This window comes from Streptococcus sp. 2022WUSS037, assembly GCF_044427225.1.
Classification (GTDB): Bacteria; Bacillota; Bacilli; order Lactobacillales; family Streptococcaceae; genus Streptococcus.
In genome coordinates this window covers 1-57,671 of the sequence record NZ_JAOTGJ010000003.1, presented here as the reverse complement: position 1 = coordinate 57,671, position 57,671 = coordinate 1, and the positions used below count along the sequence as shown (strand labels likewise).

The 57,671-nt window shown below is 42.4% G+C and carries 41 protein-coding genes and 4 pseudogenes (1 of these 45 running past the window's edge); 15 read left to right on the top strand and 30 right to left on the bottom strand.

Annotation, left to right across the window (positions count from 1 at the left end):
• The 4 genes from ODU55_RS02480 to ODU55_RS02465 form a co-directional block, all read right to left on the bottom strand.
• On the bottom strand, window positions 1-380 hold the 5' end (the start) of the coding sequence (locus ODU55_RS02480; protein ID WP_398581749.1) for a LysM peptidoglycan-binding domain-containing protein. The gene continues 424 nt to the left of window position 1, outside the view; only the first 380 of its 804 coding nucleotides appear in the window; it begins with the start codon at window positions 378-380; its stop codon lies off the left edge, out of view.
• Between the two features lie 93 nt (window positions 381-473).
• Window positions 474-1,013, bottom strand: a complete 540-nt coding sequence (locus tag ODU55_RS02475; protein ID WP_398581748.1) for a DUF1697 domain-containing protein — start codon at window positions 1,011-1,013, stop codon at window positions 474-476.
• The gene (locus ODU55_RS02470; RefSeq protein ID WP_398581747.1) at window positions 1,010-1,951 is read right to left on the bottom strand and encodes a serine hydrolase domain-containing protein; all 942 of its coding nucleotides are present in this window, start codon (window positions 1,949-1,951) and stop codon (window positions 1,010-1,012) included. Before ODU55_RS02470 ends, ODU55_RS02475 begins: the two co-directional genes overlap by 4 nt.
• Window positions 1,948-2,682, bottom strand: coding sequence for a CppA N-terminal domain-containing protein (locus ODU55_RS02465; protein ID WP_105120238.1), 735 nt, complete (start codon window positions 2,680-2,682; stop codon window positions 1,948-1,950). The genes ODU55_RS02470 and ODU55_RS02465 overlap by 4 nt, the downstream gene beginning before the upstream one ends.
• A 181-nt stretch (window positions 2,683-2,863) precedes the next feature.
• Here ODU55_RS02465 and ODU55_RS02460 point away from each other — a divergent pair, with 181 nt between their 5' ends.
• Window positions 2,864-5,131 carry a Xaa-Pro dipeptidyl-peptidase gene (locus ODU55_RS02460; protein ID WP_398581746.1) on the top strand — a complete coding sequence of 756 codons (2,268 nt, stop codon included), beginning with the start codon at window positions 2,864-2,866 and terminating at the stop codon, window positions 5,129-5,131.
• 71 nt (window positions 5,132-5,202) lie between these two features.
• On the opposite strand, the gene ODU55_RS02455 is transcribed toward ODU55_RS02460, so the two are convergent.
• On the bottom strand, window positions 5,203-7,560 hold the full coding sequence (locus ODU55_RS02455) for a GAG-binding domain-containing protein (RefSeq protein WP_398581745.1): 2,358 nt from the start codon (window positions 7,558-7,560) through the stop codon (window positions 5,203-5,205).
• 123 nt (window positions 7,561-7,683) lie between these two features.
• Between ODU55_RS02455 and ODU55_RS02450 the strand changes: the two genes are divergently transcribed.
• Window positions 7,684-8,547 (top strand): IS982 family transposase, encoded by an 864-nt coding sequence (locus tag ODU55_RS02450; RefSeq protein WP_398581744.1) that lies wholly within the window; start codon window positions 7,684-7,686, stop codon window positions 8,545-8,547.
• A 123-nt stretch (window positions 8,548-8,670) separates the two neighbouring features.
• Here the strand turns inward: ODU55_RS02450 and ODU55_RS02445 are convergent, their stop codons facing one another.
• The gene (locus tag ODU55_RS02445; RefSeq protein ID WP_398581743.1) at window positions 8,671-9,840 is read right to left on the bottom strand and encodes an SIS domain-containing protein; all 1,170 of its coding nucleotides are present in this window, start codon (window positions 9,838-9,840) and stop codon (window positions 8,671-8,673) included.
• 548 nt (window positions 9,841-10,388) lie between these two features.
• Between ODU55_RS02445 and ODU55_RS02440 the strand changes: the two genes are divergently transcribed.
• The 5 genes and pseudogenes from ODU55_RS02440 (at window position 10,389) to ODU55_RS02420 (ending at window position 11,804) form a co-directional block, all read left to right on the top strand.
• Window positions 10,389-10,610 (top strand): AbrB/MazE/SpoVT family DNA-binding domain-containing protein, encoded by a 222-nt coding sequence (locus tag ODU55_RS02440; protein ID WP_044758555.1) that lies wholly within the window; start codon window positions 10,389-10,391, stop codon window positions 10,608-10,610.
• Entirely contained in the window at window positions 10,607-11,014 is a 408-nt protein-coding gene (locus ODU55_RS02435) for a type II toxin-antitoxin system death-on-curing family toxin (RefSeq protein WP_398581742.1), read from the top strand. The genes ODU55_RS02440 and ODU55_RS02435 overlap by 4 nt, the downstream gene beginning before the upstream one ends.
• Before the next feature lie 29 nt (window positions 11,015-11,043).
• Window positions 11,044-11,208 (top strand): annotated as a pseudogene (locus tag ODU55_RS02430) (DUF3173 family protein); the annotation flags it as partial.
• A 41-nt stretch (window positions 11,209-11,249) separates the two neighbouring features.
• Window positions 11,250-11,438, top strand: a pseudogene (locus ODU55_RS02425) (site-specific integrase); the annotation flags it as partial.
• A 66-nt stretch (window positions 11,439-11,504) separates the two neighbouring features.
• Window positions 11,505-11,804 (top strand): YbaB/EbfC family nucleoid-associated protein, encoded by a 300-nt coding sequence (locus ODU55_RS02420; protein ID WP_014635828.1) that lies wholly within the window; start codon window positions 11,505-11,507, stop codon window positions 11,802-11,804.
• A 36-nt stretch (window positions 11,805-11,840) separates the two neighbouring features.
• On the opposite strand, the gene ODU55_RS02415 is transcribed toward ODU55_RS02420, so the two are convergent.
• On the bottom strand, window positions 11,841-13,607 hold the full coding sequence (locus tag ODU55_RS02415) for a glycerophosphodiester phosphodiesterase (protein ID WP_398581741.1): 1,767 nt from the start codon (window positions 13,605-13,607) through the stop codon (window positions 11,841-11,843).
• A 184-nt stretch (window positions 13,608-13,791) separates the two neighbouring features.
• On the opposite strand from ODU55_RS02415, the pseudogene ODU55_RS02410 reads away from it, so the two are divergent.
• Window positions 13,792-14,444: pseudogene (locus ODU55_RS02410) on the top strand (GNAT family N-acetyltransferase).
• Window positions 14,445-14,534: 90 nt separating this feature from the next.
• On the opposite strand, the gene ODU55_RS02405 reads toward ODU55_RS02410, so the two are convergent.
• The 6 genes from ODU55_RS02405 to ODU55_RS02380 form a co-directional block, all read right to left on the bottom strand.
• Window positions 14,535-15,461 carry a transketolase family protein gene (locus ODU55_RS02405; RefSeq protein ID WP_398581740.1) on the bottom strand — a complete coding sequence of 309 codons (927 nt, stop codon included), beginning with the start codon at window positions 15,459-15,461 and terminating at the stop codon, window positions 14,535-14,537.
• Window positions 15,458-16,306 (bottom strand): transketolase, encoded by an 849-nt coding sequence (locus tag ODU55_RS02400; RefSeq protein WP_044683669.1) that lies wholly within the window; start codon window positions 16,304-16,306, stop codon window positions 15,458-15,460. The genes ODU55_RS02405 and ODU55_RS02400 overlap by 4 nt, the downstream gene beginning before the upstream one ends.
• 1 nt (window position 16,307) lies before the next feature.
• Entirely contained in the window at window positions 16,308-17,654 is a 1,347-nt protein-coding gene (locus ODU55_RS02395; protein WP_014635822.1) for a PTS ascorbate transporter subunit IIC, read from the bottom strand.
• Window positions 17,655-17,707: 53 nt separating this feature from the next.
• The gene (locus ODU55_RS02390; RefSeq protein ID WP_002935998.1) at window positions 17,708-17,992 is read right to left on the bottom strand and encodes a PTS sugar transporter subunit IIB; all 285 of its coding nucleotides are present in this window, start codon (window positions 17,990-17,992) and stop codon (window positions 17,708-17,710) included.
• Between the two features lies 1 nt (window position 17,993).
• Window positions 17,994-20,036, bottom strand: coding sequence for a BglG family transcription antiterminator (locus ODU55_RS02385; RefSeq protein WP_398581739.1), 2,043 nt, complete (start codon window positions 20,034-20,036; stop codon window positions 17,994-17,996).
• A 423-nt stretch (window positions 20,037-20,459) separates the two neighbouring features.
• Complete coding sequence (locus tag ODU55_RS02380; RefSeq protein WP_012774919.1) at window positions 20,460-20,954, bottom strand: DUF536 domain-containing protein; 495 nt, start codon at window positions 20,952-20,954, stop codon at window positions 20,460-20,462.
• Window positions 20,955-21,205: 251 nt separating this feature from the next.
• On the opposite strand from ODU55_RS02380, the gene ODU55_RS02375 reads away from it, so the two are divergent.
• Complete coding sequence (locus ODU55_RS02375) at window positions 21,206-22,804, top strand: IS1 family transposase (RefSeq protein ID WP_398581738.1); 1,599 nt, start codon at window positions 21,206-21,208, stop codon at window positions 22,802-22,804.
• On the opposite strand, the gene ODU55_RS02370 is transcribed toward ODU55_RS02375, so the two are convergent.
• From ODU55_RS02370 to ODU55_RS02355, 4 genes are all read right to left on the bottom strand, one after another.
• On the bottom strand, window positions 22,799-23,704 hold the full coding sequence (locus tag ODU55_RS02370) for a DNA-methyltransferase (protein WP_398581737.1): 906 nt from the start codon (window positions 23,702-23,704) through the stop codon (window positions 22,799-22,801). The genes ODU55_RS02375 and ODU55_RS02370 overlap by 6 nt on opposite strands.
• Complete coding sequence (locus ODU55_RS02365; protein ID WP_398581736.1) at window positions 23,682-24,602, bottom strand: HindIII family type II restriction endonuclease; 921 nt, start codon at window positions 24,600-24,602, stop codon at window positions 23,682-23,684. Before ODU55_RS02365 ends, ODU55_RS02370 begins: the two co-directional genes overlap by 23 nt.
• Before the next feature lie 17 nt (window positions 24,603-24,619).
• On the bottom strand, window positions 24,620-24,898 hold the full coding sequence (locus tag ODU55_RS02360) for a hypothetical protein (RefSeq protein ID WP_398581734.1): 279 nt from the start codon (window positions 24,896-24,898) through the stop codon (window positions 24,620-24,622).
• Between the two features lie 303 nt (window positions 24,899-25,201).
• The gene (locus ODU55_RS02355; RefSeq protein WP_398581733.1) at window positions 25,202-26,602 is read right to left on the bottom strand and encodes a glycoside hydrolase family 1 protein; all 1,401 of its coding nucleotides are present in this window, start codon (window positions 26,600-26,602) and stop codon (window positions 25,202-25,204) included.
• A gap of 237 nt (window positions 26,603-26,839) precedes the next feature.
• Between ODU55_RS02355 and ODU55_RS02350 the strand changes: the two genes are divergently transcribed.
• The 4 genes from ODU55_RS02350 (at window position 26,840) to ODU55_RS02335 (ending at window position 31,260) form a co-directional block, all read left to right on the top strand.
• Complete coding sequence (locus ODU55_RS02350) at window positions 26,840-28,015, top strand: NAD(P)/FAD-dependent oxidoreductase (RefSeq protein WP_398581732.1); 1,176 nt, start codon at window positions 26,840-26,842, stop codon at window positions 28,013-28,015.
• A 138-nt stretch (window positions 28,016-28,153) separates the two neighbouring features.
• Complete coding sequence (locus ODU55_RS02345) at window positions 28,154-28,846, top strand: GNAT family N-acetyltransferase (protein WP_398581731.1); 693 nt, start codon at window positions 28,154-28,156, stop codon at window positions 28,844-28,846.
• Between the two features lie 80 nt (window positions 28,847-28,926).
• A complete protein-coding gene (locus tag ODU55_RS02340; RefSeq protein ID WP_398581730.1) occupies window positions 28,927-29,625 on the top strand; it encodes an ATP-binding cassette domain-containing protein in 699 nt (232 codons plus the stop codon).
• Between the two features lie 9 nt (window positions 29,626-29,634).
• On the top strand, window positions 29,635-31,260 hold the full coding sequence (locus ODU55_RS02335; protein WP_398581729.1) for a hypothetical protein: 1,626 nt from the start codon (window positions 29,635-29,637) through the stop codon (window positions 31,258-31,260).
• Window positions 31,261-31,294: 34 nt separating this feature from the next.
• Here the strand turns inward: ODU55_RS02335 and ODU55_RS02330 are convergent, their stop codons facing one another.
• From ODU55_RS02330 to ODU55_RS02275, 12 genes are all read right to left on the bottom strand, one after another.
• The gene (locus ODU55_RS02330) at window positions 31,295-32,323 is read right to left on the bottom strand and encodes a YeiH family protein (RefSeq protein WP_398581728.1); all 1,029 of its coding nucleotides are present in this window, start codon (window positions 32,321-32,323) and stop codon (window positions 31,295-31,297) included.
• A gap of 3 nt (window positions 32,324-32,326) precedes the next feature.
• Window positions 32,327-32,650 (bottom strand): AzlD domain-containing protein, encoded by a 324-nt coding sequence (locus ODU55_RS02325; RefSeq protein WP_172047170.1) that lies wholly within the window; start codon window positions 32,648-32,650, stop codon window positions 32,327-32,329.
• Window positions 32,637-33,338 (bottom strand): AzlC family ABC transporter permease, encoded by a 702-nt coding sequence (locus tag ODU55_RS02320; RefSeq protein WP_398581727.1) that lies wholly within the window; start codon window positions 33,336-33,338, stop codon window positions 32,637-32,639. The genes ODU55_RS02325 and ODU55_RS02320 overlap by 14 nt, the downstream gene beginning before the upstream one ends.
• 230 nt (window positions 33,339-33,568) lie before the next feature.
• Window positions 33,569-44,392 (bottom strand): DUF1542 domain-containing protein, encoded by a 10,824-nt coding sequence (locus ODU55_RS02315; protein WP_398581726.1) that lies wholly within the window; start codon window positions 44,390-44,392, stop codon window positions 33,569-33,571.
• A 1,270-nt stretch (window positions 44,393-45,662) separates the two neighbouring features.
• Window positions 45,663-45,890, bottom strand: a complete 228-nt coding sequence (locus tag ODU55_RS02310) for a hypothetical protein (protein WP_398581725.1) — start codon at window positions 45,888-45,890, stop codon at window positions 45,663-45,665.
• A 159-nt stretch (window positions 45,891-46,049) separates the two neighbouring features.
• Window positions 46,050-46,964, bottom strand: coding sequence for an Rpn family recombination-promoting nuclease/putative transposase (locus ODU55_RS02305; RefSeq protein WP_398581724.1), 915 nt, complete (start codon window positions 46,962-46,964; stop codon window positions 46,050-46,052).
• A gap of 169 nt (window positions 46,965-47,133) precedes the next feature.
• Entirely contained in the window at window positions 47,134-48,141 is a 1,008-nt protein-coding gene (tsaD, locus tag ODU55_RS02300; RefSeq protein WP_398581723.1) for a tRNA (adenosine(37)-N6)-threonylcarbamoyltransferase complex transferase subunit TsaD, read from the bottom strand.
• Window positions 48,131-48,571 (bottom strand): ribosomal protein S18-alanine N-acetyltransferase, encoded by a 441-nt coding sequence (gene rimI / locus ODU55_RS02295; RefSeq protein WP_398581722.1) that lies wholly within the window; start codon window positions 48,569-48,571, stop codon window positions 48,131-48,133. The genes tsaD and rimI overlap by 11 nt, the downstream gene beginning before the upstream one ends.
• Window positions 48,568-49,251 (bottom strand): tRNA (adenosine(37)-N6)-threonylcarbamoyltransferase complex dimerization subunit type 1 TsaB, encoded by a 684-nt coding sequence (gene tsaB / locus ODU55_RS02290; protein WP_398581721.1) that lies wholly within the window; start codon window positions 49,249-49,251, stop codon window positions 48,568-48,570. The genes rimI and tsaB overlap by 4 nt, the downstream gene beginning before the upstream one ends.
• A gap of 310 nt (window positions 49,252-49,561) precedes the next feature.
• Window positions 49,562-51,151 (bottom strand): ATP-binding cassette domain-containing protein, encoded by a 1,590-nt coding sequence (locus ODU55_RS02285; protein WP_398581720.1) that lies wholly within the window; start codon window positions 51,149-51,151, stop codon window positions 49,562-49,564.
• A 157-nt stretch (window positions 51,152-51,308) separates the two neighbouring features.
• Window positions 51,309-52,601: a radical SAM protein gene (locus ODU55_RS02280; protein ID WP_398581719.1), complete on the bottom strand. Its 1,293-nt coding sequence runs from the start codon at window positions 52,599-52,601 to the stop codon at window positions 51,309-51,311.
• A 270-nt stretch (window positions 52,602-52,871) separates the two neighbouring features.
• Window positions 52,872-53,750 carry an Rgg/GadR/MutR family transcriptional regulator gene (locus tag ODU55_RS02275; protein WP_398581718.1) on the bottom strand — a complete coding sequence of 293 codons (879 nt, stop codon included), beginning with the start codon at window positions 53,748-53,750 and terminating at the stop codon, window positions 52,872-52,874.
• Between the two features lie 302 nt (window positions 53,751-54,052).
• Between ODU55_RS02275 and ODU55_RS02270 the strand changes: the two genes are divergently transcribed.
• Together ODU55_RS02270 and rnjA are read left to right on the top strand one after the other, a co-directional pair.
• The gene (locus ODU55_RS02270) at window positions 54,053-54,283 is read left to right on the top strand and encodes an RNA polymerase epsilon subunit (RefSeq protein ID WP_398581717.1); all 231 of its coding nucleotides are present in this window, start codon (window positions 54,053-54,055) and stop codon (window positions 54,281-54,283) included.
• Window positions 54,284-54,286: 3 nt separating this feature from the next.
• Window positions 54,287-55,966 carry a ribonuclease J1 gene (gene rnjA, locus ODU55_RS02265; protein WP_398581716.1) on the top strand — a complete coding sequence of 560 codons (1,680 nt, stop codon included), beginning with the start codon at window positions 54,287-54,289 and terminating at the stop codon, window positions 55,964-55,966.
• A gap of 122 nt (window positions 55,967-56,088) precedes the next feature.
• Here the strand turns inward: rnjA and ODU55_RS02260 are convergent.
• A pseudogene (locus tag ODU55_RS02260) lies at window positions 56,089-57,511 on the bottom strand (IS1182 family transposase); the annotation flags it as partial.
• Window positions 57,512-57,671: the final 160 nt, after the last annotated feature.

Below are 57,671 nucleotides of genomic sequence, written 5' to 3'. Positions count from 1 at the left end.
TGAATATTGGCATCTAACGTCAACTGATTTTGTTCCAGCAATTCATTGATGTCCAATGAAAAGGTATCTGCAATACCATATAGAGAATCCCCAGACTGGACTACATACTCAGCTTGATTGGCACTTACTTCGACAACTACCTCTTCTTGGCTGTTCAAACCAGGAATAGTCAATGACTGACCAGAAGTAATCACGCCTAGAATATCCATTCCATTGGCTTCTGCAAGCTGATAGGGATCAACACCATATTGGTCAGCAATGGAATAAATAGAGTCACCTTCAGCAACGAGATGACTGTCTGCTGCAATACTACTTGTCACCGAAAAACTAAGAGCCAGACTAGCTACAAGTACACTTAATTTGCTACGATACTTTTTCATAAACACCTCCTAAACATACTTTTATTTTATCAGGATTTTCTTTTAATAACTATATCAAAATCATTACAAATCTGAAACTATCTCGTTTCTTATTTAAGGTATCAAATAATTTGATAGAGCAGAAAATGTATTGCCATTCCGAATGGTCACTTGTTTGTAAAAAGGCGACTTAGCCAACTGCTTGTGGTAGGCTGTTTGTAGATAGCTACCTTCAGTATATTTGCCCCAATAAATAGCATGCTCGGAGAGATGTAGAACTTCATCACCTAGATGCAAGGACTGAATATAGTCCACCATAGCCTGCTTATCCAATCCTTCGGTGAAAAAGAGAACATCCTTTCTCGCCAATTCTTCTTGCCACCAAGCTGGAAGCTGATCGATTTCTGCTTGATAATCTTGGGCATCTAATAGAGCAAATTGCTCCACAAAAGGGTATCTTTCTGTGAAAAAAGTTTGAAATTCAGCAACAATGTCCCCTCTATTCTTGGTTGAATCAAAGAAGAGATTGCCGCTATTAATGTAGGTTTCAACCTTATCATAACCCAAATCTGCCACGGCTTGACGCAATTCAGCCATGACGATTTTGTTACGACCACCGACATTGATTCCTCTCAGCAATAGCACATATCTCATCGTCCCTCTCCCTCCAGAACTTGCCGAATCAAGGCCATAACCTGGTTTCTATCCAACTTCCACTGGGCTCGCTCATCCTTGTCAAAAGTACGATTCGAGAGAAAAATCGCAGCTTTCTGCAAGGGACGATTGTACATGATAAAGGTTCCCGTATAGCCCGTATGGGACAACCAATCACCCTTCTTGTCCCAGGCCAGCGACCGCTTGCGCTTGTCATCAAAGCCATAGTCCTGGGTCAAATCTGCCGCAAAGTCCTCTGTCAGATAGCGCTCCAAGAAGATTTCCAAATCTTTGACGGTCGAAAAGAGGCCCGCACTTCCCGCGTGGAGGCCCAAGACACGCGCCTTGGGATCATGCACCACACCTGCTTTGACGCCACGCACCGTCGGCACCGCCTGACTGACTGGTCCAAAGGAGGTTTGGGACATGCCAAAGGGCTCTAGAATGTCTCGACTAATCAGCTGGTCTAGACTGTCTCTACCCAGTTCCTCCAACAAAAAGCCCAGCAAGAGAAAATTAATGTCTGTGTAGAGGAAATCTTTCTTATCTGTTACGGTAATCTTCAAAATTGCTTCCTTGAGCTGGTCGGCATCCAGACTATCCCGATTGGGAATGAAGGGATCAATACCACTAGTATGGGTCAATAATTGCCGAATGGTAACCTGACTATCCGCAAAGGCTGGATAATAAGACTGCAAGGTCCTATCTAACTCCAAAGCTCCGCTATTAACCAGAAAAGTCACAAGAGTCCCTACTCCAACCACCTTGGAAACAGATGCCAAATCATAGGTCAAACCTGCCTCAACTGGTAACTGACCATCCTGGGTCCCTAAATAATATTCCTGCCACTGACCCTTAGAAAAAAGAGCCAGACTGGCACCAGGATAAACTCCTTGCCCAATCTGCTCTGAAATCTTGTCTGAAATCGCTTGTCTCATTTTTCGAACCACAATTCAATACCACTTGGGTCAACCGTTTGGATAAAGCTTGCTTTTTTATCTTTAAAGAATGGTCCTTCCAACTGGCTTTCCAAATGTACCCAATCAAAGTCCTGCTCGACGGGAAAACGCAAGCCTTCTAAATCCCAAACTTGTTCTGCAGGAGTTAATAAATCCTTACCTTCTGCTCCAACAAAACGCAAAAAGGCTTGTTGAGGTAGGATAGCCTCATAATAGTCTTGGCTGATACTAGCTTGTGGGGTATTAAGCCAAATAGACTCTACTGAAAAAGCAGTCAGACCAGAAAAGTCATCCTGCACCTTAAATGGAACAGGTGGAAGGATTGCTTTTAGGTCATCAAGAGACGCTTCTGCATGCAAAAGGAAGGTGTCTCCTTCTGGCGACACAGCTTCAAAACCATAGCCATTTTTTCCTTGGTAGAGTTTACTATACTGTGAACCTTGCGCCAGCAAAGCTTCAATTTCAGAGGCATTATCTACTTTTATCACAATTTTATTCAGTTTTTTAAGCCCTTCGACAGCACGGGTGCGATTACCAGGAGATTCTGTCAAAACGAGCTTCGTTTCTGGACTTGTTCTATCTCCAAAATCAGCAAAAGGACCATCTTCTAGCTTGGTTTTCATTCCTAGATTTTCTTCTAAAAATCCTTGATTAATAGCCCTATTATTAATACGTAAAATAGGGACTATAGCTTCATTTTTTCTCAACACGATACATTTCACTCCTCAGTCATTCTACAATATTGTATAAAAAATTTCATCATTTTACAACTAATTGTATCGTCGTTTTATACATTAATATTTTTATATATACTGATAATTTTTAGACAAACACTGGCTTATCAGATATAATAGCTATTATAGACTATTATCCTAAAAAAGAGGAGAATTTATGCGCTTTAATCAATTTTCTTTCATAAAAAAAGAGACCTCTATCTACTTGCAAGAACTTGATTCTCTGGGATTTCAACTGATTCCTAATGCAAGTAGCAAGACAAATTTAGAAACCTTTGTCAGAAAGTGCCATTTCCTGACAGCCAACACCGACTTTGCCCTGTCCAACATGATTGCGGATTGGGACACAGACCTGCTGACCTTCTTCCAGTCTGACCGTGAGCTGACAGAACAGATTTTTTATCAAGTGGCCTTTCAGTTGCTGGGCTTTGTGCCTGGTGTGGACTACACAGATGTGGAAGAATTCCGCAAGGCTAGCCAATTTCCTATTGTCTATGGGGACATCATTGACAACCTCTATCAGCTCCTCAATACTCGGACCAAGTCTGGAAATACCTTGATTGACCAGCTGGTCAGCGATGACCTGATTCCAGAGGACAATCGCTACCACTTCTTCAACGGCAAATCTTTGGCAACCTTTTCAACAAAAAAACTTATTCGTGAGGTGGTCTATGTCGAAACGCCTGTCGATACGGCTGGGACTGGGCAGACAGACATTGTTAAGCTGTCCATCCTCCGTCCGCACTTTGACGGAAAAATCCCTGCAGTGATTACCAACAGTCCTTATCATCAAGGAGTTAACGATGTAGCTAGCGATAAGGCCCTGCATAAGATGGAAGGGGAATTAGCACAGAAACCTGCTGGCACCATTCAGGTCAAGCAGGCCAGCATCACCAAGCTAGACTTGGACCAGCGGGATCTGCCTGTCAGCCCTGCTACTGAAAAACTGGGCCACATCACTTCTTACTCCCTCAATGACTACTTCCTCGCTCGCGGCTTTGCCAGCCTCCATGTGTCTGGTGTCGGCACACTGGGCTCGACGGGCTATATGACATCTGGCGACTACCAGCAGGTTGAGGGTTACAAAGCGGTGATTGACTGGCTGAACGGTCGCACCAAGGCCTACACAGACCACACTCGCTCGATTGAGGTCAAGGCCGATTGGGCCAATGGTAAGGTGGCGACGACGGGACTATCTTATCTAGGCACCATGTCCAATGCCTTGGCAACAACTGGCGTGGACGGATTGGAAGTCGTCATCGCAGAAGCAGGGATTTCCTCTTGGTATGACTACTACCGTGAAAACGGGCTGGTGACCAGCCCTGGCGGCTATCCAGGCGAAGATTTGGACAGCTTGACCGCCCTGACTTACTCGAAAAGTCTGCAAGCAGGTGACTTCCTCCGTAGTAAAGAAGCCTACGAAAAAGGACTAGCTGCCGAGCGTGCTGCCCTGGACCGCACCAGCGGCGACTACAATCAATACTGGCATGACCGCAACTATCTTCTCCACACAGACAAGGTCAAATGTGAGGTGGTCTTTACCCACGGCTCACAGGACTGGAATGTCAAGCCAATCCATGTCTGGAATATGTTCCATGCCCTACCAAGCCGTATCAAAAAGCACCTCTTCTTCCACAACGGTGCCCATGTGTATATGAACAACTGGCAGTCTATTGATTTCCGTGAGTCCATGAATGCCCTGCTCAGTCAAAAACTGCTGGGCTACGAGAACAACTACCAACTGCCAACGGTTATCTGGCAGGACAACAGCGGTGAGCAGACCTGGACGACCTTGGACACCTTTGGCGGTGAGAAAGAAACTATCTTGCCACTAGGAACTGGAAACCAGACCATTTCCAATCAGTATGCCCAAGAAGATTTTGACCGCTACGGCAAATCCTACCCAAGTTTCCACCAAGACCTCTATGCAGGCAAGGCCAATCAAGTCAGCATCGAACTACCTGTAACGGAGGACCTCCTGCTCAACGGACAGGTCACGCTGAAACTCCGTGTGGCTTCTAGTGTAGCCAAAGGCCTCTTATCTGCTCAGCTATTGGACAAGGGAAATAAAAAACGCCTAGCCCCAATCCCTGCGCCTAAAGCAAGATTGAGTCTAGACAACGGTCGTTACCATGCCCAAGAAAATCTGGTGGAGTTGCCTTATGTGGAGATGCCACAACGCTTGGTGACCAAGGGCTTTATGAACCTGCAAAACCGCACCGACCTGATGACTGTCGAGGAAGTGATGCCAGATCAGTGGATGGATGTGATTTGGAAACTGCAACCGACCATTTATCAGCTGAAAAAAGGCGATGTCTTGGAGTTGATTCTCTACACCACCGACTTTGAATGCACTGTTCGGGATAATTCTCAATGGCAAATCCACCTTGATTTAAGTCAATCACAGTTAATTTTACCGCACTAATATTTGATTTTCAGTTCTAAAAAGAGGCTGGGCGTTTCCGCCCGGCCTCTTTGTCGCTGTTTCATAATGGTTTAGATTTGATCTTTAGATTTTTTGTTTATAGCTGTAGCGACTACTGCCAAGCTAATTCCAGCTAAACCAAGGCCTACTAAGGCTAGGTTATTGCGTTGTTCACCTGTTGCAGGTAGTGTTGCTTTGTTTGCAGAAGGTGCACCCTTCTGACTCATTGTTGGATTTGATTGTACTGAAGGAGTTGTTTTTACTTCTTCTTTCTTCATTTTCAAGCTACCTTTTACAAGGATACGGTTTTGACCTTCAACAACAGTCTCTGATAATAGGTTGGTTGCGACAACTTTACCATCAACTATGACATCTTGATAAACAGATACTTTTTTACCTGCTTTTCCTTCTTGAAGAAGGTATGATTTGCCAAGTGCTAGGCTTGCATCATATCTGATTTCTTCTTTGATAGGGAGAGCTTCTGCTACCTTGCGTTCTTTTGTTGTAAAGTCTAGCTTTGGTTTTTCCGCTGTTTTTGGTGCGACTTCTGGAACTGCTGTCTTAGGTGCAGAGTCTTCCGCTTTTGGTTGCTCCGCCTTTGGCATTTCCTCCTTCGGCATGTCTTCTGCTTTCGGCTGCTTCATTTCTGGTTGCTTAGCCTCTGGCATTTCCTCCTTCGGCATGTCTTCTGCTTTCGGCTGCTTCATTTCTGGTTGCTTAGCCTCTGGCATTGGAGTCGGTGCCGGAGTTTCTTCCTCCGCTTTTGGTGCTTCTGGTGTTGGCTTATCAGCCTCTGGCATTGGAGTTGGGGCCGGTGCTTCTTCCTCGGATTTTGGTGTTTCTGGCGCTGGCATTGGAGCTGGGGTCGGAACTTCCTCCTCTTTCGGGGCCGGTGCTGGCATTTCCGCTTTTGGTTCGTCCATTTTCGGCTCGTCCATTGGAGTTTCCGGTGCTGGAGTTGGAGCTGGAACCTCTTCCTCTTTTGGAGCCTCTGGCATTGGAGTCGGAGCCGGTGCTTCTTCCTCCGCTTTTGGCGCTTCTGGTGTTGGCTTATCAGCCTCTGGTTCCATTGGTTTTGGTCCCTCTTCCTCTTTTGGAGTGTCTGGAATTGGAGTTGGGGCTGGAACCTCTTTCTCATCTTTAGGAGCTTCCGTGTCAGTTTTCGGTGTTTCTTCCTTCGATTCTGGAGTTTTTTCTTCTGTCTTAGGTGCCTGTGTTTCCTCTTCTACTTTCGGGGTTGGAGTGGCCTCCTCTGCTTTTGGTGCTTCTGGTGTTGGCTCTGCATCCGATGCTGGAGGAGTTGGCTTATCAGCCTCTGGTTCCATTGGTTTTGGTCCCTCTTCCTCTTTTGGAGTGTCTGGAATTGGAGTTGGGGCTGGAACCTCTTTCTCATCTTTAGGAGCTTCCGTGTCAGTTTTCGGTGTTTCTTCCTTCGATTCTGGAGCTTTTTCTTCTGTCTTAGGTGCCTGTGTTTCCTCTTCTACTTTCGGTGCCGGAGTGTCCTCCTCTGCTTTTGGTGCTTCTGGTATTGGCTCTGCATCCGGTGCTGGAGGAGTTGGCTTATCAGCCTCTGGTTCCATTGGTTTTGGTCCCTCTTCCTCTTTTGGTGTGTCTGGAATTGGAGTTGGGGCTGGAACCTCTTTCTCATCTTTAGGAGCTTCCGTGTCAGTTTTCGGTGTTTCTTCCTTCGATTCTGGAGCTTTTTCTTCTGTTTTCGGAGCTTCTTCCTCGGCTTTTGGAGCGTCCTCTTTTGGTGTTGGTGTTTCTGGTGCTGGTGCCGGCTCTTCTTTTGGTGTTGGAGCTTCTGGTACTGGAGCAGGCTCTTCAGCTTTCGGCTCTAGCTTTTTAACTATTTCTTTAATCTTTTCAAACGCTTGTTCTGCTTCGTTAACAGAAGCTTGTAAATTTAAAGCTTCTTGACTACCATAGTTTTTACCATTGGTCTGCTCCAAATGTTGCTTGTACTCTTCTTCAATTTCTTTATTATCAGGATATTTTTTACGATACTGAGCAACTTGACGCGTCAAACGCTCCCATTTAATATGATTTCCAAAGTCAACTAAAGGGTCAATATTTGGAATTTGGGAATCTTCCTCCTTCAAAGAAGAAACTCGAGCCATTTCTTTTGTTCCAAAATCAGAAAACTCCTTCCACAAATAATCTTGAATAGGGTAAGCTGATTTCTCGTACTTTTCAAGTTTCTCCAACTCTGCCAAGTCCATTTTTAGCTCTTCCACAAGTTCTTTGAGGTGTTGAAGAGGTGTTTTTTTAACTTCGGTATCCTCTGTGGCTGGGGAAGAATCTATCATCGCAAAAGCGGTTGGTGTCGAGACTCCCGCCCCAAGTAAGCAAGTAGCAAGTAGCACTGAGCCTACGCCGACTTTAAATTTACGAATACTATATCTGAATTTTTTATTTGCAGTTTCCATTTCTATTTATTCCTAATTATATTTTATTATATACTACCCGTGGTGCTAGTTCATTTCAAAATACACTAAAAAGCCCAAATGGACTATACTGTAAGTGCCTAAACTAACAGGAGGTCAGTCCAAATGAGCCACTTACAGTATACTGCAAAATCCCATCACATACAATGGAATATGCAACAATTATCAAAAATTTGTCATCAATTTTATCGTGATTATTGTCCTGACTCACTGAAACATCGTCATAATGTCAGCCTCTCTAAAGTTTCGGATAAATCACTCTTAGTCTTACTCTTATTACAAGCTGAGCTAGGAATCAAATCACAACGTCATTTTTATAGAATCTGCCGATTCTTTTCTTGCGGAAGATTACTGGAAAGAAGTCGCTTTAATCGACGTTCTAAACAGTTAATTTGGTTGGTACAACTGATTCGCCAAGCGATGAACCGTCAACTATCACCTGACACCATCGTCATCATGGATAGTTTTCCTTTGCCTCTTTGTCATCCTGTTCGAAACCATAGGGCAAGAATTTTTGAGGGGGTGGCAGATATTGGTTACAATGCGTCGAAACAATCATGGTTCTATGGTTTCAAAGTTCACATGCTCGTCACGCTATCTGGCTATATTCTGAACTATGTTGTTACGCCAGCTTCTGTTCATGATATCAAAGTGGTGGATGACTTGTTAGAGGGTTGCCAACAATCTGTGATATTAGCAGATTTGGGTTATCTCAGTCTTGAGCTTAAAAAGAACTTGGAACAGAGGGGATACCACTTATGGACTCCTCTGCGTCAGAATATGGAAAGTGCTGATAAGCATAATAATTGGAGATTGCTGGCTATGAGGAGAACTGTTGAAACTCGCTTTTCCGAGTTATGCGCATTATTTGATATAGAACAAACCTTTGCTAGAGGATTGACTGGGCTACAGTTACGAATGGAACAAATTATTCTAGCTCATAACTTACGCTATTTTGAAATGAACTAGCACCACGGGTTTATACTATCATTGTACCATGATATTCGAGTGAGTGGGTGTGTTTTTTATGTGTTTTTTATGTGTTAAAACTCTACCGAATAGCTCTATTTCTTCATCATTGAATAGATGTGCCTATTTTTCTAAAGGATGAATAATCACACCTTGTACCACACGGTTGACGGTGCCTGTTGGAGATGGTGTATCTGGTAAATTCTTGCATTTGATAGCTGCCATGATAGATACTGTTTGGGCAAAAATGATGTAAGGGAAGGTTAGGAAGACATCTGGTAAATCAGCTCCGCCCTCTGCCAAGACAAAGTTGGCTGCCTCTGTACCTGCTAACTTATCAGCCGACAATGCCACTATCTGCTCTGCTATGCCATCACCATGAACTTCATTAAGCAAGTCTATATCGTACTGGCGAGTATAAGCATCATTTGATGCAAGGAGGAAGATCAAGGTCTTTTCATTGATGAATGATTTAGGTCCATGACGGAAGCCCAGTGGCGACTCATACATGGTCGCAATCTTACCTGCCGTCAATTCCAAAATCTTGAGCTGTGCTTCGTGGGCTACACCATAGAAGCCACCTGAACCGAGATAAATCACTCGTTCAAAATCAAGGTCAATCAATTCTTGTACATAATCCTCGCGGTCCAAGACATCTTGACCTAGACGGGCAATGGTCTCAACCCAAGCAGCTTTTTCTTCTTGACTGGCTGGAGAGAATACGAGGAGGGCTGTCAGAGCCATACAGCTATAAGAGCCTGTCATGGCAAAGCCTTTGTCATTTGAACCAGCCGGTTGCAAGAGTAGGAGATTTTCCGCATCCCCCTCAGCCGCAATCGCCAATTTGCCCTCTGGTGCACAGGTAATGGTCACTTGGTAAAGCTGGTCAACCAATTGCTTAGCTACTTCTACCGCTGCGACGCTTTCTGGGGAGTTACCTGAACGAGCAAAGGATACCAAAACTGTTGGGACATCCGCCTGTAAATAATCGTGTGGGCGACCAACCAATTCAACCGTACCAATGGCAGAAAAACGAATGTGTTTCAAGTCATTGACTTGATTGAGGTAGTTGGCAATGCTTTGACCAACAAAGTCTGAAGTCCCTGCACCAGTGAAAATCACATGAACAAAGTCATGCTTGTCCTTGATGGCTGTTAGGAAGGCTTCAATCTTCTCCAACTGGTCAAGATACAGTTGATGAGCCTCTTTCCACAAGACAGGCTGTTGGTAAATCTCAGTCGCTGTGATAAAGGCTCCCAATTTTTCTAATTCTTCTTTTGCTAAACGGAACATAGCTCCTCCTCGATTTCTGGTTATAACCAGTTTTTTCTTATATTATAGCGAATTTATCCCTCAAAGTCAATTTAAAATAGATTAATATGTCAAATTTATGTCCGATATTGCTGACTATAACTTATTTTAAGAAGGTAGAGCCTTTCAAAAAAATTCACAATCATTATTGGACGCAAAAAACGACCAATTTTCCTGATAGCTACCACCTTCTGTACTTTGTAGCCTATTCTGCAAAGTTAGAATATTGATGTTTTCAGTCATTGATCGTTTCTGAAATATTCTTCTGTGTACGAATAACGAAAGTAAAACATGTAGCTAATTACAACATAAAAAATATAGTTTGATCAACAACCCGATAGTGGTTGGTAACGCCCTATATTGAAATCCCAAGTTTTTACTACGTCTTTTACTAAGTTATTTACTATTTTATTGCATTGTACCCAAAATTGCGAAAAAGTCTGAAATAAAACAGACCCTGTTAAATTATTTACTTTTAATTTTTGTATACATCTTGTATAATGTATTTACAAATATAGGAGGTAAATACAATGAATGTTCTGCTACGAAAAACAGGCAACAGCACTGTTATCACTATCCCAAACGCTATTAAAGAGGCACTTGGCGCAGAAATTGGTGAAGAAATCGAATTCGTCACTTCTGGAAGTAATGTTATCATTCGTAAAGCTGAGCCAAAATTTGATTTTGATAGAGAACTTGAAAAAGCCATGAATCAATACGATGAATTATTGAAAGAGTTAGTAGATAAATGAAATACCTGTCCGCTGAAGACATTATCAAAATCAATGTTATGGTTATCGGAAAGTATTCTCCTAAAGAACCAGTAGGAATCGCTGACCTAAATAGCCTTCAAATGATTATCGAACAACCAAAGCAAGAAATTTTTGGAAAAATACTTTATCCGGATATCTATAGCAAGGCTGCAATTATCTGGATAAATCTAATCAAGAAACACCCATTCTATAATGCCAACAAAAGGACTGCTGTACTTGCTTTACACATGTTTCTAGCAATGAATGGTTTTCAGTCAAATCTCTCATTAAGCGATGGACTGGAAAAGACAATCGAGATTGCTACGTTTCAAGGTGATTTTGAGGAGTTAAAGGATAACGTTATCCAGTTCTTGAAAGAAGAAAATCGAGTGTATAAAAAATAGAAAAGTGGTTATTGACCAATAGTAAATCTGTCTCAGACGATTTTTCTTGGTACAAGAATAAACGGATTGGGCGAGTCCCAATCAAGACTATTGAAGACATTCTAGGCTTTGAGTTATCTCCAAAACATGATATAATTACTAACGTACGAGAAGATACTGCTCTTGAAAAAAGAGTTTCAAATGGCAGTAACTAGACAAAATAATGAGAAATGGAAGGTAGATATTAGTGATGGATGATTTCAGACATTCTCATGCTGCGTTCCTAGTTTCCCAAGGTTTACGTAATGGAGAAGGTAAAGACTATATTTTCTTTACTTTGATGAAACGATTGGGTCATTCCTCAATCAACACTACAATAAATGTATACTCGCATTTATTTCCAACCCAACAAAAAGAAATTGCTTCTGTCTTTAAAAAAGTTTAACATAAGGCAAGGAAAATTTACAAACAGGGTCTAAACCCTTGATAGGAAAGGAATCTTAAAAATCTTATGATGAATATGCAAAACATGATGCGCCAAGCTCAAAAACTTCAAAAACAAATGGAGAAGAGCCAGGCTGAGTTGGCTGCTACTCAATTTACTGGTAGCTCTGTACAGGACTTGGTTACTGCTACTTTTACTGGAGATAAGAAATTGGTTTCTATCGACTTCAAGGCTGATGTTGTGGATGCAGACGACCTTGAAACCTTGCAAGAAATGACAATCCAAGCCGTCAACGCTGCACTTACAAAAGTTGACAAGGCAACTCAGAAAAAACTAGGTGCCTTTGCAGGTAAATTACCATTTTAAGACAGAAAAGACGCGATTGGGCCATCGCGTCTTTGTTTATTCAAAATTATAAATCAAAGACTGAAATTGCAGGAAAAAGAGGTCTGGATAACGTCGATTCTCTTTCATTTCCTCCATCAGACTTTGGAGATCGGTCATGTTGTCAGTGATGACACCATCCACTTGTAGCAGCAACATCTTGGTCATACTCTCTTCTTCATTCGGTGTCCAAGCATAAACTGACTTCCCACGAATCCAAGATTTTACCATAAAGTTTTGATCAAGCGAGGTATACTCCATAGTATAGCCGTCAGCAACCGTCGTCGGATAGATAGAGTTGAACGGAAGAATAAAGAATGATACTAATTTCTCGCTATACTGCTTTATTTCGATAATAGTACGGTAATCTAGTGATTGCATCTGGTGTCCTTTGGCAATCAAACGTTGACCGTATTTTTTTAAAAAATTCTGGGTGAGTTTTGGCGAATCTGCCTTGGTCACTTTAATTTCTACCAATAATTTCTGTCCCAGCTCATCCGCTTTTTCAAGATATTCATCAAAAGAAGGAACTGGAGCTGTCATGCCATTTTCAGATGCAGTCATCCCTGTCAACTCTGCAAGAGTATAGTCATGTGTACCTCCGGGATTGCCCGTCAAAGCCAATAAATCCGTATCATGCATGACAATAAACTGACCATCCTTCGTCTCCTGAACATCCATCTCAATGTAGTCTGGCTTGAGTTGAGAGGTTTTCTCTAGGGCCTCGATAGAGTTCTGGACAGCATTGCCATTGTCAACACCGCGATGGGAAATGGTAACTGGCAGGGTATCGAAGGGATAGTAGAGTGCAAGCACTCCTTGGGTACCGAATACCAGACCAGATACTAGCAAAATTGCCAATCGCAAGCGATGACGGAGGCGTTTACGGCGGTAGTTTGGTAATTGTTTCCCTGTTAAGAGACTAATGAATCCCATCATAAAGAGCGCAACTACTCCGTAGTAGGCTAATTTTAGGATTGCATAACAAACAACTGCCAGCCAATATGAAGGGCCTGTGTCTGGTAGATAAGGTTCAGCCACTAGCTGTACTAGATAGAGCAATATCCCTATTCCTGTGAATAGGAGGACTGGAAAAGTGACCAGCCAAATCAGACGGAAAAAGGAACTGACTTGTTTTCTTCCCCTGGTCTTTTTCCAAGAATAAGCGATGGATTCCTTCACACTCCTGTGTTCAAAGTAAATGTTCGGCAGAGCGTACATAAAGCGTGATGCGAGCCAGAAGAACAAGAGGAGAAAGAACAAAATCAATATTCCTAGCCAGATTGTGTTGGATAGGTAATCTACGATAAATTGGGGTACTACGATTTTATTAAAATAATAGATATTTAATACCCGTCGTAAAGACGGGAGAAGAATAACTGAGTAAAAGAGCAGAAATAAAACCTTTGGTAGGCTGCTGTGACGGATAATCGCCACCATACTATCTCGTACATCCCGTAAATAGTCGGGGAGGTGCTTGACTTTTTCATCCAACAGTTGCCAAACCCCTGTGAACAATAGAGCTAATTCTAGATAGGCAATGGCAATGTTGACAAAAAAGAGGAGAATAAACAAGCCTGTTACGAGCGGATTTTCAGCAAACACCGACAACAAATTCGTCGGTGAGAGATAGGCATGGTTCGTCATGGCCAGCAAACTCTCCGAAAGCCAGGAATTGAGTGGTATCCAGACAAATTCCATAAAGGCAAAGAGAGTGAAAAAGAGCAGTAATATCTTATCTAAATTGTAGTAAACTTTTTGAAATGTACGTCGTATCCTTTTCATACATCTAGTTTCCCATATTCTACTAGGAATTGCAAGCCTTCATCAAATATGCTAGACTAGAAAAATAAAGGAGGTTCTCATGATTAGAATTGCACCGATGACTGATACTCAATGAAAATTAAAAATAGCCTAGGAAACGAAGCCGACGATAGAACTGGGGTTCATCAAGGCAAGTTGACAACGGATAATTTTAATTTTCGAAGAGTATGAAGATTATTTGTATACACTTTGGAACATTGGCCACCGTCAAGTCGCACCTCGCTGGAAGGAGTTTGCGGCACCCTATTTTGATGACTACCAGGCCTGTGCCACTTTTGAGGATTTTCAAGCATTGGAACTTTACCAGTGGCTTCAAAAAGATTGTGTCAGAGCAATTCTGGTGGATTAGCAGCCTATCGGCTTTGTGAGCTATTATCGTCATTTAGTTTTTCTTTTATTACTTCGTTAACTCGCCTTGCCTAACTCCAGTTATGCCTGCGGCTCGTTGCCTAGTACTAAAAGTAAACTAAAAGACTATACTGGGAGTGCCAGCCAACACGCTGGCTCGAAATCGGGATTGAAATCTATGACGACATGGTCTGGGGCAAAGGATATGGCACAGCTGCTCTCCAACTCTGGATTGATACCATTTTCCAGCAATTTGCAGAATTGGAACACATCGGGCTCACTACCTGGTCTGGCAACAAGGGCATGATGAGAACCGCAGAAAAATTAGGCATGACCAAAGAAGCCCATATCCGCAAGGTTCGATACTGGCAAGGACATTATCATGATTCTATCAAATATGGAATTTTAAGAGAAGAATGGTTAGAGAATAAGAAAAAATCAAGTTCCTAAGTGGAGCTTGATTTCTTACATTTGATTTGCTTTCCTATTTCCAAGCCAAAGTAAATCGAAGGGCTACATAAAATACGAATTACTATCTCACTATTGTTGTAACATTAATTGTGCTTGTTTAACAATATGCTCTGCTGTCAGTCCATAAACATCCATCAAATAGGCCTGTTGACCAACTTGACCAAAAGACTCCTCAATACCAATTCGATGTACTGGGGTCGTTAAATCTGTAGCCATTAGCTCACAAATGCTGCTACCTAGGCCGCCAATTCGATTATGATTTTCTACAGTTAATACTGGTCTTCCTGATAATAGAGCTGGTATGTCTTCATGAATTGGTTTGATACGAAAAAGATCAATGACTTGAACAGATACTCCTTGAGCCTCTAACTGATCCGCCGCCTTTAATGCCTGCTCTACCATAATACCACTCGCAAGCAAGGTCATATCCTCCCCTTGCCTAAGGACACAGTAGCCTTTGCTAAAATCTTCTCCACCTTGATAAATAGCCGTTGGCGCTTTCCGAATGGTGCGAATGTACTTCAACCCCTCTACCTTGATGGTTTCTTTAAGAACAGCTTGAAACTGGACATCGTCACTGACCTCATAAACACGCGCTTTTGGAATGAGCCGCATTAGGCCCAGCTCCTCAAACGGCATGTGAGTCCCACCATTCATCTCCGCTGATACCCCCGCATCGGAACCAATGATCGTGGCATTAAGCTGGGCATAAGCTAGAGAGATAAACACCTGATCATAGACTCTACGACTAGCAAATGGTCCGAAAGTATGAATGTATGGCTTGTATCCTAGAAGAGATAATCCAGCTGCTACCCCTACCATTTCCTGTTCCATGATACCTACATTGACATAGCGTCCACCCAGAACAGAGGACAATTTGTTGGTAGCCATTGAACTGGATAAATCTGCTTCAATAGCTGCTATGGTTGTGTCTTCCTGCCCTACCTGAGCTAGAAAATCACTATAAACCAGTCGCATCTCCTTTGTCTGTCTCATTCCGTTACCTCCAACTCTCTCGCTAAAACAAGTGTTACTTGCTCTAAATCTTCCCGTAATTGACCCGACAAACGCAAATGGTGATTGCTTTCTAATTCTTCTAAGAAGGTAACTCCCTGCCCCTTAGTAGTATCAAGAACGATACATTTTGGTTGAGGAGACTTACTTGACTTCATTGTTAGAATAGCATTTATAATAGCATCTATATCGGCACCATTCACACGCACTGATTCCCAACCAAAAGCCTGAAATTTTTCAACAAAATCAAAGGTTTGGCAAATATCATGGGTACGACCGTCTAGTTGTTTTTTATTGTCATCCACAAACAGAATCAGTTTCGATAGTTCGTGGTGGGCTGCAAACTGAGCCGCTTCCCAGCATTGACCTTCGTTAAGCTCCCCATCCCCTACCAGAGTATAGGTATAGTACGGTGACTGTTCTATCTTCTTACCATAAGCAACACCTGTCGCGACACTCATCCCTTGCCCCAACGAACCTGTTGTCATATCCACCCCTGGCGTTAAGTTTCGGTCAGGGTGTGAAGGCAAATGTGTTCCATTTTGATTTAGCGACAAGAGAAAATCTCTATCAAAGAAGCCTTTCAAATACAACGTACTATAAAGTGCTGGACCTGCATGTCCCTTAGACAGAATAAAGTGATCCCGCTCCTTAGAAGAGAAATTCTGGACACGAATGTCCAGAATTTCTCCATATAGAGCAGCCAACACTTCTACGATTGATAAGCTACCACCATAATGACCAAATCCTAATTGATTCAAAGTCGCCAAGGTATGGTAGCGAATTTCTTTGGCAAATCGTTTCAAATCAGCTGTACCACTAGTCATATTATCCTTCTTTCTGTTCTTTTTTCACCAATGACAATCCAAGCATCAAGGCCAATACTGCAAAAATACCAACAGAAACTGTGAGAATACCGCCATTTTTAGCAAGAATTCCCAAGAAAATACCTGATAGACCAAAATCTGCATCTGAGAATGTTGAACCTGCAAAACCAAGGTCTCCCAAAACTGGGAGCAAGAACACCGGCAAGAAACTGATGAGAACGCCTTGCATAAAAGCACCGCAAACAGCTCCACGAACACCACCTGAGGCATTCCCCATAACACCTGCAGTAGCTCCACAGAAGAAGTGTGGTACGACACCTGGAAGGATAACGACACCACCAGTCAAGGCAAGAATAATCATGCTGACAATACCACCTGCAAAACTAGAGATAAAGCCAATCAACACGGCGTTTGGTGCATAAGGATAAACAACTGGACAGTCTAGGGCTGGTTTGGAATTCGGAACCAACTTCTCTGAAATTCCTTTGAAGGCTGGAACAATTTCCGCCAAAATTAAGCGTACACCAGATAAGATAACAAAAACACCTGCTGCAAAAGTTCCACCTAGGGTCAAGGCATAAATCATACTGTTAGTACCGCCACTAAGGTTTTCCTTAATATAATCACCGCCTGCAAACAAAGCCACAATCATGTAAATCAAGGACATAGAAATGGCAATGCTGACAGTTGAATCACGCAAGAATGCCAAACCTTTAGGGAAATTAATATCCTCAGTAGACTTAGACTTATCACCGACCAAACCGCCTACTACACCACTCAACCAGTAACCAAGTGCGCTGAAGTGACCTAGAGCAACATGATCATTTCCTGTCAATTGAATCATGTATTTTTGAACGAAAGCTGGGGAGAGTGTCATAATCAGACCTAAAGCCAACCCACCCATCACAATTAAGCCGACAGAAGTGAATCCTGCAACACTCATGATAACTGCAATCATACAGGCCATATATAGTGTGTGGTGTCCTGTCAAGAAAATATATTTAAAGCGTGTAAAGCGAGCAATAACAATATTGAAGACCATTCCAAGCAACATAATCAAGGATGTAGCAGTTCCATACTTATCCAAAGCCATCGCTACAATTGCTTCATTATTTGGAACAACCCCTTTCAAGTTGAAAGCTTGTTCAAACATTTGACCAAATGGCTCAAGCGAGCCAACAATAATATTCGCTCCACCACCAACAACAATAAAACCAACAAAAGTTTTCAAGCCCCCCTTAATTAAATCTGCTGCGGGCTTTTTCTGTAAGGCTAAACCTAGAATAGCAATGAGAGCAACCAGAATTGCCGGAGTTTTAGCAATATCAATGAGAAAATCCAATATCATTTTCTGTCTCCTTTATAATTTTATCTTTGCGGGTCATCCCCCGTGTATACGATTTAAACCAAACCTTTTTCTTGACAGATAGCCGTGACAAGTTCCCTCAACTCATTCATATCAATAATACTATTCAATATTCGAACATCTCCTAAATGAGTTGCAGAATCAGCCAGGTCACGTCCGACAATCCACACATCTGCTTCACTCGGATTAGCACCACCTAGATCATAATGCTCCACATGAACATCTGATACACCTAAATCTCGCAAAATGGATTCAATATTCATTTGAACCATAAAGCTAGAGCCTAAACCTGAACCACAGGCTGTTCCAATTCGTAACATATTACTGTTCCTCCTTTAATAAATGTTGTACGTCGGTAAATTCTTTGGCGCCGACAAGTTGTTGAATATTTTCTTCTTCTCGCAAAATTTTTGTCAAATGCGAGAGTGCTCTGAGATGGGTTTGATTATCCACGGCTGCAATACAAATGAACAGCCGAATTTCATGACTAGGGTCATCCAATAGATAAACTGGCTTATCCAATACCAACATTGACATCCCTACCTCATTAACCCCATCTTCTGGTCGTGCATGTGGAATCGCAATTCCTTTACCTAGGTCAATAAATGGACCAAACTCTTCTACCTTCGCTATCATAGCATCAATATATCGAGTTTCTATAGCTCCTTTATCTACCAGAGGTCGTGCAGCCAGGGCAACTGCTTTTTGCCAGTCTAAAACTTCCTCAGACCATTGAAAGGTCTCTTTTGTAATCAATTCTTCTAACATAGGACTCCTTCCCCTTTGCTCATGGGAGCGCTGATTGAGAAACTGCACCAATTCATATTTTAAAGCCTGCTCCTGATGAATGGTTGCATGTTTCCCAACAAGTGATAATAACTGCTCAATCTCAATCGGAAAATAAGCCGCATTTGGGAAATGCTGATTAACCAAATGAAATAATTCTTTTTTATGATTAGAGGTCATCAGCTGGGATACCAAGAAAAATGGTAGCTCTATATTCAGCTTGATAGTTCCAAATACCATGTCATAGTCTGTCATGTCTAGCATCTTCCAATCCTGTAAGGAATGGGTATCGGCAAAATAGATATTAGGAAATAGTTGCCGTAGATTTTCTTTTACAATCAGCGAAGAGCTCACTCCATTTGGGCAAACAACCAAGGCCCGATAACGATATGAACGTTGTTGACCTGCTTCGATGTAGCCACCAAAGTGGATGACAAAATAAGATACCTCACTATCTGGTATAGTAAAACCTAGATGCTCTTCCAAAGGCCGCAAAGCTTTTTTTACAAGATAGAACAAGTCGGCATGCTCTTCTTTGATGGTTTCAGTATATGAATTGACATTTACCAAACGAGATGTTAAACGATAGTAAGCAGGAATTAGGTGACGTTGCAAACCTTCAATCATTTCCGAGCGATGTTCAAAAGCAATTAAGGACAAACGTTCCATCTCTTCCACTATTTCTACAGTCAAGTGGTAAAATAGGTCATCCTTTTCTCCGCTCTCACCTTCTAAGCATCCTTGCAGTAAATGTGACAGATACTCTTGTGTCGCAGCATTTAATTCTAATGTGCTAGTACTTTTTAAACGTAATAATTTCCAAAGGCGTTGCAGAAAATCTTTTACAAACCCTACCTTTCCTTCAAAATTCCAGTTAATAAGGTTGCCAACACGCGCCTGACGGATAAATAAAAATATCAAAAAATACAAATATTCATCCAATCTCTCTTCTAAAGCTGAGACTTTATAATAATTGCAAGCTTGCTGACTCACTATTTTCAATTCTTCAATAGGATTTTCCTCACCCCAAGATTTAAGAATATAATCCAAAGCCCACACACCAATCGAAGACTGCAAACAATTACTGAGTGCATAAAGCGCCAAGCGATGTTTATCTTCTTCTCGACCAATTAGATGATAGCCTTTCGCCCTCGTATATTCCAAACGTACTTGAAAGTCCAAGCAAAGTTCCTTTACATTCTTAATATCCGTCAACGTTGTATTACGGCTCACACTCAATAATTCTTGGTAGTGAACGTTTGATACAAATTCTTTTCGGATAAAGGTATAAAGATAGATAAGAAGCTGTCTTTCTTCTTGCGAAAGATAGATCTGGCGATTGCGAAAGAGCGAGAATACACTTTCTTTTTGATTGTAAAGCTCCGTAGAAATAACAAACTCGCTATCTTTGTATTGTATCTGCGGGAAGGAATGTTCTTGCAACAATTGATTGACTAGTTCCAAATTAGAATGTAGCTGCTCCTTTTCAATTCCTGTTTGAATACTAAGTTCGTACAAACTTTCTTTTCGAGTCGCAAACAATTCCATCAGAATTGCCATGGTACGATTATCAACCATATTTTCCTCCTTGTCTTAATTGTATCCCTTTTCATTTCTGATTTCTAGAGTCTTTGAGCCCAATTAATATAATGAAAAACAAAAATTCAATTGTGCTCACTACTTAAACTAAAAAAGATTGGTGCCCACCAATCTTCTTATATCACATATCATCTTCCATTTTTTAGCGCGGGCTGAAACAGTCTATCCCCAGACTGTACCTCGCTTTCCTATTTCCAAGCTCGGGCTGAAACAGTCTATCCCCAGACTGTACCTCGCTTTCCTATTTCCAGACTCGGGCTGAAACAGTCTATCCCCAGACTGTTTCACTCCCCCAGACCTTTATTCGCTCTCTTGTTTCCAAGCTCATGATAAAAAGGTCCCCCGGACCTTTATTCGCTCTCTTGTTTTCAAGCTCATGATAAAAAGGTCCCCCGGACCTTTTTATTTCCCAAACAAACGTGCAAAGAAGCCTTTAGCTTGCACTTCTTCTGCCTGTGCTTTAACTTCGTCCAATTCCAACTTGAGAACTTCCTTATCAGCCATAGCTTTTAGTGTCAATTGCTGTTGCTGATCCAACTGTTTATCCTTCTCAGCAATCTGCACATCTTTGACCTTGAGTTGTTCATCTTTTTCGGCAAGTTGCTTATCTTTGGCTTTTAATTGACTATATAAGCGGATGATTTCAGCATTTTTCTCGTCAACTAAAATTTCCATCAATTCACGATGCTTGACTTCATCGCTAATCGGCTCATCTTCAAAAATGGTTGTTTTGTAGATTTCCTCCAACTTAATCAAGCCAGCACGGTTTACAACGGTCACACCCTTGTCATTTTTATCTACAAATTCTTCAGGAAGTGATTTGACACGATTATTCATAGCCTGCCGGCTCACTCCTAAAATTTCAGCTAACTCACTGACTGTTTTTTCGATTCCCATAATATCCTCGGTACTTACATTTCTCATAGTTTGTATCATTAAAATATTACCACAGAACCCTATCCCTGTCAAATCTAGGGGAATTTTCTTATATTATCCAATAATCGTGTGATAGTTATAAATACCTTCATTTCAAATTTACTCACTAGCATTTTTTCAAAATATATCTATTTCTTGTTGTGAAACCACTTCTTTTTATGGTACAATTATGGTGTAGATAATTAAACTATAAAGAGTTGAGAGGGAAGCAAATGGCTAAAAAACAACTCAGTTTAGAAGATGTCTTGAATTATGTGGAAACACTACCTTATACACAATTTAAAAACGTGGTGGAACACTATTTTCAAAAGCAAAGCAGTGATTTCTCCAACACACTCAATCAGCTTGTTGTATCTAATTTTGAGCAACGCTTAGAGAAATTAGAAGTTAATACAACTTGTCCTTCTTGTACCTCTGATTCTGTGGTCAAAAATGGAAAACGGCATAACATTCAACGGTTCAAATGCAAGGACTGCCATAAGCGGTTCAATCGCTTTACTGACACTATTTTGGAGAAGACACGTTGGCATTGGGATATTTGGGTTAAAGTGTTAGAAATGGTGATAAACCGCTATCCTATTCACGATATGATGAATGTCTTGATAAATGATTATGGCTGCGCTGGCATTGATTATAAAACTGTGTGGTTTTGGAGAATGAAATTAATTCATGCTCTGGCTGAGATGCCAATGCCTCAATTAACAGGGGTTGTCCAAGTAGATGAGACTTTTATTAGAGAAAGTCAAAAAGGAAGTCGGCAGTTAGTTTCCACTATCAGTAAGAACGCCTATAGGAAACCACGTTATGGCAGGCAACCTTCCCAGTATGGCGTGATGGGTTCAGAATTCGCCACTGTCATCACAGCTGTTGATAGTAGAGGATATTGTGTTTGTAAAGTAGCGAGTTTAGGCAAGGTATCACCTGAACTTTTCTTTGATTTGTTTGACGAACACTTTGATAATATTTCTTATCTCTGTAGTGATGCAAATAGTATTTATGAGGACTATTGCAAATTGAGAAATACACCTCACTATGTTCGTCCTTCTAACTATATTAAAGTGATTGGAGATCATGGCTATGTGATGCAGGCGACAGAAGAATTTGAAAAGAAAGCAAATAAGAAAGTGTTAGAACATCTCTACTATGAAGGGATTAGTGATCGTATTACCAATCGGGGAGAAGTGTTATTTGATACCTTCACCGAATTGAAATACCAGAATGGCTTATCTCTTGGTCGTGTCAATGAATTGCATAAAGAGATTAAACAGTATATCTATCGTAATATGACTAATGTATCCACTAAGTATCTACAAGACTACATTGGTTTCTTCACCTATATTCGCAATTGGAGAACTAAACATAGACATTATCCCACTTCTCAAAAAGATGCAGAAGCTATCTTTATTGAGATTTTAAAGACAAAGAAAAACCTTACTTCAACCGAAGTAAGGCAAAAAACATTAGTATTACCAAAACCAAGTTCCCGTTACATGGAAGTTTTGAAAGAAGAAACTGAGAAAGCAAGAGATGCAATTGACAACCCATATTTCAAATTTAACGAGGAAGATGGTATCCTTTCCTTTAATAAACGTGAATACCTCCTAGTTCTTCCTAAAACAAGACTATATGCCATTGCCAAAGAGTGTCATATCCCCCGATATAGAAAACTAGCGAGATGGTCTCTAGTCTCTATGATTTTGAAACAGAAGAATATTCAGGATATTCTCTACCAAGAACTGGCTGAGGAAAGAGTTTCATTAATTGATGAGGAGGATTTACAAGTGTTGGAGTGGAGAAATAGAACCTTATAATATCAGATGCTTTAATCTATTGATTCCAATTTTATAAATATCAGAATCTTTTTCATATCCAATATATTTTCGGTTTAATTGTTTGGCAGCTATTAGTGTCGTAGCGCTTCCCGCAAATGGGTCTAAAACAACCTGTTCTTCAACTGTCACCAATTCAATTAATAATTTCATTAAATTTAGCGGTTTTTGCGTAGCGTGATATCCCCTATCCTCTGCAAAGACATCAACTTTAATTATATTTGATTGATTCAAGCTATCTTTATTCTTGTTCCACTTAATTAAAGCGTTCTCATTCCAAGCGCCAACTCCAGTCTCTAAAACATTGCTAGCCAACGTTCCTCCCGTTTTATATGGCTTTTGAAACCATAATATGGGTTCAAATACAGGCCTTAAATTCGCAACTCGCCAACCGCTCCATTTTTCTTTATTAGCTGTATCTCCTCGTCTCTCGTATATTTTAGACAATCTTTGAGCTCTATGTGGAGCTTTATCACGCTCCCAACTAAGCATATCTTTAAAAGTAAAACCTGCATCTTCAAATGCTACAATCACTCTATGTGAAAGTTGTCTTCCCGCAAATACAAATACACTGCCCCCAGGTTTAATAACCCTTTTCCATTCACTAGCCCAGCTTGAAACCCAGTTCTGATACTCTATTGGTCGAAGTTTATCAGCTTCTGACCAACCATTCAATGGTTTTCCTCTGCGCTTGAAGAGTCTATTCTTTGATTGAGCAACAGATGCCCCTCCAAGAGCCTTATTATTGTTTGAGTGTAGCACATCCCAATCATCATAGTCAATTCCATAAGGAATATCTGAGATAATAGCATGAACAGAATTAGTAGGTATTTGTTTTAGGCCAACAATTGAATCATCATTATAAAAACAATCTACCTTCATTACTAAGTCCTTTAACAAATTTATTAATCGTATTCAATTTTGCAGAAATATTTATTTCTTTTAACAATGCTTCTATAGCTTCCTCTCGTGAATAAGTTTTTATTTTCTTGACTTGACTTTCCCAATATTCAATTTCTGAAATTGAACGTTCTTTTATTTTTGAAATTTCAGCCTGAAGTAATTCTTGAAGTTGTTCTTTTTCAAGTTTAAACAAATCCATGAAATAAAGGTTAAAATCAGCCATAAAGTTTTTATTTGAATCTTCAACTGTAGTTCTTTTTCTATGCTTCAATGGAAAATTCCATAATTGTTCTAAGGAAAGAGAATTACTCTCTGATAATTCTAATTGCAACATTATTGACAAATGTTCCCAGCTAAAGAGCAAAACATTTTCATCTAGCGACTGTTTGTATATTTGACTAGTATCACTTGGGTATTGAAAAAAAGGCGCAGTTAAAACAGCATAATCCTTGTCTTCTCTCCATTCGCTGAGCGCCTTAACTTTAAAATCTTTTTGATTTTTAGCTGTTCTACTTAATCTGAAGGATTTTGCATCGGCGATAATACCGTAATTAAATTCAATTGACAAAGCTATCACGTCACCTGCATTGCCACGTTGCTCAAGTGGCTTTGCATTTAAGTTAAGTAAACGAAAAGATTTAGCTAAAATAATGTCTCCAGCCTTAGAAAATAATTTTTCTTGAGAAGAACTTGCTTTTATGGCTTCTGGTAGAATTCCAATAGAACGAACTAATTCTATTACCCCATCTTTATCTTGTTCGTCAACAAACTTTTCTAATAACATACTAGCATGTTTAAAATCTACTTTTGATTCCGAAATATCTTTTATTAATTTAATCAAATTATTTATTACAGATGCATTTTCCACATTTGACATTCTAATTCTCCACAATATTATACATTTTTCTTCTGAATTAGGCACAATACCTTATGTCCTTTTTCAGTAATTTCATATTTTCCACGTTTATTTTGATAAGGGCAGACAAAGCCGCCTTCAATCAAGTCACGCAGAAGTCTATTCGTTTTTAGTTTTGACATTTTGTTAATGTCTGCAATCTCTTGTTGAGAAAGCGGTATGTAATAAATGCCTTTTACTTCAATTTGATTTTCTTTCAATGATTTAAGCAATTTGAAAGTGTCGTTAGCAAAAGGCTCAAGAGTAAATTCAACCATAGTGAACCTCCTAATGTACCTATTATACCACAATTACCTTTCTAGTTAACAGTGCAATTCTTAACACCGTTATTTTTTTAACTCTCATTCTCAATGAGAAAATAAGAAAAAACAGCCATTTTTAGCAAAATCTGCTATCAGTGGCTGTTTTATTGTTGAAATGTGGAGGTGTTCGCTGATTTAGTTTTTATCCCTCTCTAACTGGATAATATAAGAATTTTCTTACCAAGCATTAGTGGATAATCACAAACCTCAAAAGCATCCTATCTCAATGCAATGTTATGTAGAAACGAAATATACATTCTATCTAATAAAACCATTTTTAGCACTCACTTGCTTGAACCAATATCCAGATTTTTTAACGGTACGCTTCTGAGTTTGGAGGTCAAGCGAGACCAAACCGTATCGGTTTTTATAGGCATTTAACCAAGACCAGCAGTCAATAAATGTCCAGACCATATAGCCCTTACAGTTCGCCCCTTCATCAATACCTCGATGGAGCTGAATCAAATGGTCTTCCATGAAGTTAATCCGATAGTCATCCTGAATCATGCCATTTTCTTCAAAAACATCCTCCCCTTCAACTCCCATGCCGTTTTCAGTTACCAACCATTCGATATTCCCATAGTTTTCCTGGATATTTTTGGCAATGTCGTACAGCCCTTCTTCATAAATTTCCCAGCCTCTATGGGGATTGATTTTCTTGTCAGGCTTATCATAAGGCTGGAAATATTGGGATAGGAAAGTGGCTTCTTCGTTCCATCCATCTTCTGAAGGAGCCTGCACGCGCGGGGGCTGGTAGTAATTTACCCCCAGGAAGTCAACCCTATTTTCTTTGATAATAGTCAATTCCTCCTCTGTGGTTTCTGGACATAAACCGTGTTTTTCAAGAATGTCAACCAGTTCCCTCGGGTATTGTCCCAAAACAGATGGATCCAAAAAGCTTCTCGTTTGAAATAGCTCAGCAATCCGCGCTGCCTGTAAATCTTCTGGACTCTGACTTCTTGGATAGGCAGGAGTAAGATTAAGAACAATGGAAATTTTGTGGTCTGGGTGTAGTTGGTGACAGGCCCGAACAGCCAAAGAACTAGCTAGTTGAGTATGATACGCTACGACCACAGCTGCCTTTGCATCCACCTTGCAAGGATAATGATAGCTTCCTAGATAGCCACATTCTACTGGAACAATGGGTTCATTAAAGGTAATCCAATGATCCACCAGATCTCCAAAGAGACTGAAACACTGGCGAGCATAAGCCTCATAGGCCCAGACAATCTCCTTATTTTCCCAGCCCCTTTTTTCCTGTAAGACATAGGGTAAATCGAAATGATAGAGATTGACCAAAAGCTTTATCCCACGCTCTCGAATACCTGCAAATACAGCCCTATAAAACTCCACAGCTTGCGGATTGACCTCGCCTATCCCTTTCGGAATCAAACGTGACCACTGTATAGAGGTGCGAAAAATACTATGACCTGTTTCCACCAACAAATCCAAATCTGACTGGAAATGTTCATAAAAAGTTGATGTTTGTTCCGGTCCTATTTGCTGGTGAAAGAGCTCCGGTTCCTGACTGTACCAGTAATCCCAGTTATTCCACCCCTTTCCATCACCAGCTACGCTTCCTTCACTTTGAGGCCCTGAAGTGGAGGAGCCCCACAAAAAACCTGCTGGAAAACGATACTCTCTTTGCTCAGTTACCATTCTTCTACCTACTTTCTTTCATGCTACAGACGGAATTGTTAGAACCTGAATTCACAATGCAGCTTCCACAAAAATACTTTGCTTGTACATACAGGCTCTTGATAAAAACTAATTTCCCTTAGTCTAAGTATACTCCCCTATCCCGTCAATGGTCTTCCGCAATTTCAAGGAAAAACTCCACAAATCATAGCAAAGACTCAAACTACTTTCTTGATGAAAATATGATACAATAAAGGCATGAACACAGTAGATACCATTATTATCGGAGCGGGGCCTGCTGGCATGATGGCCGCGATTTCTTCTAGCTTTTACGGCAAGAAAACCCTGCTCCTCGAAAAAAACAAGCGTTTGGGCAAGAAACTGTCTGGCACAGGTGGCGGACGTTGCAATGTGACCAACAACGGCACTTTGGAAGACCTACTGGCTGGCATTCCTGGAAATGGCCGCTTTCTATACAGCGTCTTTTCTCAGTTTGACAACCACGACATCATGAATTTCTTTCAGGAAAATGGGGTCAAGCTCAAGGTGGAGGACCACGGCCGTGTCTTTCCGACCACCGACCGTTCCCAGACCATTATCAAGTGCCTGGAGATGAAGATGCTGGAAAATGGCGTGGACATCCGCACAGGGACTGAGGTGGTGTCCGTACGCAAGATTGATGACCTCTTTCATGTCAAGACCAGCGAGGAAACTTTTACGGCTCCCCAGCTGATTGTCACCACTGGCGGCAAGACCTATCCTTCCACTGGCTCGACTGGCTTTGGCCACGATATTGCCCGCCACTTCAAGCTGGAAGTCACGGAGATTGAGGCCGCTGAAAGCCCCGTTCTGACCGACTTCCCCCACAAGAAGCTGCAAGGCATTTCCCTGGACGACGTCACTCTGACCTACGGTAAACACGTCATCACCCACGACCTGCTCTTCACCCACTTTGGCCTGTCGGGACCCGCTGCCCTTCGGCTGTCTAGTTTTGTCAAAGGCGGCGAAACCGCATTTCTCGATGCTCTGCCGACCCATTCTGAACAGGACTTGTTTGAACATTTAGAAGCCAACAGGGAAAAATCCGTCAAGAATGCCCTCAGAGAACTCATGCCAGACCGCCTAGCAGACTTTTTCGCTGAGAATTATGACCGTAAGGTCAAACAAGTTTCCCAAAAAGACCTGACTGAACTGGTCACCCTCCTCAAAGCCTTACCTATCAAGATTACAGGCAAGATGTCTCTGGCCAAATCCTTTGTAACCAAGGGTGGCGTTGACCTCAAGGAAATCAATCCAAAAACCTTGGAAAGTAAGAAAATTCCTGGCCTTCACTTTGCAGGAGAGGTCTTGGACATCAATGCCCACACCGGTGGCTTTAACATTACCTACTGTTTGGCAACTGGCTGGGTGGCAGGGAGTTCCTACTCTTCGTAAATCCAACTCAGACGTTGTTGACTTGATTTGATGAACTTCAGTTCTATCTACATCTTCGTCGCCTAGTCTGAGTTCGATTTCCTTTGAGTAGTACACTATTCAAAATCACCCTTAAAGCTCAACCTAAAAGGAGAGGATATGCCTATTAATTCATTTAATCAAGAAATCGGCGTACCAATACCCCATCATCAAGCTGGTAGTCTCCCTACTATTGATGTGCTCCAAGGAAAAACCGTTCGCTTGGAAAAACTCAGACCAGAACACGCCAATGCAATATATCAATTCTATGGTCCTACTGCCAATCAAGCTGATTGGACCTATTTATCTATTGTTCCCTTTAAAGACTATCCAAGTTTTCAAACATATTTCCAACACATGTTGGACTCAGCCGATCCTTATTATCTTGCTATCATTGACCAATCTACCAATCAGGCTATTGGAACTTTTGCACTGATGCGCATAGATCCTAAAAATCGCGTCATTGAAGTGGGATGGGTCCTCTTTTCTCCAAAACTCCAAAAAACACGCCAAGCAACAGAGGCTCACTACTTGCTTATGTCCTATGTTTTTGAAAACCTAGGCTATCGCAGATATGAATGGAAGTGTGATCATTTAAATGGTCCATCGCGCCGAGCAGCACTACGATTGGGCTTTACCTATGAAGGCACATTTCGACAAGCATTGGTCTATAAGGAAAGAAATCGTGATACAGATTGGTTTTCTATATTAGACAAAGAATGGGACTCCCGTAAACAGCGACTAGAAAGCTGGTTAGAGGATGCCAACTTTGACAAGAACGGCAAACAAAAACATTCCCTATCTTCTCTATAAATTCAAGCAAATTTTGCTTGAATTTTTTTGTTTATTGTTGTATGATAAAGTCATAACAATATAACAAGAGGAGGTTCGCTATGCAACTGAAACTTTCTTCTATTTCTAAAAAATTTGATCACAAGATTATTCTGGAGGATGCCAGTTTTCAATTTGAACAAGGCAAGATTTACGGCTTGCTGGGACGGAACGGGGCTGGTAAGACAACCTTGTTTAACTGCATTGCCCGTAATATGACCCTAGACAGTGGCAGTATCCAGTTTGTAGAGGGCGAGGAAGCTCTGGACTACGACAACACGGACATCGGTTTTACCCAGACCTATCCGCAACTACCTGCCTTTATGACGGCTTACGAGTTTGTCCGTTTCTATATGGATATCCACAAGGATAAGCTCAAATCTCCTCGCAGTCCAGAAGAATGGCTGAACTTAGTCGGTATCGGAGAAGAAGACCAGCACCGTCTACTCAAGGACTTTTCCCACGGTATGCAGAACAAGGTCCAGTTACTCCTGTCTTTGATTGTTCAACCTCCTGTCCTGCTCTTGGATGAGCCACTGACTTCCTTTGACCCAGTGGCTGCCCACGAGTTTAAACAGCTGATTCGGGAGGCTAAGAAGGATTCCGTCATTATCTTTTCAACCCATATTCTACAACTGGCTCAGGATCTCTGTGACGAGATTGTTTTGCTGCATCACCAAGAATTACAGGCTGTTCCGAGTGACAAGCTCCACGATCCTGATTTTGAACAGGAAGTGGTTGCCCTTTTGACCGCAGACTAGGAGGGACTTATGAAAACCATTCTACGTTATTTTTGGTATCAGGAAAAATACAATCTCTATCGGACCGTCAACGGATTTTTCTACTACCTGCGAAAACTGCCGCTTGTGGGCCAGAGCATTCCAGAGAGTATTTTCAAGTCTTATAGCTTTAAGTCTAGTCTCTTTTTGATCCTGCACGTCCTCTCCATTCCCAGTCGCTTTCTTGTCAAGGGTTTGTGGCTGGCCTTGAATTTCTACTTTGCTTCCTTTTGGATGAATATCTTAGCCAGTGAGGAATTGACCTTTTGGAATATTCTTCCAGGGACCTGGCTCCTTGGCTTTTCTCTATGGCTGATCTTTGTTGGCTACACCTATCGGCTTGGCAAGGGATTTGAGCCTTTTATCGCCAAGTCCGAACGGGAATTCATGCAAAATTTTGGACTTTCCCAATCTAGTTTTCTCCAAAGTCAACTATTTGTAGAACCCATTATCACCAGTCTGTCCTACCTGCCTGCCCTGCTGATTTTTTCTAGCCTATCAGGAAATTGGCTCTATCTGCCTCTAGGATTACTGACCATTCCAGCAGGAAGTTTTACCGGACAGGCTCTCAATCGTTGTTTTTTTAATCGACGGATTCTATCCCGCCGTAATTCTTGGCAATCCTGGGTTATCTTGGGTACTGGTCTAGCAACTATTGCCAGTCTTATCCTCTTCCGCAATCATCTGTCACCCATCTTTTTACTGCCTGTGCTTGTCTGTCAGGTCTTGCTGATTTGGTTTGGCTACGGTTATTTGAAGCAACAGACCAATCATCTGGACTATCTCTATTATTGCATGGACCAGTCCTTGCAGATGGATAAGAAGATTTTTGAGCTGACCAAAGGGAACGAGTACACCCGACAAGGTTTACAGATGCAGGCGAAACTGAGTATGGAAACAGGAAAGGACCTGACTCATCTGTCAGGCATGACCTACCTAAACGCTCTGCTATTTGACCGCTATCGTTCTGTCCTTGCGAAAAAACTGCATTTTCGATTGGGTTGTCTTTTAGCTATTGTCCTTTTTATTGAAGGAATTCGTTGGTTTTCAAAAGAGGATATAGAGATAAGCAATGCCAACTACATCGAGGGACTACCTTTTGCTTTCATGGTCATGTATGCCGCCTCCATGGGAAAAGCAGTCGCACAGATGGTCTTTGTTAATTGCGATATTTCCATGCTCCACTATCCATTTTACCGCGAAGCAAAGACCATTATTGCAGGCTTTCATTATCGTTTTCTGCAAACTGTAAAATTAAATGCTGCCTTCTCTGGTTCTCTATTATTGGCCCTCATCATCTTTACCAGAGCGCAACTCCCTATTGAAACCTATCTCCTAACTGCTCTGCTCCTGCTGAGTCTAACAGCCCTATTTTCCTTCCACGACCTCTTTATCTACTATATTCTCCAACCCTTTACCAAGGATATGGAGGTTGTCAACCCAGTCTATAAATTTCTCAGCGGTGCCCTCTACTGGGTAGCCTACCTCAACACCCAGCTGGACCTAGGCAGTCACTTGTATATCCTACTCATTTCCCTGGCTATGATTGCCTATGTCAGCATCGGTTACTGGATTTTATTGAAAAAAGCCCCGCAGACTTTCCGTTTGAAATCATAAAAACAGCCTCTCGCAAGAGAAGGCTGTTTTACTGTTACCATATACCCAAAATCGCCTGCCCAACCAGTGTCAACACAGTCACGCCCAGCCAGCAAACTAGTCCGACAAAAAGAGCAGCTCTGCCATTTTTCACCAAAGAAAAGACATCTGTTCGCAAACCAATGGCCGCCATGGCCATACAAATGAGAAATTTGGACAGGGTTTTGAGTGGGGCAAACAAGTCCATCCCCAGTCCAAAGCGACCCGCGATTGTAGTCACCAGACTGGCCAAGATAAAATAGAGGATAAAGGTCGGAAAACCTGCCAAGAGGGACTTCTTGTCTGCCTGAACTCCCTTTCCTCGACTCCGCCAAATCGCCAAGACCGTTGTAATCGGGATAATAGCCAGAGTCCGCGTCAGCTTGACCGTCACTGCCGTGTCCAAGGTCTGACTGCCCAGTCCGTAAAGGCTATCCCAAGTAGCTGCTGTCGCGGTTACCGACGAGGTGTCATTGACCGCCGTTCCGGCGAACATCCCAAAGGCCTGACCCGAATCGGTCGAAAAACCAAGCCAAGTTGCCAAAGTCGGAAAAATCAAGGCCGCTAAGACATTAAAGAGAAAGATGACCGAGATAGCCTGTGCCACATCCTCATCATCCGCCTGGATAACAGGAGCCGTCGCCGCAATGGCAGACCCTCCACAGATAGAGGTCCCTACGCCAATTAAGGTTGCCAGATGAGATGAAATGGGCAAGATTTTCCACATCAGAACCGCCAAAAACAAGGCAAAACTGATGGTTGACAGAATAATCGGTAGAGATTGGCGCCCAACTGCCAAGACCGCAGATAAGTTTAATCCAAATCCCAAACAAATGACCGCATACTGCAAGACCTTCTTAGAAGTAAAGGTCAAGCCTGATTGAAATGTATTTTTCCTTGAAATGTAAGAATGCAGGCTCATTCCGATTAGAAGGGCAAAAACAGGCCCACCCACCAGTGGAAACAAGCCGCCTAACCACTGTCCCACCAAAGCCAAGACTAGACAAAGTACCACACCTCTGGCATTTTTCTTAACCATAGCCACCTCCTAGAAAAGCAAGCGGAGAGCAGCTGTCGTCAAGACACCAACCACTACTGCGAGGAGGATATTTTTGGTCCTCAGGACCACCAAAAAGGTCGGAATGAGGGCCAGACTTTCGACAGGGAGAAGGCTGGGAAGGGAGCCTACCTCTTCGTCCATGATGCTAGAGAGGGTCAGGGCAAAGATAATGGTGATGGGCAGAAAGCTGAGAAATTTCACCAACTTTGGAGGCAGGGATTTGTTCTGCGTCAAGACAAAAGGCAGGACGCGTGGCACCCAGGTCACCAGAGCCGCCGCCAGAATAATCAATAGAACACTAGTTTTTATCATCAATCATCACCCCCACAAAACAGCCCAAGAGCGTTGCCAGAAGCACCGCAACATAGGACGACACTAGCACAGACAGACCGACATAGGCCAGACCCACCGCCAGCAAAATCAAGCCGATTTTTTTCAACGGAATGGTCCGAGCCATGGCCTCCAACTGACCTGAGAAAATGCCGACAAACATAGCCACCAGGGCAAAATCCAAGCCAAACTGCTCTGGATTTGGAATCAGCCCTCCAATCACATTACCCAAAATGGTAAAGGTTACCCAAGAAGCGTAGCTCGCAAAGTTATTGCCGTACATCCAGCTAGGGGCAATCTGCTTTTCCTCAATGTGCTTACGGAGCAGCACCGCATAGGACTCATCCGTCACAAAAGAACCAATCAGGATATTAGACCCCAGACTGTTGCCCTGAAAAATGGTCGTCGTGTGCAGGCACATGAGGAAATTCCGCAGGTTGACAAAGAAAACCGTCACCGCTATGGACACCAAGGGAGCCCCTGCCAAAATCATGGCACACATGACAAATTGGGCACTCCCTGCATAGACCAAGAGGCTCATCAAAGCCATTTCCACTGCGGAAATTCCTGAATTGACCGAAACGACACCGCAGGCCAAACCGATACTGGCATAGCCCAGAGCTGTTGGGATAGCATCCCGCAGACCCTCTAGAAAATCCTGTTCTTTCATAGAAACCTCCTAAGACACTTACTGTGCAAATATGTATTTTTCTATTCTCTCATAATGACCACTGATTTTCAACCATTTCCCAACAACAAAAGGACCTAAAGTCTAATGACCTTAGATCCTTTTTATTTTGAACTGTACAGATGGATGACTTACCAAGGGATATCCATCTGTGCTCAACTTTTCGAGAAAAGCTAGTTTCTTATCAAAAAGATTTCGATGAATGGCTTATTTTAAGCTTCTTCTTCGTCTTTTTTTCTCTTTGCTGCGAAAAGTGCTAATCCCATTCCAAGAACTGCTAATCCAAGTGAAGTTGCTGAAGTTGCTTTTTCACCTGTATTTGGCAATTGCTTAGCTTTCTTAGTTGACTTGTTGGCATTTGAAGTAGAAGTAACTGATTTCACTTTCACTCCTGCTGCAGGATTATTTGCATCTACTGCTTCAACTTCTGCTGAACCTAATCCTGAAACATTTCCAGCCATATCTTTAGAGTAAGCTGTCACAACTGTTCCTGGCTTGATAGCAGAACCTGGAATGATAACTTGACCAGTAACAGGATCTACAATCACAACTTTATCAGTTGTTGTCCATTTACCGTCTGCACCCTTAGTAACAACAACAAGTTGAGCCTTACCATTGTTATCTACATAGGTAACAACAAGTTCAACAGCTTCTTCAGATGGAGCAACTACAATATTACCTTTAGCATCGTCTGTAATCGCAGGAGCAGTTGTATCTGCCTGTTTCACAACCTCTGCTGGCAATACCAAGTCGATAGTACCATCTGGGTACTTGATTGACACAGAAGCACCTTTAGAAACGATAATCTCAGTTCCTTCTGGGAATGTATTGTTCTCTTCAAGGAGAGCCTTGATGCGAGCAATTTCTTCTTCAGTCAAGTTGTTTGGATCAAGTACTGGTGTTACTGTTACAACTGGTTTGATAAGAGCTGAAAGTGGAAGTTTGATTTCGCCCAATGCATGATGAGTTCCAGCACCGTTGATAGAAATAATCGCTTCTTCAACAGCTTTATCGATTTCAGCTTTAGCTGCGGCTTTCTCTTCTGGTGTCAAGTTTGGATTTGCATCGATGGCAGCTTTCGCTTTCTCTGCTTCTTCCATAAGCTTGTTCTTAGCACCTTGTTTAGCTGCATCAAGAACATTTTCTGCAATAGCAGAGTTGCCCTTATCTTTAGCAGCTTGAACTTCAGTTGAAGATGTTGAACCGTCAATTGCTTTATTTGCTTCCGCTGCTGATGCATCTACTGCTGCTTTGGCTGCTGCTTTCTCTGCATCTGACAAGTTTGGAGTTGCATCGATAGCTTTCTTAGCATCGTCGGCTGCTGCCTTGATTTCCTCTTTAGCAAGTGCTTTATCACCTGCAAGTGTTACTGCTTCTACTTCTTCAGTTGTCTTAGCATTATTGATAGCATCAGTTGATTTCGCTAATTCTGCATCTACAGCATCTTTAGCAGCTTGCTTCTCTTCTGCTGTCAAGTTAGCATTCGCATCGATAGCTGCTTTCGCATCGGCCGCTGCAGCTTTAAGTTCTTCTTTGGCTACTGCTTGTTCACCTAGAAGTGTTGCTGCATCTACAGCAGCAGCTGTTGTTCCTGCATCTACGGCTACAGTAGCTTTCGCTAATTCTGCATCCACAGCTGCTTTTAATGCAACTTTCTCTTCTGCTGTCAAGTTGGCATTCGCATCGATAGCTGCTTTCGCATCGGCTGCGGCTGCTTTAAGCTCTTCTTTAGCTACGGCTTTTTCACCTTCAAGTTTTGCTGCGGCTACTGCATCTGCTGTTGTTGCTGCGTCGATGGCTGCAGTAGCTTTCGCCAATTCTGCATCTACGGCTGCTTTAGCTGCTGCTTTCTCTTCTGCTGTCAAGTTAGGATGTGCGTCGATAGCTTTCTTAGTATCGGCTGCGGCTGCTTTAAGCTCTTCCTTAGCTACTGCTTGCTCTCCTGCAAGAGTTGCTGCGGCTACTGCATCTGCTGTCTTAGCTGCATCGATAGCATCGTTAGCTTTTGCTAATTCTGCATCCACGGCTGCTTTGGCTACGGCTTTCTCTTCTGCTGTCAAGTTAGCATTCGCATCGATAGCTGCTTTCGCATCGGCTGCGGCTGCTTTAAGCTCTTCTTTAACTGCGGCTTGCTCTCCTGCAAGAGTTGCTGCGTTGACGTCAGCTGGAGTTTTCGCTGCGTCGATAGCTTCTGTTGCTGTCTTAGCTGCATCTTCAACTGCTTTAACTGCTTCCGCTTTTGCTGCGTCATCCAAGTTTGGATTTGCTTTAATAGCTTCGACAGCATCTGCTGCGGCTGCGGCAACTTCTGCTTTAGCTACTGCTTGCTCTCCTGCAAGAGTTGCTGCGTTGACATCAGCTGGAGTTTTCGCTGCGTCGATAGCTTCTGTTGCTGTCTTAGCGGCATCTTCTACAGCCTTGATTGCGGCTGCTTTAGCTGTATCATCCAAGTTTGGATTTGCTTTAATAGCTTCGATAGCATCTGCTGCGGCTGCGGCAACTTCTGCTTTAGCTACTGCTTGCTCTCCTGCAAGGGTTGCTGCGTTGACATCAGCTGGAGTTTTCGCTGCGTCGATAGCTTCTGTTGCTGTCTTAGCTGCTTCTTCAACTGCCTTGATTGCTGCGGCTTTCGCTGTATCATCCAAGTTTGGATTTGCTTTAATAGCTTCAACAGCATCCGCTGCGGCTGCGGCTACTTCTGCTTTAGCTACTGCTTGCTCTCCTGCAAGGGTTGCTGCATTAACGTCAGCTGGAGTTTTCGCTGCGTCGATAGCTTCTGTTGCTGTCTTAGCTGCATCTTCAACTGCCTTAACTGCTTCGGCTTTCGCTTTTTCATCCAAGTTTGGATTTGCATTGATTGCGGCAATTGCATCTGCTGCAGCTGCTTTAAGCTCTTCTTTAGCTGCGGCTTTTTCACCTGCAAGAGTTGCTGCATTAACGTCAGCTGGAGTTTTCGCTGCGTCGATAGCTTCTGTTGCTTGCTTAGCTGCTTCTTCTACGGCCTTGATTGCGGCTGCTTTAGCTGTATCATCCAAGTTTGGATTTGCTTTAATAGCTTCGATAGCATCCGCTGCGGCTGCGGCTACTTCTGCTTTTGCTACTGCTTGCTCACCTGCAAGGGTTGTTGCATTAACGTCAGCTGGAGTTTTCGCTGCGTCGATAGCGTCTGTTGCTGTCTTAGCTGCATCTTCTACGGCCTTGATTGCGGCTGCTTTAGCTGTATCATCCAAGTTTGGATTTGCTTTAATAGCTTCGACAGCATCTGCTGCGGCTGCGGCAACTTCTGCTTTAGCTACTGCTTGCTCTCCTGCAAGGGTTGCTGCATTAACGTCAGCTGGAGTTTTCGCTGCGTCAATAGCTTCTGTTGCTGTCTTAGCGGCATCTTCTACAGCCTTGATTGCGGCTGCTTTAGCTGTATCATCCAAGTTTGGATTTGCTTTAATAGCTTCGACAGCATCTGCTGCGGCTGCGGCAACTTCTGCTTTAGCTACTGCTTGCTCTCCTGCAAGGGTTGCTGCATTAACGTCAGCTGGAGTTTTCGCTGCGTCGATAGCTTCTGTTGCTGTCTTAGCTGCATCTTCAACTGCTTTAACTGCTTCCGCTTTTGCTGCGTCATCCAAGTTTGGATTTGCTTTAATAGCTTCGACAGCATCTGCTGCGGCTGCTTTAAGCTCTTCTTTAGCTGCGGCTTGCTCACCTGCAAGAGTTGCTGCGTTGACGTCAGCTGGAGTTTTCGCTGCGTCGATAGCTTCTGTTGCTGTCTTAGCGGCATCTTCAACTGCTTTAACTGCTTCCGCTTTTGCTGCGTCATCCAAGTTTGGATTTGCTTTAATAGCTTCGACAGCATCTGCTGCGGCTGCGGCAACTTCTGCTTTAGCTACTGCTTGCTCACCTGCAAGGGCTGCTGCATTAACGTCAGCTGGAGTTTTCGCTGCGTCGATAGCTTCTGTTGCTGTCTTAGCGGCTGCTTCAACTGCCTTAACTGCTTCGGCTTTCGCTTTTTCATCCAAGTTTGGATTTGCGTTGATTGCGGCAATTGCATCTGCTGCGGCTGTGGCAACTTCTGCTTTAGCTACTGCTTGCTCTCCTGCAAGGGTTGCTGCATTGACGTCAGCTGGTGTTGCTGCTTTATCGATTGCTTCTGTTGCTGTCTTAGCGGCATCTTCTACGGCCTTGATTGCGGCGGCTTTAGCTGTATCATCCAAGTTTGGATTTGCGTTGATTGCGGCAATTGCATCTGCTGCGGCTGTGGCAACTTCTGCTTTAGCTGCTACTTTCTCACCTGCAAGGGTTGCTGCGTTGACATCAGCTGGAGTTTTCGCTGCGTCAATAGCGTCTGTTGCTGTCTTAGCTGCATCTTCTACGGCCTTGATTGCGGCTGCTTTAGCTGTATCATCCAAGTTTGGATTTGCTTTAATAGCTTCGATAGCATCTGCTGCGGCTGCTTTAAGCTCTTCCTTAGCTACTGCTTGCTCACCTGCAAGGGTTGTTGCATTAACGTCAGCTGGAGTTTTCGCTGCGTCGATAGCGTCTGTTGCTGTCTTAGCTGCATCTTCTACGGCCTTGATTGCTGCGGCTTTCGCTGTATCATCTAAGTTTGGATTTGCTTTAATAGCTTCAACAGCATCCGCTGCGGCTGCGGCTACTTCTGCTTTAGCTACTGCTTGCTCACCTGCAAGGGTTGCTGCATTGACGTCAGCTGGTGTTGCTGCTTTATCGATTGCTTCTGTTGCTGTCTTAGCTGCATCTTCAACTGCCTTGATTGCTGCGGCTTTCGCTGTATCATCCAAGTTTGGATTTGCTTTAATAGCTTCAACAGCATCCGCTGCGGCTGCTTTAAGCTCTTCTTTAGCTACTGCTTGCTCACCTGCAAGGGCTGCTGCATTAACGTCAGCTGGAGTTTTCGCTGCGTCGATAGCTTCTGTTGCTGTCTTAGCGGCATCTTCTACGGCCTTGATTGCGGCTGCTTTAGCTGTATCATCCAAGTTTGGATTTGCTTTAATAGCTTCAACAGCATCCGCTGCGGCTGCGGCTACTTCTGCTTTAGCTACTGCTTGCTCACCTGCAAGGGTTGTTGCATTAACGTCAGCTGGAGTTTTCGCTGCGTCGATAGCTTCTGTTGCTGTCTTAGCTGCATCTTCAACTGCCTTAACTGCTTCGGCTTTCGCTTTTTCATCCAAGTTTGGATTTGCATTGATTGCGGCAATTGCATCTGCTGCAGCTGCTTTAAGCTCTTCTTTAGCTGCGGCTTTTTCACCTGCAAGAGTTGCTGCATTAACGTCAGCTGGAGTTTTCGCTGCGTCGATAGCTTCTGTTGCTTGCTTAGCTGCTTCTTCTACGGCCTTGATTGCGGCTGCTTTAGCTGTATCATCCAAGTTTGGATTTGATGCGATAGCTTTCTTAGCATCGTCGGTTGCGGCTGCAACTTCTGCCTTAGCTGCGACTTTTTCACCTGCAAGAGTTGCTGCGTCGACATCGGCTGGTGTTGCTGCTTTATCGATAGCTTCGGTAGCTTTTGCCACTTCTGCATCTAATGCATCTTTAGCAACTTTTTTCTCGTCTGGTGTCAAGTTAGGGTTGGCATCGATAGCTTTCTTAGCATCATCTGTGGCTGCTTTAAGCTCTTCTTTAGCAAGATCCTTATCAGCTTTTTCTTCCACAGCTTGAACTGCTTCTGGTGTCTCAGCAGTCATAATGTCAGATTTAGCATCGTCAGCAAGGTCTTCTGCCTTAGCGATTGCTGCTTTTTTCTCGTCCTCTGTCAAGTTTGGATTTGCTTCGATAGCTGCAATCGTTTCTTTTGTATCATCTTCAAGCTTGTTAAGAGCATCCAATTGAGCTGCATCAAGAACATCGCCTGCGATAACATCTACACCCTTGTCTTCAGCTGTTTGAACTTTTTCCGGTGTTGTTGCTGCATTAACAGCATCCTTAGCTTTAGCAAGATCTTTTTCAAGGTCTGCGAGGGCTTTGTCTACTTCCTTATCAGACAAGTTTGGATTTGCAGCAATAGTTTCCTTAGCTTTGGCAGCATCATCTTCAAGTTTGTTCAATGCATCTTGTTTCGCTGCTTCAAGAACTGCCGCATCAACAAGTGGAGTAGCAGTGTCAATTGCTACTTTATCAGCATCTTTTTGAGCTTTCTTAGCTGTTTCAAGGTCTGCAAGTGCTTGTGCATTTTCAGCTGCTTCTGTAGCTGTCTTAGCATTATCAGCAATAGCTTTCAATGCGTCCTCTGTTGCTTCATTTACCTTATCAATTGCTGCTTGTTTCTCAGCGTCTGACAAGTTTGGATTGTCATTGATAGCTTTAATCGCATCATCAGCAAGCTTCTCTGCTGCTTTAGTAGCTTCTTCTGCTTCTGTGCGGATAGCTTCTTTAGCTAACTCTTTGTCCTTAGCCAATTCAACAGCTTTTTCAGCTTCTGAACCTTTTTCTGTCAAGTCATCTTGACCTGCTTTGGTTGCTCCTGCTACATCTGCTGGAGTTGTTGCCGCATCAACTGCATCTGTCGCTTTCTTAGCTGCGTCTTCAAGTTTAGCTTTCTCTGCATCTACAACATCTTGGAGAGCTTTCTTAGCTGCTGCTTTCTCCTCTGGAGTCATTGATGACGCATCGATAGCTTTTTCTGCTTCTGCTTGTTTCGCTTCAAGATCTTTGATCTCATCTGCCAACTTGTCAGCAATAGCATCTTTCGCTTCTGTCTTAGCAATGATTAAGTCGATTGGCTCTTCAGCTTTTTTACCTGCTTCTGTCAAGGCAGTTTCACCTGCAATTTCAGCTGCTTTAACATCTGCTGGAGTTTTTGCTGCATCAACTGCATCTGTCGCTTTCTTAGCTGCGTCTTCAAGTTTAGCTTTCTCTGCATCTACAACATCTTGGAGAGCTTTCTTAGCTGCGTCTTTCTCTTCTGGTGTCATAGTTGACGCATCGATAGCTTTTTCTGCTTCTGCTTGTTTCGCTTCGAGTTCTTTGACCTCATCCGCTAACTTGTCAGCAATAGCATCTTTCGCTTCTGCCTTAGCAGTAATCAAGTCAAGAGCCGCTTCTGCACCATTTTCTAGATCAGCTAGAGTAGTTTCACCTGCAGTTTGTGCTGCTTTTGCTTCTTCAGGAGTAGTTGCTGCATCAACATTATCTTTAGCAACACCAGCTGCATCGTTCAATGCTTTCTTAGCAATTTCAGCTGCATCCGTGATGTCTTTAACTGCCGCATCTTTTTGATCTGGAGTCAAGTCAGGATTGTTGGTGATAGCTGCAATTTCAGCATTCTTCTTGTCTTCAAGTGCTTTTGTTCCATCAGCCAATTTCTTGTCGATTGCTTCTTTCGCTTTCAACTGAGCCGTGTCTTTTTGGTTAACCTTGAACGGTACGCTCACTGAATCTGTTGTCTTATCTGGGTAAGTCACTGTTACAGGAACAGCAATATCCGATTCTTGACCAGCAGGTGCTACTACAGATACATTTCCATTCGCATCTACTGTAATTGTGTAACCAAGTGCTTCTTTCACAGCAAGGAAGGTTGGATCAACCGCATAAGTTGTGCCTGCAGGTGCAGTTGTTGCAGTACCTGTAGCATCATTGATAACGATTGGTTGTGTCGCAGCATTGCCACTTCCAGGTACCAAGCTAGTATTTTCATCTGCTGCTGGTTCCAAAACATCCTTATAAGCTTTAATTATCACTTTAACAGTAACATCTTTGTAGACGTTTGATGCTGTTACAACACGAACAACAACATTATGTTCACCTGGTGCTGTCGGAAGAGTTTGTCCTGGAGCCAAATCTCTACGGAAGATACCATTTTCACTGTACGGTACCACAACCGGTTGTCGGTTTGCACTTGTCAATACCTGAATTTTATCAAAAATTTCATCTTTGGTTGGAGTTTGTCCAGCTTCTTTTGTTACATCACCAGTCACTTTAGTATCTAAAATGGTAGAAACTTGGCGATTTGGACTAGCAAATACAACCTCGGTATTATTGTTAGTATCTGTCACTTGGAATGAGCGACTATATGCACCTTGAATATCAACTGATGGTACACCTGAAGCATAACCTTCTATTGTTCCATCTGTTGCATTATCTTGTTTCGTAAGTGCAATGCCATTAATTGGGGCTACTACATTGCTTGGAGTTTGATAGTAAGTAAATGCAGCTACACCGTCTTTATCCTTAACAGTCACTACTTTGACTTTATTGACACCATCTGCTTCATAAGTACCTGCTGACACTGTTTGAATAGGTGAGTTGTTAAAGGCATAAAGGTCTGATTTATCAATTCCAACTGTACGTGTATCGTTTACTGGTACCCAGTTGTAGATAGTCTGACCGTAAACATTGGTTGTTTTGACTTTAACATGGTATTCCGTACCACGAGGGAAGTTTGACAAATCTTCATTTTGAACTTCTGTCACCGCATCTCCCACACGGTAGCCTACAATGGTACGAGTGTAGTTGCTTGGGTCAACAGTGAGGTTATCATTTGAAGAACTATGAGTGATTGTATCAATAAGTAACTTGTTTTCAATTGCTGCCTTAGTCAAATCAGAAGCAGTGGCCACCGTTAGAGCGGTGGTGTCTTTCAACTTATCTGTATAAGTAACAATATAGAATGGATTGCTCTTAGTAACATTACCAGCTGAATCTGTTACGATAATGCGACGACCAACTAAATCACCTGCTGACCATGGGAAACGCCCTGTTAAATGACCGTCTTGAGTAAGGGTAGCAGTTTTTGCCATTGGTTCATCCAAATGTGCTAATTTAGCAGTACTGTTACTATTGTAAGTTGTTGCACTTGGGTCATCCAAATCATAAGTTTTAATGTCTGCTGGAATATCATATGTAATCGTTACGGTATCATTTTCTGGGTCTGTGATTGGGAAGGTTTTGGTTGCTTGAGTAGGATCGATAACTGGTGCTTTTTCCCCATTTACTCCAGTTTCTGTAGTCCCTGTAACATTACCAAAAACATGTACGACACGAAAGGCTTTGGGATCGGTTTTCTTAGCATTCACATACTGATCATTCACTTTATTAGGAAGATCACCAATTGTAGGGATAGTTGCTTTCAAGTTGTAATCAACGCTCACCCAGTTATAGACAGTCTGTCCATAAACGTTAGTTGTTTTAACTTTAACTTCAAGATCTTTATCTTTCGGGAATTGAGCAAGGTCAGTTTGCGCAGTATAAGTCCCATCCACACGGTATCCTACGATGGTACGAGTTACTTCACTTTCAGGAACTGTAAGAGTAGAACTTGTATCTCTGAAACCACCTGATTGAGCATCCAGAGTCAACTTGTTTAGGACTTCTGTTTCTGTCAACTCAGTGTTTTCGAGCTTAACAATAGGTTGTCTATCTACTAATTTATCAGTATAAGATACTGTGTAGAATGGCTCGCCTCTAACTTCTGTACCTGATTCATCTGAGATGATAAACTGACGAGTGTACTTGCCTCCAGGTCCGTGGTTATAAGTACCACCAAGATAGATGTTTGCACTACCGTTAGTTAATGTCACATTGGTGTATGTTCCACCTGTCGTCTTCACCACTGTTCCGTCGACATCCGTCGCAACCATGGTATTACCAAGGTTGTTCACATGACTAACTCCATCTCCATAGTTCACTTTGATACTTGTGCTATCTGGATCTGTGATGGTTGCAACTGGTTGTGCAATACTTCTGTCAAAGAACGGTGCGGCACCCGTTGCAGTTGTGTTAGGAGCTGTTAGAGCCTCAGTATCCCCTACTGTTGTACCGAAGATGTAAACAACTTTACGTGCTTGAGCATTAGGATTGTTGAATGGGTTTGTCGAACCTGTTCCTGACGCAGTGATTGTCGGAGCTTGGTTCGTTGTCGCATCCAACATAGCAGTCAAGACACCGTCTTCATCGAATTTCAACAATTCATCAGCAAGTGTTTTTGAAGCAGCACGCACAAGTTCAGTTTGTGCATCGACTTGTTCTTGAGTAGAAGTTGGCTCATCAAAAACTTGGATAGCCTCTTTTAGAACTGCTTTCGTATTGTTGGTTGCAACTTCAAGTCCAGTATTACCTGCTTGACTAGTCTCTAGTAAACGAGCTGCATCATTTGAAAGAAGAACTCCTTCTGACAATACTTGCTCTAATACATCTTTATTAGCCAATTGTGATTCGGCAACTTCTTCTTCTTTAGATTTTTTGGTAACAGCAAATACCAAAACGTTTGTTTGGTTTTCAACCAATTGAACAACAACTTTTGCCTTATCTTGAGCCAATTCGTAACCAGAAGGCATATTCTCAGATGCAGAAACTGTTACTTGTTTTTTAGCAGTATCATCAGTCGTTGTTACAGGTACAAGGTGACCTCTTCTGTCAACAGTTTCGTTTGCTTCATTGACGTAATGAGTGATGTAGCTAAGGTAGGCTGTACGTTCTGTTTTGTTAGGAACTGTCTCAGCGGCTGCTACAGCAACCGCAGCAGTATTCGCTACTTCTGAAGTTGCTTTTGTTGAAGTTTCAGATGCTGCTACAGTTGTTGAGCTTACTGTTTCAGAAGTCGCTGTTGATGTCTCTTCTGAAGTTGCTGCCGTTGTCGAGGTTTCAGATGCTGAAACTGCTGCCGAATCCTCAGTTGATGCTACTTCTGAAGTTGCTTTCTCAACGACAACTGTAAATACATTTTCAGCATTTTCAGTAACTGTTTCTTGACCCAAACCTGATACAAGTGCGTACCCTTCTGGGACAAGATCAGTTGTCAAATTAGCGGTTGCTACGGCTGTTGCTTCTGTTGTTTGAACTGAAACATTTTTTGTTTGCGTATTGATAACTGTGCCTGCTTGATCCACCACATTTACTGTGTAGGACACTGAGGCTAACCGCTCGCTTGGTACAACTGTTGATGTCGGTTCTGCTGTGTTCGCATGCACAATAGGGCTACTTGCGATTGCTCCTCCAAAAATCACGTTAGCAATGACCGCCGAAGCTAAACCAAAGCTAAACTTACGAAAAGAAAAACGTTGTTCCTTTCTAAACATATCTTTACTAGACATGAATTTCCTCCAATATTATAATAAGTTATACTATGTGTAGCTATTAGGATATCATCATACTTTAAGCCAAACAAAAATACCCCCCCCTGCTTTAAAAAGTTAGCAGGGGAGGTATCTTCTGCGGTATGCTCATTTCCGAACATGGTTTGTCGGTCATCAGTAACAATTGCTCTGCAAAAATCTACATAAGTATAACGATTAAATTATAGCACAATTATATCTGAAAAAGCAAGAAAAATGCTTGGAATTCTCGTGTATTTTAACTTTTTTTGTAAAAATTTTACAGTTAGAATTTGACTTGGTTTTCTGAGCGCGTTTTCATGTTATTTTTCTGAAAATGGGTGTCTTGTTTTCTTGGGTGGTTAACATCGTTTTCCGAATGTTTTCTGTATTCTTTTGTGTATTTTCCAAAAAGAGCGAACAAGAAGGGTCGGAGCTCCATGTAGGAAGGAGAGAGAGGGGGGTGGTGATTGGATGTATGCGTTTAAGCAGAAGAAGAATGGTGTTGCATATATATTTATGCTAGCAGAGGGGTGGAGCGGGGTGGTGGTGCATGGATATGTATTGACGGATGGAGGGACAGGTAGATGCTTTGATATATATGTCCAAGAAGAGTGCCGGGAGATTTAGGAGTTGTGTGTTGATGATGGAGACTTGGATATATGAGTATCTACAAAAGGGTGAGATCATGGAGGTATAGGTGGGAGTGGAAAAGATGGTGTCGCTTGGATATGTATGTTTGAGTAGAAAAAGGGGCATGGATATATTGGTTCAGATAAGGGAAGGATGTTGGTGGTTGGATATATATGTAAGTTGTATACTTTTATATCTTTACATATCGAGGTTGGTTATGGTGAATACAGGGGATTGAATTAAGAAAGGGACAGTTTTAGGTTATCGTATCAGTAGCCCACTCCCAAAATATAGTCATTTAGTTTATCTTTGATTACTTCGTTAACTCGCTTTGCCGCACTCCAGTACAGCCTGCAGCTCGTTGCCTTGTACTAAAAGAAAACTAAACGACTATAACTGTAGGATTCTCAAATTTACAAACATAGATGCGTCCTGTTTTTGATCCATCTGGCTATACTAGTACAAAACACAAAAAACCTCGAAATAAGCAGTTTCCGAGGGAGTTGATAGATTCTGTAAATTTCAGGGCATGTTCTATCTTGTCGGGTTGAATGGTAAAGTCACGATTGCCGAAAAACTCGAACCATTTTTTGACATCGTAATCGGAAATGGTTTCGGGTTATATGGAGAGCAGATGTTAGCTATTTGCGTTCAACTCACTTTGAAGTTGAAGAACTCGCTCGAGAGGGAGGTTTAGATTTTCAGCTATTGCGTCCGCTGGAAAACCAGACCTCAAGAAATTACGAGCAGAGGTGATTTGAACTTCTTCACGACCTCGCTCCACCCCCTCTTCAAATCCGTCTTCCATCGCAGTCATCAAAGTGGCATAACTAACTTCAAGACTATCCAATTGCTTGTCCCACATGTCTTGTTCCTCCTTTGTCCAGGTTGTAAAGTCTAAGGCGTGTTCTGCCTGGGCGATAATCTTGTCAGGCTGAATGGTAAAATCACGATTACCGAAAAACTCGAACCATTTTTTGACATCGTAGTCAGAAATGGTTTCGGGTTGTATAGATGACTTTGGTTAGCTATTCTCGGCTAACTCGCTTTGAAGTTGGAGAACTCGTTCAAGAGGAAGGTTTAGATTTTCAGCTATTGCGTCCGCTGGAAAACCAGACCTCAAGAAATTACGGGCAGAGGTGATTTGAAGTTCTTCACGTCCTTCTTCACGTCCTCGCTCCAGTCCCTCTTCAAATCCGTCTTCCATCGCAGTCACCAATGTAGCATAACTAACCTCAAGGCTATCTATTTGCTTATCCCACATGTCTTGTTCCTCCTTGGTCCATGTTGTAAAGTCTAAGGCGTGTTCTGCCTGGGAGATAATCTTGTCAGGCTGAATGGTAAAATCACGATTGCCGAAAAACTCGAACCATTTTTTGACATCGTAATCGGAAATGGTTTCGGGTTGATATTTTTCCAACTCCAGAAATGCCATCTTCAAGAGGCTGTGGTGCTTGGAGCTATTTCTTGGCTTGACTGTCAGCTCTTCGTTGGTCTCTTCTTCACGCAAAGAAAAAACATGGAAGGGCTTGTCGTCGTCAAAATAATTTTTCTCCAAGAGAGCGATACCGTAAACAGGGTAAATCCTCTCGTGAGTGAAGTGGGTGTGACCGTATTCCTGCCGAATTTTTTCAACGTTATCATGCACCTGCGTACAAATGTAGGCCCACAAGCGATTGACGAAAGTCTTTTGCTTGGCAATCTGGATTTCAATGACAACTTGGGTCCCATCATCCAGCTTGACTAGAATGTCAGTCACAGTATAGAAGCCCTTGGGTAAATCATCATTTGGCAGGCGAATCTGATGACCGTCCAGCAGTTCAACTTCTTGAACAGGCAAGTCCAAAATATCTGAAATAAAAGCCTTGGTCACTTCCGTGTTTTGAAAAATTTTCTTGGCAACCGTGTCTTGTGTTGGTTTTAATAGGGTATGTCTCACTATACCACATCCTTTCATTTGATTTTTCATGGTAGAGCCAGTTTTTTGTCTCTACTTATTTATTCGAAATCAAATGAAAAACTTTTCTATATATAGTATACCACAAAAGAAAAAAGTAACCCACCACAAAATGTGATGAGTTCGTTTCTAGGTATGTACAAAATTTTCTTTACAAATTCTCAAAAGCTAGACTCGGCTTGGCATTCAAATCCCAACCAGCAAAGTTTTCCTTGTTGTACTCACTAACCGCAGCCAAGGCAATCATGCCTGCATTGTCACCGCAGAGGCGAAGCGGGGGAATGATGACCTCCACATCCGTGATTTCAGCCGCCAACCGCTCCCGCAAGCCCTGATTGGCTGCTACACCGCCCGCTACGACCAAGGTCTTAACAGGGTATTTCTCCAAGGCCTTCTTGGTCTTAGCCATGAGAATGTCCATAACACAGGCTTGGAAAGAGGCTGACAAATCCGCATTGGACAAGGTTTCCCCTTTCTGCTGGGCATTGTGGTAGAGGTTGATAAAGGCGGATTTCAAACCTGAGAAAGAAAACTCCAGATTATCCTCCTTAATCATAGCCCGAGGGAAGTCATAAATATCTTGCCCCTCATGTGCCAACTCATCAATGACCCGACCAGCTGGGTAGGGCAGACCCATGACCCGTCCTACCTTATCGTAGGCCTCGCCAACCGCATCATCTCGCGTTTCACCGACAATCTTGTAGTCGCCCGCCTCTGACACATAGACCAACTCCGTATGCCCACCGCTGACCAAAAGAGCCAAAAGCGGAAACTCCAACTCCTTGACCGCACGCGCCGCCATCAAGTGCCCTGCCATATGATTGACAGGAATGAGCGGCAAGCCATTAGCCCAAGCAAAGGCCTTGGCAGCCGACATCCCGACCAGCAAAGCACCGACCAAGCCAGGCCCATAGGTCACAGCCACAGCCGTCAAATCCTCTGCCGTCACCTCCGCCTCCAACAAGGCCTCCTCGATACAGGCCGTTATCACTTCAACATGGTGACGACTAGCCACCTCAGGCACCACCCCACCAAACCGCTGGTGGCTGGCAATCTGGCTGGCAATGACATTGGACAAAAGCTCCGCATCATTTCGCAAAACAGCCACCGAGGTCTCGTCACACGAAGTCTCAATCGCCAAAATCAATCTATCTTTCATTCCGTTCTCTCTTCATTAGCACCGCGTCCTCGACAGGATGGCGGTAGTAGTCTTTTCGTTTTCCTATTTTGGTAAAATGCTGGCGTGTATAGAGGGCCTGAGCTGCACTATTGGACTCCCTAACTTCGAGGAAGATGTCTCCATCCCAGTCCATCACAGCAGCCATCAGCTGACTGGCGATTCCCAACCTCTGAAAATCAGCCTTGACTGCAATCTGCAAGATTTCCATCTCATCCAGCACCGTCTGCACAGCCAAAAAACCGACTAGCTCCTGACCCTCATAGGCCAGATAATAATCCTCATCCTGACTGGCCATACTGGAGGCAATCTGTTCCACAGTCCATGGAGACTGCTCATAGACCGACCGCATAACTGCCAAAACAGCCTCTGCCAAATTTTCCTGACCGTCGTAGTGTTTAATCTCTATCATACACGTTTGATATAACTTTCTGAGCCAGCTTGGTTGTCCTTGAGCCAGTTCTCCTCTGCCTCTACTCGCTTGAGATAGTTGGGCTCAAAGCTAGTGACATCTACTGCTGGCAAGTCTTGACCAAGTACCGCCAGCTGATAGGCAGACGGCAGACTGGCTTGATACTGGGCAGACGGCAGAGCTTGCTCGATTTGCTCCATGAAGTTTTCTACTTCTCCGACAAAGGTGATGTTTTCCTTACCAGACAGGCTAGAAAGCAAGTCCTCAAAAGACCAGTAGCGGTCTGGCTCGGCTGCTCTGCCATTTTCATAAACACCTGCATAGACGCAGTTACGGCGGGCATCGATGAGGGGCACCACCAGACCCGTCAGGCTAGGCGGAACCAGGGACTGAAGACTAGATAGCCCCACCAAGTCAATCTTGAGGGTGTAGGCCAGGGTCTTGGCAGTTGCCACCGCCACCCGCAGACCCGTGTAGGAGCCAGGTCCCTGAGCGACCACAATTCGCTCCAAGTCTTTGGGCGTCCAGCCCACCTGTGCCACCAAAAAATCGACCACAGGCATGAGGCTGATACTATGATTTTTCTTGACGGCCAGCAGGGTTTCCGCCTGCAAACGACCGTCCTCTACCAAGGCAACAGACAAGGCCTGGTTGGAGCTATCTAAAGCTAGTATTTTCATACGTTTCTCTTTCTTTACGTCATTCGGTTTGCTTTTATTACTTCGACGCATGAGGAAACTTCGTTTCCGTATTTCCCGCTTCAAATAATTTCATCATTATTTGAACTCACTTTGCCGTACTCCAGTACAGCCTGCAGCAATTGTTACGAATTACATTCGTCTTATTCCCAACCTCCAACAGTCTATTCTTAGACTGTTGGAGCGACTACTAAAAGCAAACTGAAAGACTTTTCAATGCTACTCTCTATTGTAAGCTATCTTGGATATTTTTTCAAATAATGAAAAGACTGGGGTGTGCTTTCCCAGTCTATCATTCTTCTCTTTTCAACTCTACCACTTGATCATACTGAATATCCTCATCGATATGGTGGGCAATTTCCAATATCATAATCGGTAAGGAATGCAGGAGTTTGCGTACCGCCTTGCCATTTTTCTCATCCAAGGCTGCGGTTACCTCATCTGCTAGGAGAATGTCCTTCTTCCGCAAGAGGAAACGAGCGATTTCCAGACGAACCCGTTGACCACCTGAGATATTTTCACCGTTGTTTTCTACCTTCACATTGAGAATATCTGTAAATTCCTCAAGTAGCCCAACCTGTCCCAAAACATCCAACAGTTCTTGATCTGTGAAATCATCCCCCAAGGTCAGATTGTAGCGAATGGTGTCGCTAAATAAAAACGGACTTTGGCTAATCAGACCGATATTGCCCTGAAAATCCTCTCGCTCCTGACCACCAGCCTCCGTCACATAAACACGACCTCTATCCGCTGTTTCTTGCCCTAGCAAAATCCGAAAGAGCGTTGTCTTACCAGAACCACTGGCACCTTTGATTAAAACCTTATCTCCCATCTTGAAGGATACATTCAAACCAGCAAACAACTGTTTATCGCCATAGGCTTTGGCTAAATCTTTCATATGCAAGCCCTGAATGTCAGACAGATGACTTTCTTTACGCTCCACAAAATCAGGTTCTGTTTCCAAAATGCCAAAGATTTTATCTGCAATCGCTTGAGCACCCTGGATGCCTTCCGCCTGATACATCAAATTCTGAATTGGCCCAGCCAATCGATTAGCCGCAATAAACATAGTCAACAAACTAGCAACCGTAATGGCTTCACCATTCATAATCAAGTAAAAACCGATGGCAACAGGCAATATCTGGCTGAAAAACTCCATAAAACCATTAAAGAAAAAGACAATATTGTGGGTAAAAGCATATCGCTGTATAGCTACTTGATACTCTTTTACTATTTGACCTACCCGATGAAAACTATTTTCAGCACTTTGATTCACAAGAAGCGTTTCGCTACCATGGATACTGTCGGATACTTCCTCATGAACTTTAGTTCGAAGTTCTGAAAACTCCATCCCAGTATTTTTCAATCTTTGATTTAGTAAAAATTGTGGAATCGGTCTCAAAATCGTACACACCACAAAAATAGAGCCCAACAAAATGTCCTGCATCATGATGTAAAGGGCAGTAACAAGACTGACAAAACCCCAACATAGGAAACCTGCAATCGGTTCAAGATATCTATCCCCCAATAATTCCATATCCTGAGTTAATAGAGTTATCTTATCATTATGGCTGTATTTAGAATTTGAAATCAGCTTTCTAAACAAGGATGTGCGAATTCCGATATGAATTTCTCTTCTAAATATATTATTTGTATGATTGGCGAAAAGCATCAGACTATAAATCACAAAATAAACAGACAAACCATACACTAATAGTTGCCAAATTTTTTCAAAACTTAAATCCCCGCTCCCGAGTTGCAATATCTTACTCATTACTAAGGGCTGAGTCAGCATAACTCCGCCATTCATAAAGATACCAAATATCACCAACCATCTGTATTTTTTATCAATATAACGATAAATTCCAAGAATTCTCTTCATAAGCAACCTCCTCGTAGCAAAAAGAGAGGCTAGCACTCCTCTCATATAGCATCTACGGTAGTGTACACGGTGAATTACATCCGTTATTGGAGGCAGCCAGTAGAATATCTTCTTCTACATAAACTTTATTATTATTGACAGCCATAAATACCTCCTTCTAACCCACATCTAAAATATCATGATAGGACTTAGTCAATGCGAATAGTGCTAGATTTCTTTTAATTAACTTCTGCATACTACGACAGAGTACCTCAGAAGAGTGTTTTGATATTCGCTTAGCCATTGGGCAATGACCTGACTTACAAATTAAGACAAATGGGCATGATTTACAGTTTTCATCCACTTCAATCACCCATTGGCTCAATTTATCATGATTAATAAACCCCTTATTTATATTACCAAATACATTTTTGGGATGATATAATGCGACTGTGCAAGATTGCACAATACCTCTTACATTAAACATATAGTGATTCATCCGATTGGCATAACAAGTAAAACGGTTATTTAAAAAATAACTAACTAAAGAAATACTATAACCAATGGAATTTGCTAGCATTGATAGCTCAAAACTCGCATCATAATCAAGTAAAGTCACACAATCTTTCTCCGAGCGATCCCCTTGCCCCCAATCACCAACATTATGATAAGAAAAGCCAAACCGTTCATCATTCTTAAAATATAAACCATCTCCATAAAGAAAAGATTTTATATTTTCTTTATTCTCTTTTGAAATGTTAAATCGAATCGTGCAGAAAAAATCTAACTCACTATCTTTCATTGCCTGTAAATTTTTATAAATACGACTGTATGACCCTCTGTCGTTTTTCAAAACCCTCTGGCAATCATGACTATCTTGATTACCATCTATCGTTATTTGATAACTACGAACACTGAAATCTTCAACCAAAGACTTAAATTTATTCAACGATAAGAGATAGCCATTTGTAGTAATGTTTGCTAAATAGTCTACCTCATAATTTCGACAAATTTCTTGAAATTTTTCAGAAAGATATTGAATCGTACGATATCCGAGCAGAGGCTCGCCACCAAACCAAGCAACTTTGAAAAACTTATACTTTCCAGTACTCAACTGCTCTTCCGCAAATCTCAGAATTGCATCCTCTGTCTCTCTTGACATAGCAATGTTTTCAAATTTTTCATAACAATATTTACAACGAAAGTTACAATCCCCATGCGTTAAAATTGTGAACTCTAATAATGTATCGTCTATCTCACGTATCTTCCTTAACGACTGATTTACTTCATCGTCCTCTGGAAAATAATGAAACTGTTCAAGGTAGGTCTTATATTGCTCTTTGGTTTCCTCGTCAGTCTTCAATTTTTCTAACAATTGTTTCGTGATTAGAAATGAATGATTATTCTTTGTATTGAAATAGACAATACCATCGTCACATTCCTGACTGAGAACATAGGGTGACATCTCCATACACATACCTCCCTGTCTTTGATTTCACTTACTATTATTTCTTGTCTAAATTCTAACACAAATCACTTGTTACTTATAAAACTTGAAAATATGCAATTTATTTTTTATAAAATTACATATTTTCAAGTTAATGGAAGCCAAGGAAAAATCATCTATAATGAAAATAAAAACAAGGAGGCTTGATTAACTATGAAGAAGGTATTTTTTAAATCACTATTTTACCTTTTACTAACCATACCCATTATTATATATCCAATTCTTCCAACTTCATTAACAATCTTCTTTTAAAACACACAATTTGTAATGACGTTCCAGTAGCATCGATACTTTGTTACTTACTATCAATCCAACAGAGGCGATAAAGGTCTCTGTTTTTGTTTGTAATTCCCTTGATTTCCCTGATTTAATAAATGCAATACATAGCTTGAAGTAATTAACAAAAATCTGTTCAAAAGCGTCTGTTGTCTCAACCAGTCTCTCCAGTTCCGTTAAAAATTCCTCCGCTAAACCGTACTTTTCACGTTCTATCATTTCTCCGACCGAATTAATCAGTATTTTCTTCAAATAATCTCTATGCCTTCTTAGACTTCTATAACTTTTGGATTTATTCTTCAACTCAGATGCTAAACTAACAATCATATTATCATTCAACAGCATTTGTGCATTTAAGAACAAATACAACTCAAAGCTGGTCCACTCTTCAATGGCAAATAAATAATCTGCTAAAAACTTCCTATCCTCTTCGTCAAAATCAGATTGCCCATCTATTGCAGCCAGTGCAACCTTTATCACGATTCCATTTAATCTGGAATAGAGATTTCCCTCAGCTTTCAAGAGGTCTGACTCCAACAAGGCCTGCAACCCATCCCTATCTTGTTGATAATACAAATCTGAAATCAGATTAGCTAGCTCAATATGGGGCGCTTCCTTGTAGCCATGGTATTTGTAGGTAAACTCCTCCATGGTCATGTTGATGCCCTCGACTGCCGTGATTAACTTATCCGCTGCCAACATAGACTTGCCCGACTCAAAGCGTGATAGCTGGGCTGCTGTAAAGTCTCCTCTGACAACATCCTTTTGCTTAACCAAGCGAGAACAACGGAGTTCTCTGTAAAAATCGCCCAAGCTCATTTGTGGTACTGTACCCATGACTCATCCCCTCTCTTGATACATTGAAAATTCCGTTTTCATTTATTATAATATCCAAATATATATTTGTCAATCTCACTCATTTATCCTTTTATTCTCTGCTTGTTTCTGAAAATCATGACACTTTTCCATTTTCCTATCTAACCCTTTTGCCATCAGCATATTTTATGGTATAATGAAGAGTACATTTAGACTGAATAAATTGACAACTCGAGAAAATTGAATAGATATTACCAAACAAAAGAATTGTTTGGGGCTTTTTTCATAGTTGCCAGTCAAAAAGAAAGGAAACTATACTACACATGATTTATAAAGTATTCTATCAAGAAACAAAGACCAGCCCACGCCGTGAACAAACACAAGTTCTCTATGTGGAAGTGGATGCAACTTCTGAGCGAGAGGGACGCATCAAAGTGAAGGAACTAGTTGAAACCAAATTCCCAGCCTACAATGTCGAATTTGTAGACCTTCTCTCTGATAAGCACCTCGAATACGAGAAAGAGCACGCAGATTTCAAAATTACGGAGTTTTAATCCATGTCATCAGTCAATCTAAAACCTCATGAAGTTGGCGTTTTCGCCATCGGTGGTTTGGGAGAAATCGGGAAAAATACCTACGGTATCGAGTATAAGGATGAAATTCTCATCGTCGATGCCGGCATCAAGTTCCCAGAAGATGACCTATTGGGTATCGACTACGTTATCCCAGACTACTCCTACATCGTTGAAAACCTAGACCGTGTTAAAGGTCTGGTCATTACCCACGGGCACGAAGACCACATCGGAGGCATTCCCTTCCTGCTCAAGCAGGCAAATGTCCCAATCTATGCAGGTCCATTAGCCCTTGCCCTTATCCGTGGTAAATTGGAAGAACACGGACTGCTCCGTGATGCGACTTTGCATGAAATCAATCATAATACAGAGTTGACCTTCAAGCACCTCAAAGTCAGCTTCTTCCGTACCACCCACTCCATTCCAGAACCACTTGGTATCGTCGTTGATACCCCTCAAGGAAAAATCGTCTGTACCGGTGACTTCAAGTTCGACTTCACTCCAGTTGGCGAGCCAGCAGACCTGCACCGCATGGCTGCTCTCGGTAAAGAAGGCGTTCTCTGCCTCCTCTCCGACTCAACAAATGCTGAAGTCCCAACCTTTACCAACTCGGAAAAAGTGGTCGGTCAATCCATCATGAAGCTGATTGAAGGCATCCATGGACGCATCATCTTTGCTTCCTTTGCCTCCAACATCTTCCGTCTGCAACAGGCAGCTGATGCCGCCGTTAAGACCGGCCGCAAAATTGCTGTCTTTGGACGCTCCATGGAAAAAGCCATTGTTAATGGTATCGAGCTCGGCTATATCAAGGTACCAAAAGACACCTTTATTGAACCAAACGAGATCAAAGAATACCCTGCCAGCGAAATCATGATTCTCTGTACAGGGAGCCAAGGGGAGCCTATGGCAGCACTCTCTCGCATCGCCCACGGTACCCACCGTCAGGTGCAACTCCAGCCGGGCGACACAGTCATCTTCTCGTCCAGTCCTATTCCGGGAAATACCACAGGTGTTAACAAGTTGATCAATATCCTGATTGAAGCCGGTGTCGATGTCATTCACGGTAAGATTAACAACATCCATACCTCTGGACACGGTGGCCAGCAAGAGCAAAAACTCATGCTTCGCCTGATCAAGCCAAAATACTTCATGCCTGTCCATGGCGAATACCGCATGCAAAAAATCCATGCCAGCCTTGCTGTAGATACTGGTGTGCCAAAAGACAACATCTTCATCATGGAAAACGGCGATGTCCTAGCATTGACCAAGGATTCTGCCCGCTTAGCAGGGCACTTCAACGCCCAAGACATCTATGTGGACGGTAACCGTATCGGTGAAATCGGCGCTGCTGTCCTCAAAGACCGCCGTGACCTCTCAGAAGACGGTGTCGTTCTAGCTGTTGCAACCGTTGACTTCAAATCCAAGATGATTCTTGCAGGTCCAGATATTCTCAGCCGTGGTTTTATCTACATGCGTGAATCTGGTGATCTGATCCGTGAGAGTCAACGCGTCCTTTTCAACGCTATCCGAATTGCCATGCGCAACAAGGATGCCAATATCCAGACGGTTAACGGAGCCATTGTTAACGCCCTACGACCATTCCTATACGAAAAAACAGAACGTGAACCAATCATTATCCCAATGATTCTCACCCCTGATCAATAACACACTAAAAGAGGCTGGGCAAAAACTAGCCAGTAAATACAAAACACAGATAGATTCGAGCTGATTTTGATGAAATCCAGCCGAACTGTCTGTGTTTTTCTTTCTGTTTCTATTATCTTGGACTAATTTCTTAGCCAATTTCGTGAGATTCATACTCATTAGGAGAAATCCTATCTCAGTTTCAACCACTTTTTGACCTCTGACATGGACTCTGCGCACGCCAAAAACACCCTTCATCCTACCAAATACAGGTTCGACATCCACCTTGCGTTTGGCATAAATGCGGGCTCCCTCTTTACTTGTCAATTCCTCTTTGACTACGTTCTTGAAATAGTTCCACGTAGGATTGTACTGAATTTGTTTGAGGTTTCCTTTTTCCGTCCGTGCTAATTGGTCTAACTCTTCACTAGCTTGTACAGGATCAGCTTCGTAAATCTTAATATCTTTCTCAAACCCATTCTGCTCCGTTCTTCGTGAATAATTCTTGAATGAATACACAACCCCATCTGGCTTTATCCACTGATCAGAATCTTCTAGATAGGTCCAGTTTTCAGGATTGGCATCACTCTTCTTATAGCTTTTCTTCTGCTCTTTCTGATATGTTCCGTAGGGAATTAGAGGCGTTTTCTCCAGGTCATCAAGGATAAAGCTGTAATTTTCTTCACTACCATATCCTGCATCTGCGACAATGTGTTGAAAGAGTTCTAATGTTTGGATGGATTGAAGAAAAGGCTTGAGTGTACGAGTGTCAGTTGGATTCGGATACAATCCGTAAGCCAAGGCAAACTGGTTATTTGTACCAAGTTGGAGGTTGTAGCCAGGTTTGAGCTGACCGTTCTTCATATGATCCTCTTTCATCCGCATAAATGTCGCATCAGGATCTGTTTTAGAATAGGAGTTTCGCTCTTGTAAAATCTGTTTATCTTGTTCGTACTTCTGTTTCCGAACAAGACAATCTTCTTTCAACTTTCTCTTGAGTTTCTTAATTCTTCTTCGTTTCTGTCTGTTGGCTGATCCACCTTTAATGACTTTAGGCTCTTGTGAGATAGCTTCTTCCACCTCATCCAATACTTGTTCTGTCTCATGTAGGAGTTGTTTGAGTCCCTCGCTAGTGAGGCATTCTTCCTTGGACAAGGCAGTATTCACCCCTTCTTGAACAAGTTTGTCATAGAGGGCTGAAATATTTCCGTTCAAGGCGTCTTCATAGCGTTCAACGGCCTTTTTCCACGTGAAGGAATACTTGTTGGCATCAGCTTCTACCTTAGTCTCGTCAATGAAGAGAGCCTCATCTTCAATCAATCCATTCTCTCTGAGGAGGAGAGTGAAGTAGATGAAGGCAGTTTTGATGAGCTGATTGGCGTGTGTGCTAGCCCGAAAACTATTGATGGTCCGATAACAGACGTAGGTATCCTGACTCAGCCATTTCATAGGGATGACTTCTTCATTCATTTGAACGATTTTCCGACCAGAGAATACCTGGCGAGCATAGGCGAACAGGGTCATTTTGAGCAACATGGCTGGATGAAAGGCTGGACGACCAGTATGGAACCCACTGAAAAAGTCATCAACTTGATGTCTTTTTTTGCTATACTAGAGTCGAGGTGATTCCTATGCTTGATAATCAAATTCAGTTAGATCTTAGTTCCTATTCTCCCCTGTATGATATTGTTGTTCCCAAAAATCATTTTTTACGGCAGCTAACGGA

Coding starts and splice junctions, on each gene's coding strand:
- ODU55_RS02475 (WP_398581748.1), bottom strand. CDS start 1,013: ATGAGATATGTGCTATTGCTGAGAGGAATCAATGTCGGTGGTCGTAAC.
- ODU55_RS02470 (WP_398581747.1), bottom strand. CDS start 1,951: ATGAGACAAGCGATTTCAGACAAGATTTCAGAGCAGATTGGGCAAGGA.
- ODU55_RS02460 (WP_398581746.1), top strand. CDS start 2,864: ATGCGCTTTAATCAATTTTCTTTCATAAAAAAAGAGACCTCTATCTAC.
- ODU55_RS02455 (WP_398581745.1), bottom strand. CDS start 7,560: ATGGAAACTGCAAATAAAAAATTCAGATATAGTATTCGTAAATTTAAA.
- ODU55_RS02450 (WP_398581744.1), top strand. CDS start 7,684: ATGAGCCACTTACAGTATACTGCAAAATCCCATCACATACAATGGAAT.
- ODU55_RS02445 (WP_398581743.1), bottom strand. CDS start 9,840: ATGTTCCGTTTAGCAAAAGAAGAATTAGAAAAATTGGGAGCCTTTATC.
- ODU55_RS02440 (WP_044758555.1), top strand. CDS start 10,389: ATGAATGTTCTGCTACGAAAAACAGGCAACAGCACTGTTATCACTATC.
- ODU55_RS02435 (WP_398581742.1), top strand. CDS start 10,607: ATGAAATACCTGTCCGCTGAAGACATTATCAAAATCAATGTTATGGTT.
- ODU55_RS02420 (WP_014635828.1), top strand. CDS start 11,505: ATGATGAATATGCAAAACATGATGCGCCAAGCTCAAAAACTTCAAAAA.
- ODU55_RS02415 (WP_398581741.1), bottom strand. CDS start 13,607: ATGAAAAGGATACGACGTACATTTCAAAAAGTTTACTACAATTTAGAT.
- ODU55_RS02405 (WP_398581740.1), bottom strand. CDS start 15,461: ATGAGACAGACAAAGGAGATGCGACTGGTTTATAGTGATTTTCTAGCT.
- ODU55_RS02400 (WP_044683669.1), bottom strand. CDS start 16,306: ATGACTAGTGGTACAGCTGATTTGAAACGATTTGCCAAAGAAATTCGC.
- ODU55_RS02395 (WP_014635822.1), bottom strand. CDS start 17,654: ATGATATTGGATTTTCTCATTGATATTGCTAAAACTCCGGCAATTCTG.
- ODU55_RS02390 (WP_002935998.1), bottom strand. CDS start 17,992: ATGTTACGAATTGGAACAGCCTGTGGTTCAGGTTTAGGCTCTAGCTTT.
- ODU55_RS02385 (WP_398581739.1), bottom strand. CDS start 20,036: ATGGTTGATAATCGTACCATGGCAATTCTGATGGAATTGTTTGCGACT.
- ODU55_RS02380 (WP_012774919.1), bottom strand. CDS start 20,954: ATGGGAATCGAAAAAACAGTCAGTGAGTTAGCTGAAATTTTAGGAGTG.
- ODU55_RS02375 (WP_398581738.1), top strand. CDS start 21,206: ATGGCTAAAAAACAACTCAGTTTAGAAGATGTCTTGAATTATGTGGAA.
- ODU55_RS02370 (WP_398581737.1), bottom strand. CDS start 23,704: ATGAAGGTAGATTGTTTTTATAATGATGATTCAATTGTTGGCCTAAAA.
- ODU55_RS02365 (WP_398581736.1), bottom strand. CDS start 24,602: ATGTCAAATGTGGAAAATGCATCTGTAATAAATAATTTGATTAAATTA.
- ODU55_RS02360 (WP_398581734.1), bottom strand. CDS start 24,898: ATGGTTGAATTTACTCTTGAGCCTTTTGCTAACGACACTTTCAAATTG.
- ODU55_RS02355 (WP_398581733.1), bottom strand. CDS start 26,602: ATGGTAACTGAGCAAAGAGAGTATCGTTTTCCAGCAGGTTTTTTGTGG.
- ODU55_RS02350 (WP_398581732.1), top strand. CDS start 26,840: ATGAACACAGTAGATACCATTATTATCGGAGCGGGGCCTGCTGGCATG.
- ODU55_RS02345 (WP_398581731.1), top strand. CDS start 28,154: ATGCCTATTAATTCATTTAATCAAGAAATCGGCGTACCAATACCCCAT.
- ODU55_RS02340 (WP_398581730.1), top strand. CDS start 28,927: ATGCAACTGAAACTTTCTTCTATTTCTAAAAAATTTGATCACAAGATT.
- ODU55_RS02335 (WP_398581729.1), top strand. CDS start 29,635: ATGAAAACCATTCTACGTTATTTTTGGTATCAGGAAAAATACAATCTC.
- ODU55_RS02325 (WP_172047170.1), bottom strand. CDS start 32,650: ATGATAAAAACTAGTGTTCTATTGATTATTCTGGCGGCGGCTCTGGTG.
- ODU55_RS02320 (WP_398581727.1), bottom strand. CDS start 33,338: ATGAAAGAACAGGATTTTCTAGAGGGTCTGCGGGATGCTATCCCAACA.
- ODU55_RS02315 (WP_398581726.1), bottom strand. CDS start 44,392: ATGTCTAGTAAAGATATGTTTAGAAAGGAACAACGTTTTTCTTTTCGT.
- ODU55_RS02310 (WP_398581725.1), bottom strand. CDS start 45,890: ATGTGGGACAAGCAATTGGATAGTCTTGAAGTTAGTTATGCCACTTTG.
- tsaD (WP_398581723.1), bottom strand. CDS start 48,141: ATGAAAGATAGATTGATTTTGGCGATTGAGACTTCGTGTGACGAGACC.
- rimI (WP_398581722.1), bottom strand. CDS start 48,571: ATGATAGAGATTAAACACTACGACGGTCAGGAAAATTTGGCAGAGGCT.
- tsaB (WP_398581721.1), bottom strand. CDS start 49,251: ATGAAAATACTAGCTTTAGATAGCTCCAACCAGGCCTTGTCTGTTGCC.
- ODU55_RS02285 (WP_398581720.1), bottom strand. CDS start 51,151: ATGAAGAGAATTCTTGGAATTTATCGTTATATTGATAAAAAATACAGA.
- ODU55_RS02280 (WP_398581719.1), bottom strand. CDS start 52,601: ATGGAGATGTCACCCTATGTTCTCAGTCAGGAATGTGACGATGGTATT.
- ODU55_RS02275 (WP_398581718.1), bottom strand. CDS start 53,750: ATGGGTACAGTACCACAAATGAGCTTGGGCGATTTTTACAGAGAACTC.
- ODU55_RS02270 (WP_398581717.1), top strand. CDS start 54,053: ATGATTTATAAAGTATTCTATCAAGAAACAAAGACCAGCCCACGCCGT.
- rnjA (WP_398581716.1), top strand. CDS start 54,287: ATGTCATCAGTCAATCTAAAACCTCATGAAGTTGGCGTTTTCGCCATC.